Raw genomic sequence first — 57,671 nt, forward strand, 5'->3', positions numbered from 1 at the left:
CCAATGTTAGGAATGGAAATGTTTTTCATAGAAAAGAAAGGAAGGAAAGGGGCCTGCTCTGGACGAGCAAACCGAGTGAATTATGTAGTAAGCCGCAGCCCCGGTAGCGGGCCAAAAGGCTGCAGCCCAAAAGAAGAAGCCCTGATGCCGTCGTGCACCAGGGCTTCCTGTTTGAGCAAGAATCCTGCCGTTAGTCCACCACCAGCCGCTGGGTGGCGGTGGCCGCGCCGGCCTGCACCTGCACGGCGTAGAGGCCCGGCGCGAGGCCACTCAGGGCCAGTTCGTGGCGCAGGCCGGCGGCGGGCAGGGCCACCGTTTCGGTGCGCAGGGTGCGGCCCAGCGCGTCGGTTAGGGTGAGGGTGGCGGTGGGGGCGCCTGGCACGGCGGGCAGCTGCACGGTGATGGCGGTGCGGGCCGGGTTGGGGGCCAGGGAGAAACTTAGGGCGCCATTTGCAGCGGTGGTGGCGGTGAGGGTGGGGTCGGTGAGGGAAGCGAGGTAACCCACGGCCCCGCCAAAGCTGCCCGACACGGTGGTGGCACCGAACGTAGCCGGCGCCACTAGGCTGCCCGTTGCGTACACAGTGCTGCCGTTCAGGGCCAAGCCGTAGCCCAAATCGATGCCCGTGCTGCCGCCTGTCTGGGTCCAGGCAAAGGAACTGGTAGCACCCGCGTCCACAAGCTTGGTCACGAACACGTCGGAGTTGGCGCTGCCCGTAGAGGTGAGCGTGGTGCTGCCGAAGGTAGCCGCGCCCTGGTAGTGGCCCACGGCATACACGTTGGCGCCGCTCACAGCCAAGTTCGCAGCAAGGTCGGCGGCAGGGCCACCGGCGGCCTGGGCCCATACGAAGGCCCCCGTGGTACCCGCGTCGTTTATTTTGGCCACGAAGGCATCAGCCACAGTGGTACTGGTGGGATTGGCGTTGGTGAGGGTGGTGGGCCCGAAGTTGGCGGTGCTGCTGTCGAAGCGGCCCACCACGTAGAGGCTGCTGCCCGGGCCAGCTGTCACCGCAAAGGCGAAGTCAGAGTTGGGACCGCCGGCGGCCAGCGCCCACACAAAGGCGGCGCTGCTGCCCGCGTCGGTGAGCTTGGCCACAAAGGCATCGCTGCCCCCGGCCCCGACGAGTGTGACCGGGCCGAAGGCCGCGTTACTGCTCAGGAAGCCGGAGAGGTACACGCTGCTGCCGCGCACGGCCACGCCGTAGCCCACGTCGGCGAGGGTGCTGCCGCCGCGCTGCACCCAGGCAAAACCGGCGCTGGGGCCGTTGTCCGTGAACTTGGCCACAAAGGCATCGCTGTTGCCGGCCGCCGTGACAGCACTGCCGCCGAAGGTGGCCGTGCCCGTGAAATACCCCGCCACGTACATGCTGCCGTTACCCACAGCAAGGGCGTTGGCGGTGTCGGAACCGGTGCCGCCGCCGGCTTGCGCCCAAGCAAAACCGGCGCTGGGGCCGGCGTCGGTGAGCTTGGCCACAAAGGCATCGGTGCTGCCAGCCGCCGTGAGGGAGATGCTGCCAAAGGAAACCGCGCCCGTGAAATACCCCGTCAGGTACACGCTACTGCCGCTCACGGCAATGCCGTTGACAGCATCAGCGCCCGTTCCGCCTACCCGCTGCACCCAGATGTACACCGCGGTGCGCGGGTCCCATTTGCCCACGAACACGTCGCTGTTGCCTGCGCTGGTGAGGGTGGTGCTGCCAAAGGTTGCCGTACCCGTAAAATACCCCGCCACGTACACGTTGCCGGCCGCATCGGTCGCTGTCGCCGTTATTAGCGAGGTATAGGTAGCCGCGTTGGTCGGAGCGAAGGAAGTGGCACTTTGCCACGCTGGGGCCTGCGCCCGCGCCGCCGGCCCGGCCAGCCACAACAGAAACAGGAGAAACCCGGCCACGGGGCGGCGCATCGAAGTAGAAAGGTGCTGCATAAAACGGAAGTTGACGGCCCGCCATTGGTAGAAAGCCGGCCCGAATATAGCCGCACAAAGAAGCCCCGATGCACCGCCACCGGGGCTTCTTTGGCAAAAAGGAACCGGGCTTCTATTCCACCTCCAAGCGCTGAGTGCCACGTAAGCTGCCGGCCCGTACCTGCACGGCGTAGAGGCCGGGGGCGAGGCCGCTCAGGCGCAGCTCGTGGCGCAGGCCGCCGGCGGGCAGGGCCACCGTTTCGGTGCGCAGGGTGCGGCCCAGCGCGTCGGTCAGGGTGAGGGTGGCGGTGGGGGCGCCTGGCACGGCGGGCAGCTGCACGGTGGTGGCGGTGCGGGCCGGGTTGGGGGCGAGGGAAAAACTTAGGGTGCCCTTCGCAGCGGTGGTGGCGGTGAGGGTGGGGTCGGTGAGGGAGGCTAGGAAGCCGGTGGCCATGCCTGCCGGGGCAGCAACGGAAAAGCCGCCAAATGCAGCGGGCGGGGTACTCGAGCCGGCTACGTAAAGGTTGGTGCCGCCCGCGGTGAGGGCAAAAGCCGCGTCGTCGCCGTTGCCGCCGGCATGCTGGGCCCACGCAAAAGTGCCGACATCGGTGAAGCGGGCCACAAAAAGGTCGGCCGTGTTTGAGGAACCGGAATTGACCAGGGTCGCCGAACCAATGGAGGTGTAGGTGCCTTGGAAGAATCCGCCGACGTATACCGCGGTGCCTGCCGCCGCCAAGGCGCGCACGCCCTCGGTGCCGGCCCCGCCGCCCCGTTGCGCCCAGGCCCAGCCACTGCTGGCGCCGTCTGTCAAGCGCGCCACAAACCAGTCGGTGCCGCCGTTGCTGGCCAGTACCATCGGGCCAAACGTGGCGTTGGCGCCTTCAAAATCTCCGGCCACGTACAGGTCTGGGCCGTTCAGGGCCAGCGAGCCGGCCGCGTCGTTTGCGCTGCCGCCCGCCCGCTGGGCCCAGGCAAAAGTGCTGCCGGCACCGGCATCCACCAGCTTGGCCACAAAAGCATCGGTAGTGCCGGTAGCCCCGCCGGCATTGGCCAGAGCCAAGGAGCCGAAGGCGGCGCTGGCGCTGCCAAAAGAGCCGGCCACATATACAGCCGCGCCCCGCACGGCCAGTCCTGCGGCTAAATCGGGACCGATGAGGCCCCCCATTACCTGTGCCCACACAAAACCGGCGGTAGCGCCGGCATCGTTTACCTTCGCTACATAGGCGTTAGTGCTGTTCTGGCTGGTGTTGTTCAGCGAAAGGGTGCCAAAGGTGGCGGGGTGGCTTTCGAACCACCCGGCCACGTACACGCTGCTGCCATTCACGGCCACGGCGTTGGCGACGTCGGCGGCAATGCCGCCCGCCTGCAGAGCCCACGCAAAGGCACCACTGCTGCCCATATCGGTGAGCTTGGCCACATAAGCATCGGTACTGGGAGAGCGGCTCGCATTGGGGTTGGGGTTGGTGAGCGTGGTGCCGCCGAAGGAAGCGGTGGCACCGTTGAAACTGCCCACGATGTAGACGCTGCTGCCCGCCACGGCAACGCCCGTGGCGTAGTCGATGCCGGGACCCCCGGCCCGCACGGCCCACACGAAACGATTGGCCGCCGGGCTCCACTTGGCCACAAATACATCGGCAAAACCCGGGCTAGAAGTAAGCGCGGTGCTGCCAAAGGTGACCGTACCCAAAAAGATGCCCGTCAGGTACACATCGCCATTGGCCGCCGCTGCGGTACCGTACACTGTGGAGTAGTTACCCGCTCCCTGGGTTGGGGCAATGGCCGACTGCCAGGCCGGGGCCTGGGCCCGTGCCGCCTGCCCGGCCAGCGCCAAAAGAATAAAAAGCGTCGGCCAGCCGCGCATCAAGGAGAAAAAGTGCTTCATAAAGAGAAGGAAAAGGCGCGCCATTGGTAGAAGGTCAGTGTAAAGATAACCACACCAAAAAGCCCCGATGGCAACCATCGAGGCTTTCGTGTCGAAAGAAACGCAAGCAGCGCGAGAACCGCTTTAACTCTTGACTCAACTACCAAATCACGGCCCGGTCAGCTGCCTTCCGCACCATCTTACTCCCCTCCTGGCATCCGAAGGCCTGCTGAAACTGCGGCATATTCATCAGCGGGCCCAGGGTGCGGTACTGGTCGGGCGAGTGCGGGTCGGTGGCAATTTGCTGGCGCAGGGCCTCGGGCCGGATGTTGGAGCGACGCAGCTGGGCCCAGCTCAAGAAGAAGCGCTGCTCGGGCGTGAAGCCGTCGTAGAGCGGGTGCGGACCGTTGCCGTAGCGCTGCTGTAGTTGCTTCTCAAGGGCCCCGTACACCACGGTGAGGCCGGCGAAATCGGCCAAATTTTCGCCCATCGTCAACTGGCCGTTCACGTGCACGGAGTCCAGCGGCGAAAAGGCGTTGTACTGGCGGCCTACCACGGCAGCGCGCTTCGTAAATTCGGCCGCGTCCTGCGGCGTCCACCAATCGCGCAGGTTGCCCGCGGCGTCGTACTGGCGGCCCTGGTCGTCGAAGCCGTGGGTCATTTCGTGGCCCATCACCCCGCCAATGGCGCCGTAGTTGATGGCATCGTCGGCCTGGGGGTCGAAGAAAGGCGGCTGCAGGTAGCCGGCCGGAAACACAATTTCGTTCATCGGCGGGTTGTAGTAGGCGTTGATGGTGGGCGGCGTCATGCCCCACTCGTTGCGGTCGATGGGCTGGCCCAGGTGGGCGGCCTCGCGCCGGCTTTCCCAGAGGCGGGCGGCCAGCAGGTTCTTCAGGTAGCTCTCGCGGGAGATGGGCAAGGCCGAGTAGTCCTTCCACACGTCGGGGTAGCCGATTTTCACGCGCAGGGCAGCCAGCTTCTTCAGGGCTTCGGCCTTGGTGGGCGCGCTCATCCAGGTGTTGGTCTGGATGTGCTCGGCCATGCTGGCCTTGATGTTGTTCACCATCTCCAGGGCCTTGGCCTTGGCGGCGGGCGGGAAGGCTTGGTCCACGTACAGCTGCCCAAAAGCCTCGCCAAGGTAGTTATCGGTGGCGGCCTGGATGCGCTTCCAGCGCGGCGTTTGTTGCTTGGCCCCGCTCAGCGCCTGGCTGTAGCGGAAGGCGGCGTCGGCGTAGGGCGCGGGCAGGGCGCTGGCCACCGAGCGCAGCAGGTGCCAGCGCAGGTACACCTTCAGGTCGGGCAGGTGCTCGGTCTTCAGCACGGCGTTCACCTCGTCAAAAAACGCCGGCTGACCGATGATGACTTCCGACGCCCGGCTCAGGCGCAGGCCCGCCAGCAGGCCCTTGGGGTCGAGGGCGGGGTAGCGCTGCTGGGCGGCCGCCACGGTCAGCTTGTTGTAGTTGGCCTGCGGGTCGCGCAGCTCCACGGGCGTGCGGGAGGCCTTGGCCAGGCGCGTTTCGATGCGCTCCACGGTGGCCGCGTCGAGCTGGGCCGCCACGGGGGCCGCGCCCAGCAGCTCAAACACCTGCTGCATGTAGGCGCGGTAGGCGGCCTTCACCTTCTCGGTGCGGGCATCGGTTTTGACGTAAAACTCGCGGTTGGGCAGCGTGAGGCCGCCCTGGCTCAGCTGCACAGCGTACTGGGTGGTGTTCTTCTCGTCCACGTCCACCCCCAGGTTGAAAAACGCGCCCGTGCCCACCTCCTGGAAATGCACCAACTCGGTGCGCAGGTTGGCCAGGCTGCGGATGTTGGCCACGCGGTTTAGCTCCGGCTGCAGCGGCGCCAGGCCGGCCCGGTCGATGGCCACGGTGTCCATGGCGGCGGCATAAAAGTCGCCCACTTTCTGCGCATTCGAGCCGGGCGCGGCGGTGCGGTTGGCCGCCGCATCCTCCAGAATCTTGCGCAGCTGGTCCTGAATGCGGTTGCCGAGCAGGTTGCGCGGACCCCAGCGGCTGGCGTAGCTCGGCACCGGGTTGCTCCGCAGCCAGTTGCCGCCCGAAAACTGGTAAAAGTCGTCGCAGGGGTTCACCGTGCGGTCAAGGTCGGCCATGTCGAGGCCCACGCCTTTGGGGTAGGTTTGGGTGGCAGTGGCGGCCGGCGCGGTGCTGGCCACGGTGGCGGGCTTGGTGCTCGTGCAGCCGGCCAGGGCCAGCGCCGTGGCCAAGCCGAGGGAGCTAAGGTTTCTCATGAGTAGGTGGGCAGGTTTTTCAAGCGCAAAGTAGCGCCAAAGACTCTGGTAGGGCCCGCCGGATTGCACGGGGTGGGGCATGATGAAAATGCCTGTCATCCTGAGCGGAGCGAAGGACCTTATCGCGTTAGAACGGTTTGTAGTAAAATCAACTACTTCAAACCTGATAAGGTCCTTCGCTCCGCTCAGGATGAGAGGCGTTTCCAAACGGCTCACTATTTTCTCCCCTACAGCCCCAGCCGCTCGCGCAGCTGCTGGTACAACTTCTCGCCGTCGCTGGGGTGGTAGGCACTGGCTTCCACCAGTTGGCCGGTCTTGTCAAAAATCATGTAGGTGGGCAGATAGGGAATCACCTTCTTGAGCGATTCCTGCACGGCCGGCGAAGCCAGGTAGTGGGCGCCCCGCAGGTTGTTTTTGGCCGCCAGCGCCGCCCATTTCTCCCGGAAGCCGGGCTGGTCGACCGAAATGTAGAGCACCTCAATGCCGTTTTTGCTGGCAAACTCGTGCAGGCCCGGCTCGTGCCGAAACTCGGCAATGCACGGCCCGCACCACGAGGCCCAGAAATCGACAAACACCGGCCGGCCGGCAAACTGCTGGCGCACCAGCCCGGCCAGCGTCCGCACCGTGTCGAGGCCCGGGGAGGGGGCAAAGGCCAGCGCGTGGGCGCCGGGCGCCAGCGTGCCGAAGGTCTGGTTCTGGCCCGCGCTGGCAGCGGTTGGGGCCGGCTTGGGCAGCGCCCGGGCGATGATGGGGTTGTAAGGACTTGCCGGAAACAGCCGCCGGTAATCGGCCGCCACCCGGGCAAAATCGGCGGGGCTCATGGCGTTAAAGGCCAGCGCCGTGAGCAGCATATCGCCCACGGCCCGGCCTTGCGCGGGGGCCGGCAGGTAGTCGTAGCGGCTCATGCCCGAGCTCACCTGCGCAAACTGCGGGGTGTAGCCGGCCCAGGTGCGGGCCGTGGGCGCGGGGCCGGGCAGTACGCCCTGCTCGCGCAGCCCCGCCACAATGGCCAGGTTGCCCAGGGCGCAGTAGCGGTAGCGGGGCAGGGTGGGGTCGTAGCGGGCGCACAGGGCCTGGGCCAGCTGGCGGGCTTCCGCCTCGGGCATTTGCAAGTGCAGGTTGGCCTTGGCGGGGTCTTTGAGATGGAATGCCAACGCCATACCCGACCAGTAAAGCAGACGCTGCTCCACTTCGGCCGTCAGCACCTCGTAGCAGCGCTGGCTGATTTGGTGCTCGTGCAGGGCGGCCGTCAGCAGGGCCTTGGGCGTGGCCGCTTCGGCTTCCAGGGCGGCTAGCACGGCCGTGGCCGTGGGCGCACTGGCCAGCACCGTGCCGATGCGCTCGCCGCTGGCGAGGCCGCCGCTCAAGAGCTTGCCCTGCTCCAGCAGGTTGTTGCCGGCCGCGTTGGTGCCGCCAAACGTCACCGTGGCCGGCGCGTTGCCCGCACTCGGCGTCAGCGTGAAGCTGAGGCGCGCGCCCGGCTCCACAAACAGCAGGTTGTGCGGCACGTACTTGCCCCCCAGGCGCACGAAGCCCGTTTCGGCGTGCCGCAGCCGGTAGCTGAAGCGCCCACCGCGCACCAGGGCCTCGTTGGGCCCGTCGGCGAAAAACAAGCTGAGCGGCACCCCCGGCTGGGGCTCAAAGAAGGCGATGGCCGTCGAGTCCGGCGCGTCGGTGAGCTGGCCCGAAATGGTGGCCGGCACGGCCTTGGGGGCGGCTTTTTGGGCACACACCAAGCCCGGGGCGACGGCCAGCGCCGCCCCCAGCAGGCAAATCCAGTACTTCATTGCAGAAAAAAGGTGCTTAGCGGGTGTATGACTCCGAAATGAACTTGCCCGTGCCGTCGAACGTGACGTAGCCCGGCCGGCGGCCAATTACAATCTCGGCCTGGTAGCGCGAGGGGCCACCGTTGGCATCCTTCAGTTCCGTCACGCCCAGCAGGCGGGCGGCGGGGTAGTGCTGGGTGAGGTAGGCCAGGGCCGGGGCGGCCAGGTAGGGCACGCTGGCGGTTGCCGGGGCTGGGGCGGCGGCCGCCGCAGGGGCGGCACCATAAGTCGGGCTTCCCAGCTTGTCGTTGAAGGCGCGCACTTCGGCGCTGTTCTCATTGGCTTTGGTGGTCACGACCAGCACGCCGTCACCGGCATCGGGACCGAAGAGCTGACGGGCCTTGTCGCCCTTAAAGACACTGATGTTGCTGATGTTGCTAGGGCCCAGGTCCTTCATGCTGCCCGTGTAGCGCTGGCCATCTACGTACACAATGGGCGGCGTCTTCTTGTCCGGAGTGGGCGCCGGGCCCGAGGTTCCCGTTTCGGTGGCGGCCCCCGCGGGCTGCGCCGCCCGGGCCGTGGCGAGCGCCGTCACCGGTTGCTCAGCGGCATTGAAATAGAGCTTGTGCTTCTCGCCGTTGCTGGCCGTGATGCTGGCGTAATATTGCACATGCGGTACCTTCTCCGATGCCTTGTCGCTGATAAACCAGCCGTTGACAGTGCTGCCGGGGTAGGTTTTGGCAATGTAGGACTTGATGCCGTCAGGCAGTTGGTGGTCGGCCGGGTTCACAGCCGGGCCCGTTTCGATGTGCTTGTCGCGGGCTTCGGCCACGGCCACCTTCTGGTTGAAGGCAATTACGTCGGCGCGGTTCTGATTCTGCTTCGAGGTCATGACCATCACATACTCGTCCTGCGGATTGCCGGAGATTTTGCGGGCGGCATCGCCCTTCAACGCAACCATAGACGCCACATTTTCAGCGCCGAGTTTAAGCTCATCTGCAATGGAACTCACCTTGCCGTCGAGGTAGTGAGTGGCGTGGTAATTAGTGGCGCCCTCCTGGCCTTGGTCTCGTTGAGCCGACGCTGCTTGGGCTGCCACCGGCACGGCCGGCCCGGCGCCCTGCGCCCGCGCGCCCGAGAAGCCCAGGGCGGCCGCCAGCACCAGCGGCCCGGCCACGAAATAGCGGGCCAACTGCCCGGTCGAAGAAAGCGGTTTGTTCATCATGACAACGCGGTTTTTGAGGGTTGGAAAGGTGAAATGGGAAACCAGAGCGGGGCCCGGCAGCACCTGGCTCAGGCGCAGCAGGCTGTATTGATAGGCCTGCCGGTCGAGGCCGGTTTGCAGGGCGGCGTGGTCGGCCAGGTATTCGAGATTGTCGAGCAAAGCCCGGCGCAGCAGCCAGGCCGCGGGGTTGCACCAAGCGGCGGCCTGCGCCACGTGGGCCAGCAGCACATCCAGGGTGTGGCCCTGCCGCACGTGCACCTGCTCGTGGCGCAGCACGGCCGCCAGTTCGGCTGCCGGGTGCCGGCCGGGGTTCAGGTAGATGGTTGAGCCAAAAGAAAATGGGCTAACATCGCCCGGCAGCGCCCGCACCGCCACGCCCAGCACCACGGCCGGCCGCGAGCGGCGCCGCAGCCGCGCCAGCGACAGCAGCTGCATCAGCAGCCGCCCCAGCCCTACGGCCACGCCGGCGCCATACACGGCCAGCGCCACGGCGTTCCAGTCGATGGGCGCCGGCGCATCAGCTGCCGGCACAGCCGCCGTGGTGGCAAAATCCATCAGCACCACGGCCACTGGCGCGGCGGCTTCCGGCGGTAGCAGCGCCGGCACCGGCAGGGCCGGGTACACCGCCGAAAACAGTAGCGCAAATACCAGGTACGCCCGGTTCAGCTCGAAAAACGTGAGCCGGCGCAGCAGCCCAAAATACGCCGCCGCAAAGAGCAGCAGCGCCCCGTTGGCCTTCAGCAAATACAGCAAGGTGGGCGAGAGCATGGCTATTCCTCCTTCTTGCTTTCGATGAGCTTGATAATCTCCTGCAGCTCTTCGGCGCTGATTTTATTGTCCTGCGCGAAAAACGACACCAGCTCCTTGTAGGAGTTCTGGAAGTGCTGCTTCACCAGCGTGCCCAGGGAGCGACGCTGGTAGTCATCGGCCGTCACCACGGGCACGAAGCGGTAGGAGTTGCCCAGCTTTTCGGCCCGCACGTAGCCCTTGCGCTCCAGGTTGCGCAGGGTGCTGGCCAGGGTGGTGTAGGGCGGGCGCGGCTCTGGCAGCTGGTCGAGCACGTCTTTCACGAAGCCGCCGGCGGGCAGCGGCCAGAGCACGCGCAGGGCGTCTTCTTCGGGTTGGGTGAGGCGTTCCATGGGAGATGAATAAATGTTAGAGGTGGCGGGCGGGCGTCGAGTTTTTTAAATAGAGCAGGGCATCAAACTCGCCGCGCAAGTCGTGCGGGCGAAAGTTGCGCGGCTGCTCCTGAATGCCGACGTCGCGAAAAAGTTGGTGCTGGAAAAGCCACGCGTTGGCCTCTTCCAGCGCCGGGCGGCGCAGGTCGAGCAGAAAGGACGTGCCAGTAGCTTGAAACCAGGCCTCGTAGGCGCCCGGGGGCGGCGCTTGGGCCGTGGCGGGGTAAAAGCTGCCCGCTCCGCCTTCGGCGGCGTAGCTGCCTTGTCCAAACGCGAAGCCCAGCGCAAAGTACCCTTTGCCAAAGCCCTGCCGCAGCCATTGGCCCATGGGGGCCTGCCGCGGCTCGCCCGCTGTGGCCACGTGCCCGTTGTGGGCCCATACCACCAGCTTGGTCGCACTGCCGGCCGCGCCGTCCTGCCGCAGCCAGGTCACGTTTTCGGCCAGGCAGGCGTCGCGGTACGGCCCGGCCAGGTCAAGCGGCAGGCGCCGGAAAGTAGCGCCCTGTTCCAGCAAGCGCAGGCAGTGCAGCTGGGTAGCCAGCTGGCGGGCATCCGAAACCGTTGGCGCGAGCTTGGCACGGGTGTCGAGGCCGGCCCGCAGCTCGCCCACGAGGCGGCGAACGGTTTGCAGGAGTGGGTCGGTGGGCTGGTCCGGGTGGCGGCGCAAGTCGAATTCCTCCCCGCCAGGGCGGCTCATTTGGGCCACCGCCGCTGCCAGGGCTTCTAGGCGGGGCTGCACAAACTCGTCGGTGGCCCGGGCCGTTTGGCGCAGCTGCGCCAGGGCCAGCTCGGGGGCCTGCATGTCGATGCCCGCCAAAAAGAGCTTCGTGCCCCGCTGCTGGCGATAGGCACGCATCCAGCGCACCAGGTCCAGCACTTCCTGCGTGTTCCAGACGCCCAGCGCCCGCAGCAGGCCCGCCGGGTCGCCCTCGCCGGTCTGGATGTAGGCATTCAGGGCGGCGCAGGCCGGTTGCGGCGCTTCCAGCGCCAAGCCGGTGAACCCCTTTTGCTCTACTAGGAAGCGGAAAATCCGGCGCTTCATCCGAAAGATGTCGCGCGAGCCGTGGGTCACTTCGCCCAGCCCCACCACCTGGGTGCTTCCCACTAGCTCCCCCAGCGGCCGGAGGTCGGTCAGGTCGGCTTCCGGGGCGGCCGGCGCCAGGGGCGTGGCCGCCTTGCGTAGCCAAGCCGTTTCGGCAGAGGTAGGCGCGGGCGCCGGAGGCAGCGGGGCCGGCACGTAGGCCCGGCCGTCAAGGGTAAACGTCAGGTTGTCGAGCAGCAAAGGAGCCGGTCCGGGCACCCGCACCCCCAACGACAGCGCTGCCAGCGCCGCATCGTCGGGCACGGGCACGCTGAAAGAAAACGCTTCCCATGCCGCCCCCGGCGCAGCGGGCGTCGGGGCCACGGCGTGCCGCGCCACCACGTAGGTGGCCACCCGGCCCGCCCGGCCATCGCCGCCCAGCAGTGCATAAGTAAACATCGGCGAACCCGGCAGCGCAGTCGTGTTGGTCAAAGTGCGCCACTGGCCTTTCACGGTCAGTGTCTTGCCTCTGATTTTATCGATGGGCAACGTGCCCAGGTAGGCGGCCGGCGGGGGCGAGCCCGGGCGCCCGGCGCCGGGCCGCAGGCACAGGGCCCGCCGGCCGTGCTGGGGCTGCAGGCTGTCGAGGGCCAAAGCCAGGCGCGCCGGTTCGGGGCGCGCTGCCGGGGGCGGCAGCCGTTCAAAGTCCCAGTTGGGCGTCAGCACATCTTCCGGAGCGAGGAGTAGGGCTTCGGTGTCGGGCACCGGCGCGTCGCTCAGCAGGCGGCCGTCGAGGCGTACCTGCACATCATCGAACCAAATGCGGCCACTGCCGGCCACACGCAGCCCCAAGCCGAAAGCCGTGGCGCTGGCTTTCACCGGCAACCGCAATTCGATACGGCGCCAATCGGTCGTGGCGGCCAGCGAATCTAGCTGGTCGACGCGCTCCAGGCCGATGCTGCCCGCCGTGGGTGGGGTGTGGGCGTAGGCATACAGCCCGGCCCGGCCCCGAAACCCACTCGTGCGCATACAGCCGCTCACGGTCGCAATGCGGCCGCGCACCGAGTCGATGGGGTAGGAAAAGGCGGTGTACAGGGCGGCGTAAGGCGGCTCATCGGCTGGTGCCAGGTCGAATCGCAGGCTGCCCTTGCCCTGCCGGAAAATCAAGGAATCGAAAGCCAGGGTGGTGCCGGGAAACACCTTCTGCGACCACAGCACCAGGGGGTGGCCGCTGTTGGCGCCCGGTTCCAGAGCCAGGTTGAGCCGCGCCTGGGCCATTCCGGCGGGGGCCGCTGCCAGCCAGCAGCCCAGCAGGCCCCCGCAGCGGCGAGCAGCGGCGCTTTTACTTCTCAAAAAATAAACGCCCGGCGGGGTAATCACGAGGTAATGGACTGCTTGTGCGAAATTTTCGTAATTCTACGAAAATTTCGTAATAGTGGGTAATGAGTCCACCTTCGGAACAAGGAATATTTTGCCTGAATCCGCTTTGCCAGCCAAAAAAAGCCGTTTTAAACCCCCCAAAAAAATTATTATCAGTAAGTACTCGGCTACGACCGCACCTTGTCCGTCTGCTGAATCTGGAGCCACCGAATGGCCGCGCCTTCGTCGTTGAAAAAGGAGATGGCGAACGGTTTGTCGTCGTAGGCTTCGGCCGAAACATAGCCCGGCCGGCTGACGATAGATTCGTGCAGCGCCGGGCCCACCAAGTAGGCAATGTAAAGGCGGCCATTGAGCCGGCGCGCCATTTCCGGAAAGAATTTGTTGAGCAGCCACTCAGTGGTGCTGGGGTCGTTGAGGGTGCGGCGGCGGATGTCCTGCAGCCAGAAGCGCGCCTGCTGGTCCACGGCCGCTTCGCACATCTGCTGGTACACGGCGGGCAGCTCGTGCGGGTCGGGCTGGTGGCCCCAGCGGCTCACCAGTATATCAAGGTCGGCGCGGTAAGTGAAGTCGATGAGCGGCGCGGGCAAGTCGGGATTCATAGGCAAAGGCAGGAGGCAGGAAGTGGCAAATTACGCGTTGGCGGCATCACCTGGTTTCCCGCCGCCCGCCGTGGGCCTCAATGCGCCGGCACGGCAGCGGGTACAGCGCTGCTTTCCACGGGCGGGTTCCGCCGAAACGAGCGCAGCGCCAGCCCCGCGCTGGCCAGCGCCAGCACTGCCCCCAGCAAAAACGGCGCGCCCGGGAAATGCACTGGCCCGTTTTCACGGGTGAAAAACCGGAACAGGAAGGTCATCAGCAGCGGGCCCACCACGCCGGTCACGCTCATCAGGCTGGTGAGGGCGCCCTGCAACTCGCCCTGCTCGTTGGCCGGCACCTGGCCCGAAATGGTGCTTTGCAGCGCCGGCCCCGCGATGCCGCCCAGGCAGTAGGGCGCCAGAAACGCCAGCATCAGCCACCCCCGCCAGGCAAAGGCAAACAGCACAAAACCCACCGTGTAGCACAGCAGCCCCACCACAATAGCCCGCGCCGCGCCCAGCTTCGGAATGGCCACGCGCACCAGCCCGCCCTGCACCAGCGCCGAAAATAGGCCGATGACGCCCAGCGAAATGCCCACCATCTTCTCGCCCCAGCCAAACTTAAGCTCGGTGTAAAACGTCCAGACCGACTGCACCGACGAGCCCGCTAAGTAGATGAGCACCAGCGAAGCCACCAAGCCCAGCACCGCCGGGTACTGCCGTAGCCGCAGCAGCGAGGCCACGGGGTTGGCCCGCGTCCACTCAAACGCGCGGCGTTTGGCCGGCACCAGCGACTCGGGCAGCACCAGCAGCCCGTACAGAAAGTTGCACAAGCTCAGGCCCGCTGCCACCATAAACGGCATGCGCGGGCCAAACCCCGCCAGCAGCCCGCCTACCGCCGGCCCGATGATGAAGCCCACCCCAAACGCCAGGCCCACCATGCCGAAGTTCTGGGCCCGGTTCTCGGGCGTGCTGATATCGGCAATGTAGGCCGTGGCCGTGGTGAAGCTGGCCCCCGTGATGCCCGCCAGCACGCGCCCCACAAACAGCCAGCCCAGCGTGGGCGCGAAGCTCAGAAACACATAGTCGAGCCCCAGCCCCAGCAGCGCGGCCAGCAGCACCGGCCGCCGCCCCAGCTTGTCGCTGAGCCCGCCCATGATGGGCGCAAAGCAGAACTGCGCCCCCGCGTAAGCAAACGTGAGCCAGCCCGAATACACCGCCGCCTGGCTCAGGCCCTCGCCCGTGAGCTGCCGGATGAGCGTGGGCATCACCGGAATGATGATGCCGAGCCCGCTGACGTCAATCAGCAGCGTAATAAAAATAAACCCAAGGGCCGGGGAGCGCTGAGATGCCATGGCAGAAAAACTAAATTATATAGCAAAGATGGTGGATTTGAGCCGACGCCTGCGGACTGGCGCGACCTTTTCCGAACTCCTTCGTTGCGCCGCGCCGGCCGGCATTTCGGCGGGCCGCTATCCATTTGCCGGTAGTTGGCGTATGAGGCGCTAATCCGGCCCGGCCGGTTTTCATCCGAATATTTCCCTTTTGACTTTATTGCCATGAATCAGAAACGCACGTTTGGCACCATTCTCACCGTTTTAGGCATCGTCGGCATCATCATTGGCGCCCTGGCTTTCCTGGGCGTCGGCGGCATCGGCCTCAGCAAAATGAACTCCATTGTTCCGTTTGTGGTGGGCCTCATCTTCTTCGCCGCCGGCATCAACCTGGTAAAAACCACCGGCGACCGGGCCTAGCAAGGAAATCTCACGAAAAATTATTCCTTGTCCGCTAATACGTTACCGGTTCTAGGTAATAATTTTAACGCCCGCTTGTTGCCTTCTCAGAAAATCCCCCTACTTTTGCAGAACCAAACAGTGCGGGGTGGAGCAGTTGGTAGCTCGTTGGGCTCATAACCCAAAGGTCACTGGTTCGAGTCCAGTCCCCGCTACCTAAAAGGCCGTTTCCAATCAGGAAACGGCCTTTTTTCTTTTACAGCTGGTTTTGGTGGCAATAAATAAGAAGATTGATTGGAAGTAGCAGTAACGGCTTGCCGCTTGCCGCTTGCCGCTTATCGCACCACGGCTTGCTTGCTGGCCGAGCGGCCGAACTTCGTGGGGAAATAGACCAGCTCCGCCTTGGCCGGGTTGATGGTGTAGGTGCCCTTGAAGCGCGGCTGCAGGGCAATGCGGAACTGGTGCCGGCCAATGGGCAGGCGGTCAAGGAAGATGCCGGTTTGGTGGCGCAGGTACTCGCGGTGGGTTTCGAGGCCGTTGGTCGGGGCGGGGGCGCCGTAGGAGCAGCCGGCCGGGATGGGCACTTCCAGCAGCACGTAGCGGGCCTCGGCCTTCACGTCCACAGTCACGAGCAGCTCGGCGGGCTGGCCGGCGCGGAGCGTGACGCGGTTGCCGGCCTGACCCGCCAGTTGGGTCCGCACCGTGAAAGCGGCCGTGACGGGTGCCGGCGCCGGGTTCCAGTGGCTTTGGTAGGCCGTGGCGTAGAGCGGCAGCAGGCCCTCCTTACGCAGCGTGAGCGGCCCGCTACTGCCCGCCAGCTTAGTGGTGAAGGGAAACTGCGTCACGGTCTGGTTCAGGCCGCCGCTGAGCTGGGCGCGGGCAAAGGTGGCCGGGCGGCCCGCCACAAACAGGTCGGGGCCAATGGTTTCGAGGATTTGGGCGGCCTCGTAGGTACTGGTCCAGTGGCCGCCTTCGCGCAGGTTGAGCAGGCCCACGCGCAGGCGGGCCAGCTCGGCCTCGTGCCCGCCAATGGAGCGCAGCGCCCGGTAGGCCAGCAGCGTGGTGCCCACCCGGTTCCGCAGCAAATAGCCATAGTAGGTCGAAGCGTGCAGCGTATCGCCATAAAACACGCCGCCCAGCTGGGTGCTGAGCCGGTAGCGCCGCAGCGTATCGAGCTGGAAAGGCAGGCCCAATTGCTGGCGCAAGGTTACCAGCGCCAGGTAGCGGTCGAGGGGCTGGCGGCCGTTTTGCAGGCGGTCGAAGCGGGCCACGTAGGTCTTGAAATCGGCCGGCGCGCCCAGGCGGTGCAGCAGGGCCAGCAGGCGGATGAGGTCGTCGGGGGCGCGGTAGTAGCCGTAGTAGCTGGGGAGAGGGCGGCCGCGCAGCTGGGCTACCGTGGCGGCTTCGCTCAGGTGGTCGTCCAATTCGCGCAGCAGGTAGGCCTGCGTGGCCGCCCGGTCGAACACCACTTTGTAGCCGGCTTTTTCAGCATCCAGCAACGCTTCCAGCACGTGCGTAGTAGCCCACGGGCTCACCGCCGACTCGGCCCAGGTACCCCACAGGTGTTCGGGCTTGTGCTGGCCGGCCAGCAGTTTCTTGATGAGGAAGTTAATGGCCTTGTCGCTGCGGAAGGGTAGGCTCTGCACCTCCCGGATGCGGCGCTCCAGCAGCAGCGCCTTCAGCTTGGAGGCAGCCTGCTCGTTGCAGAGGTAGGCGTAGCGCTGCAGATGGTCGATTTCCGAGAGCAGCAGCGGTAGCGCGTCGCTTTCCAGGCGCACCGTCACTTCGCCAAAAGTAGGGTTGATGGGCAGCTGAATGGTGGTATCGGCGGCCGTTAGGGTGGCGAAGGTGCCCACCCGCTCCAGGGTGCCGGCCGGCAGCACGGGCAGGCTGCGCTGCTCGCCGTCCTGGTAGCCGTTGGGTTGGGCGAGGGCGAAGCTAAGCGTGACGGAATCGAGCACTGTCGTTGAGGGCGCGGTGAAGATGAGCGTATCCAGGGCCACGGGGCTCACCAGCCGGTTTTGGGTGCGCAGCACCTGCGCGCCGGCCCGGAAGGTGGTGGCTACCTGGGCGGTGTCGAAGCCGTAGTTCAGGCTTTTGCCCAGCAGCTGGGTGCGGTCGCCGGCCACCAGGAAGCGGGGCGTGGCCAGCTCGGCCCGCAGCTGCTTGAACGATTTCAGGCGGCCGGTGGCGCGGCCCAGGCGGCCGTGGTCGTCGGAGGCCAGCACGAAGCTGTCCCAACTGGTCACGTCGTCGGGCAGCACTACGTCGGCGCGGGCCAGGCCGTGGGCGTCGGTTTCCAGCAGCGGGTGCCACCAGGCGTAGTCGCGGAAATGGCGGCGCATGGCCAGGCGCGGGTCGGCGCCGTTGGCCACATCGTCGGCGCTGCCTTTGGTGTTGATAATCAGCGCGCCATTGGCGGCCTGGGCGCCGTAGAGACTGGCCGCCTCCGTGCCCTTTATCACGCGGATGCTGGTGATGCTGGCCGGGTCGATGTCTGATTGAAGTCCGTTAAAGGGCAGGCCGTTGAGCAGGATGAATGGTTGATTGTTGCCGCTGATGGAAGCGGAGCCGCGAATGGTAATGCGGGCGCCGGAGCCCGGCGCGGCGCCTTCGATTTGCACGCCCGCTACTTTGCCCGCCAAGCCCCGCAACGGTGCCGCTGAAACGGTGGCTACGGCGCCGCTCATACTCCGCTTTTCCACCGCGCCGTAGCCCACCACCACCACTTCATTCAACTGTTTGCTGTCAACAGCCAGCTTTATCACCAGTGTGCTCAGCCCGCTCACCGCAACTTCCTGCGTGGCATATCCCACGCTGCTGATTCGGAGTGTGACGCGCCCATCCGGCGGCACCTGCAGCGTAAAGCTGCCATCAGCGCTGGTTGAAATACCGATGGTGCTGCCCTTAATCAGCACCGTCACACCGGGCAGGCCCTCCTCGCTGTCCTGGCCGATGACCTGGCCGCGAATAGTGCGCCAGCCGGGCTGGGGCGTGCGGGGCATTTCGACCCGGATTTCGCGGCGGGCGGGCACGCTGTCGGCCATGGTGATGTGGCCGGTTTTCGGGCGCCGCAGCCAGAGCTGCTGGTTGATACGGCGGCTGAGGCGGCCGGCCGGCACCCGGTCGGCCAGGCGGAGCTGGAAGTAGGTTTGGCCGTTGGGCTGGATGAGGACGTCCTCGGCCGGGGCCAGGCAGGAGCTGTCGGCCAGCAGCATGGCCACGCGGTAGCGGCCCGGCGCCAGCGCATGAATCAGGCCGTAGCCCCGCTCCAGGCGCAGGAATTTGGGCTGGCCGGGGCGGGTGAGCAGCACGTAGCGCGGGGCGGCCAGCTCCTTGTAGGCGGGGCCGGCATCGGCCGGTCGCGGGGGGAAGCGCAGCTCTAGCCGGCCCTGGCCCGGCGGCGTGGTGTAGGGCACGTCGAGCCGGGCATTGAGGTAGTCGAGAGTGGCGGCGGCCACCCACTCGGGCTTGCGGCGGAAGTCGGCTTCGGTGTAGGCAAAGCCTTGCAGCGGCAGCCACTTGTCGTAGTTGTTGAAAGTATAGCCATCGAGCCGGCCCAGCAAACTCGCGTCCAGGCACTGCATTTTTAACAGGTTTTTCCCGAAAGAGTACTTGTACAGCGGCTCAAACAGGAACTTGCGCCGCAGCCCGTACGCATCGCGCAGCAGCACCGAATCGGGCCGGAAGGGGCCGCTAATGAGCGCACCATCGTAGCGGCTGCGCGTGAGGGGGCGCAGCGCCTGCCCCTGCCGCAGCGTGGCCGCCGCCAAAAACGTGCCGTCGAGTACCACCAACGAGCGTTGCAGGCCCAGCAGCTCGGCGGGGGCCAGCTCCGGGTGGCGCTTTTCCACGCTCAATTCGGCGCAGGGATGGTTCACATCGATGCTCAGCGTGAGCTTGTGCAGCGGGCGCAAATACACCTCGCGCAGCGTGACGAAGCGCGTGGCCGTGCGCACGCTGATGGTGTGGAAGCCGCTGTCGGCCAGCACGGTGTAAGGGTCGTTTTGGTTGATGTCGTGGATGTAGCCGGGCTGGCCGTCCACGTACACCGCCACCGGCGGCAGCACCCGCCCCGAATCAACCAAGAAAACCGCCACTTGCGCGAGCCCGCCCGGCGCCGGCTGGTATTCGTGAAACATGCCGGCTTCCGGATATAGAAATTGGTAAAACGTGAGTGAATCGAGACCCAGTACGTGCCGCCAGCGTGCCCACGGCAGCAGCTTCTGGGCCGACTGACCCTCAAAACTCGCCGCCAGCTTGAAGCGGCGCAGCGACTGCCGGCCCTGCACCGGCCGGGCCACGCGCAGCTGCGCCAGCGCGGGCGCGGCAGCTTGGTCAAACTTGCTGGTGTAGGCGTAGCTGGTGAGGTCGGCATGGGGCACGGGGCGGCCCCGCTCGTCGGTCACGGCGTAGCGCAGGCTGATGCGCTGGCCCGGGTAGGCCACGGCCGGCTGCTCGGCATTGATGACGAGCTGCGGCGCGGGCAGCGCCATCGTAAACTCGGCCGATTGCAGCGCCTCGCCCCACCAGTAGTGCAGCGAGGCAAACCACGGCTCCGAGCCGGCGTGCGGAATGGCCAGACTGAGCGCGTCGGCGTAGCCACGGTAGCGCAGGCGGTTGCCTTCATAGAGGTAGTACCAGAAATGCAGCCCGCGCGGGTTGCTCACGGCCAGCACCAGCGAATCGGCCCGGCGGTCGGATAGCAGCGTGAGGTCGGCATTGCTTTGGTTGATGTCGAGGTCAGCGCGGCGGCCCTGCTCGTCGCGCAGCTCGTAAAAGTCGGCGTGGGCGTCCACCTTCAGCGCCAGCGGCAGCTGCACTGGCCCCCGAAACAGCCAGCCGCTGCCCAGCTCATTGGCCGTGGAAATGCGCAGCGTGGCCGCGTGCGGCTGGCTTTTGCCCACCTGCCGGTATTCGAGGTGCACCGAGTCGCCGCGCAGCTCGGCGTGCAGCTCGCCGGGGTCGTGGCGGAAATCGACGGCGGTGCTTTCGGTGCGGCGCTCGTTGTCGGAGGTCAGTAGAGTGGCCTGCACGTTGTAGCGAAAGTCCACGTCGGGCAGCGCATTGGCGGGCAGGTTGAGGCGGGTTTCGCCCAGCGGGTCCAGTGCCTGGCTTTTGGTCCAGAGCGTATCGGGCATGAAGAACTGGCGGCCCGGCAGCGCGCCGGGCGCGCCGTAAGGCGTCACGCTCAGCCGCAGCCGGGCGTCGAGCAGGTTGAGGTCGTTGGCATCGGTGCCGCGCACAAACACGGCCTGCGGCTGGCCCTGTCGCTGGGTTTTTTCGGCCACTCGCAGCGTGTAATGGCTGTTTTTCAATTCGTAGTCTTCAAGCCGAAACTGGCCGCTGGCCAGCACGTGCCCGCGCCGGTCTTTCAGCCGAAAGCCCACGTAGGTGTCGGGGCGCAAACCCAGCGAGTCGGTCAACGGCAGGGTGTAGGCGTAACTGCCGGGGCGGCTGGGGCGCAGCAGGGCAATGCGCTTGCCGGATTCGGTGCCGTAGCCACTGCCGCCCAGCCACAGCGTGAGGGGCCGGCGGTAGGGGCGGCCGTTTTTGCGGCGCAGCACGCGGGCCTTCAGGCGCAGGGTGTCGCCGGTGGGGCGGTAGCGGGGCTGGCTGGTGGCTACGTAGTTGGCCCAGCGGCCTCGCTCCCCGTCTTCGTCTTCGCCCTCATCCTGGTGGTTCTCGCGGCGGCTCTGGCGCTCCTCGCGCACGTCTTCGTTGAAAATCGAGCGCAACAGGCCAATGGGGCCGGTGTTCACCTCGGCCGGGTCGTGCAGCTCCTGCACCAGCCGCCGCACCGGCCCGCTCAGGTAGCCCAGCGGGAAGCCGTAGAGCACCCGCCAGCCGGCCCGCTTCAGCCAGTGTCCGCGCGGCCGGGCCCGCTGCCCGCTATGCGGAAATGTCTGGTCGAGGGCGTGGAACGTGGTGCGCCCGCCGGCCGTCACGGCCACCAGGCCGGCCCGGCCGCCGCCGGCCTGCCGGTAGGTCTGGGTGGCGGCATCGAAAGCCAGCGGCTTGCCGCGCAAGGCCACCTGCGCATCGGGCTGCAGCCGGCCCAGCGAGTCGCGCACCACGAGGCTCAAATCCACCTGGTTATCCACCACCAGCACCTCGCGGTCGGCTTCGGTGCGGAGCTGGTACACCAGCTGCGGGCCTTCGGTGTGGGCCACCAGGTAGTAGCCCAGCGGCAGCGGGCGCGGCGCGGGCTTGTCGGAAGGAAAGGAATCGACGGCCTGGGTGAAAAACTCCGGCCGGGCCGCGCCCAGCCCGCGCTCGTACAGCAGGCGGGCCTGCTCGTCGCTGATGCGGAAAACCTTGGTGAAGTAGCTGGTCTGGCGAGCCTGGGCCACCAGCTGCTGGGCGTGGGCGGGGCGTAGTAACAGCAAAGACAGAGCGGCGAAAAGTAGCAGAAGGCGCATAAGCAGGCAGGAAGAAGTTTCCCATCCGATGCAGGCCCGCGGCGGAATACACACGGCTGAACGCAAAAAGGCCCGGTCGGAACCGGGCCTTTGGTTGGCGGTAGCTATGTGCTCAGCATGACGTTCAGAGAAGCGCCCGTAGCTGTCAATTTCTCATGGCCCAGGGCGGACTAGCGGGCACCGTGGTATGTGGCCACGAGCCAGGTGCAGAGCACCGCGCTGAGGAACAGCATCCCACCGGTAAGCAAGCGCCGGCTTGCCGCTTGGGCCGGGGTAGCGGGCGGCGAGGAAAACCAGTGCGCCGCGCCATAGACCAGCAGGGGCACCCAAACGATTGCCCAGCAGGCGTACTTGTTTGCGTACTGGTCGGCTCCGCCCCGGGTAAAGTGCATCGGCACCTGCATCGGCAGCGCCGGCCAGGTCCACGCCAGGCAGGCCACGGGCAACAGCAACAAGCCGAGGACCAAGAGTTGACGCCCGCTAACGGGCTGGAGGAATGAAGGAGTCATAGAGCAGGCGGGGAAGGTAGGATGAAAATCCGTTGCGCCTCGTATGGGGGCGCAACGGATTCCCCTCGTTTCACGCTTCGGACGTGAATGCTGAGCTTAAATATTCATCTTCAGCAGCTTCATGCCGAGCTGCTTTTTCTTTTTGTAGTAGTCCGTCACCATCACGTAACCGGGCTTGGCGGGGTAAAGGTAGGAGTAGGTGGGGCCGGCGTTCAGTTCGATTTTATCGGTGGTGTACTTGCCGCTGTTGCCGAAGCCGATGCCGCCGATGTAGCCCTTCGCGGCCTCGCCCTTCTCCTTGTCGAAGTTGAGGTACACCACGTTGAACTGCGTGTTGGCGTCGTCTTTCTGCAGGAACTGGTAGTCAAAATCGCCCTGCGCCTTCATAATCATGCCCAGCAGGCTGGAACCCATCAGGCCCGCGCCGGGCGGAATCTCGGCGTTGGTCACGGTTTTTGGGAAAAACTTCACGTTGCTGAGCTTGGCCTGCGGGTCGAGCTCGAACACCAGCAGGTTGGCAATCTTGCCTTTGCTCACGCTGGTGCCGCCGCCCAGCGCCTTCATGGCAATGCCCAGGCCGTCGCCCACAATCTTGAACTGCTCGGCCACGATGTACATGCGGCCGTCGGCGCCTTTCACTACGGCGTGGTTGAAATTCACGTAGTTGTCTTCCTGGCTGGCCTTGGCCTCGGCGGGCATGAGGGCGGCCACCTCGTTGTGCCAGCCGTAGTTTTTGGCGCTCACCACCTTGCCGGCTTCCGAGAAGCGCTTCACGAAGAAGCCCTGGCTTTTGTTCACCATGGGCTTGTCGTCGAGCTTGTAGTACTCGCCCACGGCCACAAACTCGCGGGTGCTGGGGTCGAAGGTGAACGAGCTGAGCGAGAGCTGCTCGGTGGGGCTAGTTTCGACGGGCATGTCGAGCAGCTTTTTGCCGGTTTTGGCATCGAGCGCCACCATCGAGAAGTTGAACTTGTGCGACATCAGCCCGTCGCGGCGCATCATCATGCCCAGCAGGTACTTGTCGGCGGCCTCGGTAATGCTCAGCGACTCGTACTGCTTCGATTTTTCGTCCGACGTGATGCGCCAGTGCATGTTCAGCTTGTCGTCGTAGATGGCCAGCGTGTAGCCCTTAGCCATGGCGCCGGTGTAGCCGTTGCGCACGAAGCCCAGGCCCGGCACCGGAATCAGGTTCATGCCCATCATGCCGTTGCCGGCCGGGTCGGCCGACATCGCCTGCGCGGCCAGCATCCGCTTGTCGCCGCCCGACAGGTCGCCGATAACCTTGCTGCCCAGCTTTTTCAGGCTGGTGTCGTAGGTTTCAATCTCCAGGGTCTGGTCCTTGCCGTTGGCGAAATAAAACGCGAAAGCCGAGCCGTTGAATGTGTTTTTCAGCAGCGTGTACCCGGCCGGCTTCTGAATGGTGATGCTCGACACTTTGGTCAAATCCTGGTCATACAGGTCGAGCAGGTAGTTGTCGTTTTTGCGGTCGGCCTTGTCGCCGCGCGTAAACATGACGTAGCCCTTCACCTCGTTGCCTGCATAAATGGGCGAGAGCGCCGCGCGCCGCATGTTCGAGATGCCGTCGATGGTTTGGGTTTGGGCGTGCAGAGCCGCCGGGACTACCAGCGCCATAGCGGCCGCCAGCAGAATGCGTTTAACAAGCATGAAAATGGAGGTAAGGGTGAGAAATAAGCGGAATGGTTTGATGGAATTGAGTTTTCAAAACTTAAAAGGACGTCATGCTGAGCGCAGCCGAAGCATCTCTACCGAGTAGGTATACTATTGCGGTAGAGATGCTTCGGCTGCGCTCAGCATGACGCTCTTTGTAAATGGATAAGCGGCTCTAGCGAATGGATTTCTTGCCCGACGCCGCCGGCTTCGGAAACAGCAGCTTTGCGAATCTGCCGTCGCGGTACTGGGCCTGGTATTGCTGCTGCAGGGCGGTGGCGCGGGGCTCGGCGGCCAGCTTGGCGGCGGCGTAGGCGGCCGCTTGGGCGTATTCGTCGGCAGCCGGCGCAACGGGCGCGTTTTGAGCAAAGCAGGCCACCAGGCCCTTGTAGTCGTCGGCTTTCCAGGCGGTGAGCGTGGTGAGGAGCTGGTTGAAATTATCGGGGTGATGCTTCGAAACGTTGCCCACCACCTCGTAGAAATCGTGCTTCAGCAGGTGCTCGCGCAGCTCGTAGAGGCTCAGCGTCACCACCGAGCGCAGGTAGGCATTCTGGGGCTCGTCGTGCAGCAGCTGCAGCGCCTCGTACAGGGCGTGGTCGTAGCAGTCGTAGTCGAACCAGCTTTGCACGGCCTCCAGGCGGCTCAGCGCCACAATGCGGGCGAACTCCGGCGTAGGCGCCGTGGGCCCGTCGGCAATCTGGCCCTGGGCCAGTTCGCTCAGGTAGCGCATGCGCTTGGCGCAGTCGGGGTGGCTTTTGAGGGTGTCGGTGGTTTCGAGCACCGTTTTGGTGGGCGCGGCCACCGTGAAGATGGACTTGGGCTTGGCCGGCGCTTCGGGCAGCGGGTAGGGGAAATTGGCGCAGCCAAAATACTGGCCCAGCGCCAGCGGCTCAGCCGAAAGCGGTTGGTCGATTTTGTCGAGCAACTGCAGCGCGCGGTAGGCCTGCCGGGTGTCGAAGCTGGTGCGTTTGAGCAGCGCGTAGCCCAGCGAATCGGCCTGCTTTTCGTACTGGCGGTGGTGGAAGTTGCTGTTCAAGGACAAGCCTAGTGCCAGCTCCTTCAGCTTTGAGCTGATGTTGTACTCATCGGCCACAATGCGCTTGAACTCCTTCCGCAGCTCCTTGCTGTGGATGCGGGTGAGCTGCGCGTGCAGGCCGCGCTCCATGTGCGCGCACTGGATGTGGGCCAGCTCGTGGCAGAGTACGTAGGCCAGCTGGCTTTCGTTTTCGAGGCGGCTGAGCAGGCCGATATTCAGCATCACGATGCTGTTGCCCACGGCGTGGGCGTTGGGCTCGGGGTTGCGGCTGAGCACGAGCTGCACGGCCGCCAGCTGCGGGTTGGCCTGCCGGATTTGCCCGAACACGCGCTGCACGTAGGGGTTCAGCACGGGGTCGACGAGGGCGGAGTAGCGGACGGTATTATACACGTCGTCGGCCGCTTCCTGGGCAATGCGTTTGTAATGGTCGCGGTACTCGCCGCTCACCGACTTGGGCGTCACCAGATACTTCTGCACGGCGGCGCGGTGGGCCACGGCCATTTCATGCACCCGCACGGTATCGGCCGAGTAAAAAGGCAGATATGGCGCCTGTTGCGCCAGTGCCGGGGTAGCCAGCACGCTGGCCAATACAGCCAGCAAAAACAGGAGACGCATAAAGCCGTCGGAGGAATAAGTTTTCGGGAAGGAAGACAATCGGTCGGACCAAAGGTAGAACGACGAATTGCTATAATCCTAGCTGTGTATCCGCGGCGGCGAAAGAATTTTTAGCAGTGGAAAACAAGGGATTAAGTGGCTGTATTGGAGTAGGCACACTATGCCTGTCGTCATGCAGAGCGTAGCGAAGCATCTCGCGTGTGGTGGTAATTCAATCACCAAACGAAAAAAATAGTGGTGGCAGGCAAGATGCTTCGCTACGCTCTGCATGACGTTCAATTTGCAGTAACCGCTGGTTTCAACCCGCCGCCACCCGCGCCACCACGGCAAAAAGCGGGTCGGAGCGGCCGGGCGGCAGCGGGCTGCGGTCGAGCAGTTCGATGCCGTGCCAGCCGCCGGCCGCAGTCAGGTACTGGCGCACCAGGGCGAGGTGGCCGCGGTCGTCCAGCGCGTGCCAGGCGGCAATGGCTTTGCTGGGAAAGCAGCGGTTGGAGAAGGTGATGACCAGCGGGGCCTCGGGCCGGAGCACGCGGGCCAGCTCGCGCAGCACCGCCACGGGCTGCGTCAGATAGTCGATGGACACGCAGATGGCCGCACCGTCGAACTCGTCGTCGGCGAAGGGCAGGGCGGGCTGCTGGTTCAGGTCCTGCACCACGAATGACGCCAGCCGCGGGTTGGCTTTCAGCTCGGCTTTGTTCATACCCAGGCCCACCACCCGGCGGTAGAGCACCTCGGGTGGCAGGTGGCTCACCCAACTGCTCATCAGGTCGAGCAGGGTAGAATCCGGCGGAAAGTATTCGCGGTAGAGCTGCGTGACGGCCGCAATGGCGCGGTCGTCGATGTGCGTCACGAAGCGCGGGTGGTGGTAGAATTCCGCATCAGGCGTTTCGTCCTGGCGGCGGAAGATGTTGGCGGGAAGAGCGTCGTCGGGGTTCATTAAATAGGATGTTGGAACGATGTAGAGACGCGACACTTCGCGTCTTGGGGGTGAACGATGGTGGGCAAGCGTTACCCGAACGGCGCGGCCCCGGAGACGCGAAGTGTCGCGTCTCTACAACCCTAGAAAGGCCGCCAGGTACGGCGCCGTGCGGCTTTCCTTCGCCCGCGCCACTTCGCGCGGCGGCCCGGCGGCTACCACGCGCCCGCCGTCCTCGCCCGCGCCGGGGCCGATGTCGATGACCCAATCGGAGCCGGCCACCACGCGCATTTCGTGTTCTACCACAATGACGGTATTGCCGGCTTCCACCAGGCCTTCGAGCTGAAGCATGAGCTTCTCGGTATCGGAAGGGTGGAGGCCGGTGGTAGGCTCATCCAGAACATATAAAGTGTTGCCGCGGCCGATGCGCTGCAACTCGGTGGCGAGCTTGATGCGCTGGGCCTCGCCGCCGCTCAGCTCGGTGGCGGGCTGGCCGAGGCGCAGGTAGCCCAGGCCCACTTCGCGCAGCACGGTGAGGGCGCGATGGATGGCGGGCTCGTCGGCGAAGAACTCCCAGGCGTCGTCCACGGTCAAACCCAGCACTTCGGCGATGTTGCGGCCCTGGTACTGCACCTCAAGGGTTTTGGCGTTGTAGCGGGCGCCGTGGCACACCGGGCAGGGCGCGTACACGCTGGGCAGAAACAGCAATTCCACCATCACGAAGCCCTCGCCGGAGCAGTTTTCGCAGCGCCCCTTGGCCACGTTGAAGCTGAAGCGGCCGGCGTCGTAGCGGCGCTTGCGGGCCTCGGGCGTGGCGGCGAAGAGCTTGCGCACGTGGTCGAACAAGCCGGTGTAGGTGGCCATGTTGGAGCGCGGCGTGCGGCCGATGGGCTTCTGGTCGACGCGCACCAGACGCTTGATTTTGTCCAGGCCGGCCGTAATCTGGCCGCCCAGCGTGGCCGGCGCGGGTGCGGCCAGGGGGTCGGTTTCCTCTTCCTCGGCTTCGATGGCCTGGCCTAGGCTTTCGGCCACCAGCTCCACCAGCACCTGGCTCACAAGGCTCGACTTGCCCGAGCCCGACACGCCCGTAACGGTGGTGAACACGCCCAGCGGAAATTCCACGGCCAGGTTTTCGAGGTTGTTGCGCGTCACGCCGGCCAGCTTTAGCCAGCCGGTGGGCTTGCGCGGCGGCACGTCGGGCAGGGGCGAAGTATCGAAGAGAAACTGGCGCGTCTGCGATTCCAGCACGAGTTGTAAACCTTCGGGCGGGCCGCTGTAGAGGATTTCGCCGCCCTTCTCGCCGGCCGCCGGGCCCACGTCTACCAGCCAGTCGGCCTGGCGAATAACGTCCAGGTCGTGCTCCACCACAAACAGCGAATTACCCGCGCTTTTCAATCCGGCCAACGCTTTCAGCAGCGCCTCGGTGTCGGCCGGGTGCAGGCCGGCGCTGGGCTCATCGAGCACATAAACAACGCCGAAGAGGTTGGAATAGAGCTGCGTGGCCAGCCGTAGGCGCTGCAACTCACCCGGCGAAAGCGTGGGCGTGCCGCGTTCCAGAGACAAATAGCCCAGCCCCAAATCGAGTAGCACCGTGAGGCGGGCGGCCAAATCCTCGGCAATGCGCCGCGCCACAATAGCCTGCTCGGGGTGCTCCTGGTCGTGCTTCTGCTTCCCGGCTTTGCCCTCAGCAAAGGGCTGCAGCAACGCCGCCAGCCGCTTCAGGGGCAGGCGCGACATTTCGGCAATGTCCAGCCCGGCAAACTTCACGCTCAGCGACTCCACCCGCAGGCGCTTGCCGTGGCAGGTGGGGCAGTCGGAACCCAGCATGTATTGGGCCACGCGCTTTTTCATCAGCGCGCTTTGGGTGGTGGCGAAGGTGTGCAGCACGTACTTCTTCACCCCCGTGAAGGTGCCCATGTAGTTCGGCGGCTCGCGGCGCTTGATGGCCCGCTGCGTCTGCTCGGGCGAGTAGCCGGGGTACACGGGCAGCACGGGCTGCTCCTCGGTGAAGAGTATCCAGTCCCGGTCTTTCTGCGGCAAGTCCTGCCAGGGCGTGTCCACGTCGAAGCCCATGCTCACGAGGATGTCGCGCTGATTCTGGCCGCCCCAGGCCTGCGGCCAGGCCGCAATGGCCCGCTCCCGGATGGTGAGCGTGGGGTCGGGCACCATGCTGGCTTCGGTCACCTCATACACGCGGCCCAGGCCGTGGCAGGTAGGGCAGGCGCCCTCGGCGGTGTTGGGCGAAAAGGCTTCGGCGTAAATAATGCCCTGCCCGGCCGGGTAGTCGCCGGCCCGCGAGTACAGCATCCGCAGCAGGTTGGAAAGCGTCGTGACCGAGCCCACCGACGAGCGGGTGCTCGGTGCACCGCGCTGCTGCTGCAACGCCACGGCCGGCGGCAGCCCCTCAATGGCCGTCACCTCGGGCACGGCCATCTGGTGGAACAGCCGCCGGGCGTAGGGCGACACCGATTCGAGGTAGCGGCGCTGGGCCTCGGCGTAGAGCGTACCAAAGGCCAGGCTGCTCTTGCCCGAGCCCGACACGCCGGTGAACACCACCAGCGCATCGCGCGGAATGTCGACGTCGACGTTTTTGAGGTTGTGCTCGCGGGCGCCGCGCACGCGCACGAAACCGGTAAAATCAGCGGTGGAGGAGGATTCGGCGGCTTGAGCCATGAGGGGTAGCGCGGTGGAACAGTGAAATCACCGCCTTGCCCATACGTGACCGGCCCGCCCCAAAGCCAATTATCCCGCTGCTTATTGCACTACCATGCGCGCGGAACTGCCGCCCGCCCGCACTACATAGATGCCCGCCGCCAGCCCGACCAATGGCACAGTCACCGCCGTGACGCTGCTTGCCGCTATTGGCACGGTGCGCACCGTGCGGCCCATGGCATCAACCAGCGCGACGGCTGAAGCCGCTGCTGGTACCCGCACGCGCACTTCGGCGTGGGCCGGGTTGGGCCACACCACCAGCGGACTGGCCGCCGCAGCGGAGCGGGCCGCCAGGGCGGGCCCGGTGCCGTTGTTGAGGCGCACGGTCACTGTGAACTGGCCGTAGTTGCAGGCTGCGAGGTCCAGGTCGCCGTCGTCGTCCAGGTCGCCCAGCACCACGCTGAGGGTGCCACTCGCCGTTGAAACGCTGCTCATGCTGCCAAACACACCGCTGCCGTTGTTGAGGCGAATGTTGACGGACGAGCTAATGATGTTGTAAGCCGTCGAGAGCAGGTCTAGGTCGCCGTCGCCGTCCACGTCAGCGGTTGTCACACAGGTGGGCGAAGCGCCCGCGCTCACGTCCGTCGTGCCGCTGAAAATGCCCTGGCCGTTATTTTGCCGGATGCTGATGCTGCTGCTGCCGTAGTTGGCCGTAAGCAGGTCGAGGTCGCCGTCGTTGTCGATATCCGCTGCGGTCACGAAGCGAGGCGAACTGCCCACCGTCACCGTCGAGCCCGCCACAAAGGTGCCGCTACCGTCGTTGAGGCGCACCGTCACAAAAGTGCCGTAGCCCAGCAGCAGGTCCAGGTCGCCGTCGTTGTCCACGTCGGCGGCGGCCAGGTGAAACAGCGTGTAGCCGGTGGGCGCGCTCAACTCAGTGGTGCCACTGAACACGCCAGTGCCGTCGTTGAAGCGCAAACTCACGGTATTGACGTCGTTGGCGGTGGCCAGGTCCAGGTCGCCGTCGCCGTCCAGGTCGCCGGTTACCACCGTATTGGGGGTGGTGCCCACCGTCACGGCAGTGGCCGCGGCAAAGGTGCCATTGCCGTTGTTGAGGCGCAGCTGCACGCGGTTGCTGCCGTAAAGCGTGAGGAGCAGGTCCAGGTCGCCGTCGCCGTCAATGTCGGCCGTGGTGAGGCAGTAGGGCACGCCGTTGACGGCCAGCGTGGTGCCGCTGGTAAACACGCCCCGGCCGCTGTTGAGGTGTACGCTCACCGAGCCGCCGTTGGAATTAGCCGTGAGCAGGTCCAGGTCGCCGTCGTTGTCGATGTCGGCCATCACCGTATTCACCGGGAAGCTGCTCACACTCAAGTTAGCGCCCCCACTAAAAGTGCCGTTGCCCCCAGTGGCGGCAGCCGTGAACTGGTACACGAACGGCGCCGTGATGGTGCTGCCGGCGCTGTTTTGCGCGCCGGGCAGCAGGGTGGCCTGCAGGGTTTCGCCGGGCCGGAAAGGCACCGCCGGCGCGAAGCCGACCGTGCTGCCGCTGGCCGTGGCCGTGCCCGCCAGCCGGCCGCCCCGCTGCCCGCTGAACACCCGCAACGGCCCCGCCGCGACGGCTGCCCCGCTCACCGGCTGCGAAAATGCCGCCACCACCGCCGCGCTGCGCGGCGCATTGGGCTGGTTGGGCCGGGGCAGAAACCGCGGGATGGCCAGCCCAAAATATACCTCAAAGGCCGTGCTGCTCACCGACGTGCCCGCCGGCACATCTACGCTGACAATGCCCGTGGTAGCGCCCGCCGGCACCGTGGCGGTGAGCACATTGGCCGACACCACCGTGAAAACCGCCGCCGTGCCGTTGAAGCGCACGGCCGTAGCCGCCGCCAGGTTGGCCCCGGTGAGGGTGACGGCGGTGCCCTCCGTGCCGCGGGCCGGCGTGAAGGAGGTCACCAGCGGGCCCAGGTTGAAGCGCACGCTCACGCTGCCGGTGCTGTTGCTGGCCGTGAGCAGGTCGAGGTCGCCGTCGCCGTCCAGGTCGGCCGCGGCGGGGCCGAACGGCGCCGGGCCCACGGGCACGGTGCTGCCCAGGCCAAACACGCCGCTGCCGTTGTTGAGGCACATGCTGACCAGGTTGTCGGTCTGGCTGGGCACCACGCAGTCGAGGTCGCCATCGCCGTCCACGTCGGCCAGGGCCAGGTTGTCGGCGCCCGCCGGAATCACCAGCCGGGTGCCGACTGGTGCGGCCGTGAAACTGCCCGTGCCGTTGTTCAGCTGCACCAGCAAGTTGTTGGGACTGGAAAACCGGTCCTTGCGAAAGGCAATGAGCAGGTCCACATCGCCGTCGTTGTCCACGTCGCCCGCCCGGAGCCCGGTGATGCCCGAGTCGGTTAAGATGGGTGAGTCGGCGTTGCCCAGCGTGTTGCTGCTAAAAACGCCGCTGCCATTGTTGAAATGCACCCCCACCAGCCCGCCGTGCAGGTAGCCCACCACCACGTCGAGGTCGCCGTCGCTGTCCATGTCGGCCAGCAGCACCAGCCCGGTGCCAATCCGCTGGTTGACGAGAAAGCTCTGGCCGCCGCTGAACACGCCGCTGCCGTTGTTGAAGCGAATAATGGCCATTGAGCCCGTGCTGCTCACCGCGGCCAGGTCCAGGTCGCCGTCGCCGTCCAGGTCGCCCAGGGTCAGGTTGTTGGTGCCAATGCCCAGGTTGGGGTCGGTGCCGGGGCTGAAGCCGCCGCTGCCGTTGTTCAGGCGCAGGCTCACCGTGGCCGAATTGTTGGCCGATGTCAGCAGGTCGAGGTCGCCGTCGTTGTCCACGTCGCCCACGGCCAGGTTTTCGGCGCCGCCGCTCACGGCCACGGTGCCGCTGCCACTGAAGGCGCCCGAGCCATCGTTGAGGCGAATGCTCACCGAACCGCTGTACTTCAGGGCCAGCAGGTCCAGGTCGTTGTCGCCGTCCACGTCGGCGGCCGCTATCTGGTCCAGGCTGGCGGCCACGGGCACCTCGCCGCCCCCAAAAAGGCCGGTGCCGGCCGTGGCTGCCGCCGTAAACTGGTACACCGTCGGCTGGGCCAGCGCGGTGCCCGTGCTGCTCTGCGCCGCCGTGGTGAGGGTGGCCTGCAGGGTTTCGCCCGGCCGGAAGGGCACCGTCGGCGCGAAGCCGACCGTGCTGCCGCTGGCCGTGGCCGCGCCCGCCAACTTGCCGCCCCGCTGCGCGCTGAACACCCGCACGGCGCCCGTGGTGGCCGCCCCGCTGCTCACCGGCTGCGAAAGGGTAAATCCCACCGCCGAAGCGCGCGGCGCACTCGTCGCATTGCGGGCCGGGGCCACGCCCGTCACGGAAAAAGTCTGGGCATGAACTGTAGCAGAAAGGAGAGCAAGCAGACCAAGTAAAGCGTGTTTCATTCGAAAGAATAAAGAGGAAATGAAAGGTAATTACGCTTTTGAGAATAAGCCCTTAGCGCACCATGCTGAGCGAATTATTCCCGGCAATACTATAGGCAGGATGGCCCGGGCTGCGCACGCCGGTCAGGTAGCGCGAACTTTGAAGTTCGCGTGGCAGAACGACATCCGAAGCGGCGAGGAGACGCGAACCACAAAGCCCGTGCTACTGCGCCGCGACCCGAATTTGGACCAGGCTGGCCGAGTTCATGCAGTAGCGCAGGCCACCCGGCGCGGGCCCATCGGGAAAGACGTGGCCTAGGTGCCCGCCGCACGCATTGCAGCGCGCTTCCATGCGCTGCATGTTAAAGCTTTCGTCAAAAAAATACGCAATAGCCCCTCGCGTAGCCGGCTGCCGGAAGCTGGGCTAGCCCGAAATGGCGTGATACTTCTCCGCGCTCTCGAAAAGCAGTGCGCTGCAGCCGGCGCAGGCGTAGCGGCCGGGCTCGTAGGCGCGGCAGTAGGCGTTGCGGTAGGGCGGCTCGGTGGCGGCTTCGCGCAGCACTTGGAACCGCTCGGGCGGCAGCCGCGCGGCCCACTCGGCGGCGGTGTGCTCCACGCGCCGGACAGGCTCGGGGTTGCCATATCGGGCGTAGGTGAGGACGTCTTTCCAGCGCAGCATGCAACGATTGGCCGGGCGCGGTTAGGCGTTGGTGGCCAGCAGCGCCACCACGGCGGCAGGGTCGTCGACTTCAATGATGAGTTGCTGGTACTCTTCGTCGTGCAGGTCGATGACTACCACGTTTTCGGGGTGCACCACGTCGACAAACGCGGGCTTGAGGCCCGGCACGCCGTGCAGGTAAAAAGTCCCGGCTTTGATGACCCACGGCATATAAGTGCCCAGCGCCCGGAAACCGCTGAGGTTTTTGCCCACTTCCGCATCGGCCCGGACGCCCGTAATGTGGCTGCGCGGAATGGTGAGCGAGCTTTTAAAAGCCCAAAGTTTGTGCAGGCCCTGCACGGTGAATACGACGGTGTCGTGCTGAATGGTGACGTCAACCATGAATCGGGTTATTGAGCAAGCGAAGGGGAGGAATTGGGAATGGCGGCTTCGGGGCCGTACGGCGCACTTTGGCCAGCAGTTTGGGCCCGCATCAATAGCAAATAAGCGCCGCCCGACACCAGGAAGCCCACAAACCAGGCGTAGTTGTACACCGCCACCAGCCCCGGCCACACCGCGCCCTTATCCAGCACGCCAATGGCGGTGAGAAAGCCCGGCACGTTGGGCAGAATGCCAATGACGAGGGCCAGCATGGCCGCCGTGTTCACACCGTTGCGGTAGGCGTAGCGGCCGTGGTACTGGTAAAGGTCGGGCACGTCGAGGCGCTGGTGGCGGATGAGGTAGTAGTCGACAATCATGATGCCGCCGATGGGCCCGAGCAAGCCCGAATACCCTACCAGCCAAGTGAATATGTAGCCCGAAGGGTCGGCGATGAGCTTCCAGGGGAAGATGAGCACGCCGAGCACGCCGGTGATGTAGCCGCCGGTTTTGAAGCTGATGCGCTCGGGCGAAAAGTTGGCGAAGTCGTTGGCCGGGCTCACGATATTGGCCGCGATGTTGGTGGCCAGCGTGCTCAGGGCCACGGCCAGCATGGCAAAGCTCACCAGCAGCTTGCTATCGAACTTACCCGCCAGCACCACCGGGTCCCAAATGGTTTTGCCGTAGATGACGAACGTGGCCGACGTCACGACCACGCCCACGAAGGAAAACAGTGTCATCGACGTGGGCAGCCCGATGGCCTGACCCATCTGCTGGGCGCGCTGGCTGGTGGCGTAGCGCGTGAAATCCGGAATGTTGAGCGAGAGCGTGGCCCAGAAACCCACCATGCCCGTGAGCGAGGGAAAGAAAAACGCCCAAAACTGCGCGCTGCTCGTGAATTTGCTCGGCTGCGCCAATATCGGCCCCAGCCCATTGCCCGCCGAAATGGCCCACCACAGCAGCGCCAGCGCCGCCACCGGCAGGAAAAACGCCTTGAACACCAACAGCTTGCGAATGCTATCGACGCCCTTGTGTACCACATACATATTCAGCAGCCAAAACAGAAAAAACAGAATGGCCGGCCCCGTAGCCAGTCCCCAACTAGCCGGAAATACCGCTGGCAGCGTAGCCAACGACGGTACCCACAGCACCGCCATTTGGTAGAGCGCATAGCCGCCAATCCAGGTCTGAATCCCAAACCAGCCGCAGGCGATGATGGCGCGGAGCAGCGCCGGCACATTGGCCCCGCGCACCCCAAAGCTGGCCCGCGCAAACACCGGGAACGGAATGCCGTACTGCGCGCCCGCCCGGCCATTCAACAGCATGGGCACCAGTACGATAGTGTTGCCCAGGAAAATGGTGAGCAGGGCCTGCCACCAGTTCATGCCGCCCTCGATGAGCGAACTGGCCAGCATGTAGGTGGGGATGCACAGGCTCATGCTAATCCAGAGCGCGGCGTAGTTGCCGGTGCCCCAGGTGCGTTCGGCGGGCAGCACGGGCGCCAGGTCGGGGCTGGTGAGGCCGGGGGCGGCCACGGGTTCGGGAGCGGTATTCATAGCGGGTTTTCGAAGAAGAATTTCTAGCAGAATGGACGGAAGACTAACGCTGCCCGGCCGCCGCGCGGCGTTGCCGCCGCACGGTTTCGGCCTGGTAGAAAGCGGCTTCGTCGGCGTAGGCGTCCACGGCCCAGGCGGGGCGGTCGCGGACGATGAGCTCGCGCGAGCTTTGGAGCATAGCCCAGGTTTCGGCAGTGCCTAGGGCGCGGGTGGAGTCGGCCAGCAAAGCGGCCTGGCACTGCTGCAGCACCGATTCCTGGTAGGCAATCTGGGGGCCGCCGGGGCCCTTTAGCTTGCTGGCGGGCGTGCGCTTCTGGTAGTAGGAATCGCCGTGGTAGGTGGCCGTGGTCACGTAACGGTCAGAGCTGGCGTCGCGGATTTTGCGGTTGCCCGCCACGGCGGCATCCACGCCCAGCCGGGTGCCCAGCGAAATAGCATGGATGAGATTGGCTTGGGCGGAGGCTGAGTCGGCCAGGCCCAGAATAGCCAGCAAGAGTAGAAGGTGTTTCATGCGAAGAAGTGGGAGTGCAAATGCGGCCCGACAAGGGCTGGCCAAGATACACGGGCTCATGCAAAAACGCACCATTAGCTTTAGTGCAGCAGCCCGGCCACCGCTATGCTATACCAGCAGCCGATACCCGTTGGCCAGCTCGCTAAACGCCGTCACTTGCCGGGCCTGCCAGGCTTCGTCGTGGCCCAGCTCCCGGGCCAGCAGCGCGGCCACCACAGGCGCCGCCCGCACAGCCGCCGCGGCATCCAGAAACAGCAGGCGCACGCGTCGGGCCAGCACGTCTTCCACGGTGCGGGCCAGCTCGTGGCGCGCCGCCCACACCACTTCGGCCTGCTGAAATTCCAGCGGTGGCGCTAATTTTTCAGCCAAGGCCGGAATTTCGGCCATGAGCTGCTGCAGGCTGGCGTAGTCGGAGCCGTAGTGGCCCTGGTGGCTGGTGGCGGGTACAGCATCGGTTCCGGCAGCGCCGTGAATGGGCAGGTGCGCGGTGCGGCTGGGCGCGGCCGGAAGCATGCCCCGGGCAATGGCGTAGTCGAGCGTGTCCTGGCCCATGCGGCGGTAGGTGGTCCACTTGCCGCCGGTAATGGTGATGAGGCCGCTGGCCGAAGCCACGATTTTGTGCCGCCGCGAAACTTCCTTCGTTTTTGCAGAGCCATTAACCGAAGCCGCCAGCGGGCGCAGGCCCACAAACACGCTCCGCACATCGGCGCGGGTGGGGGGCTGGGCCAGGTACTGGGCCGCGGTGCGCAGCAGAAAGTCGATTTCGGCCTCCTGCGGCCGGGGCTCCAGGCTGGCGGTGGGCACGGGCGTATCGGTGGTGCCGAGGAGGACGTGGCCCAGCCACGGCACGGCAAACAGCACCCGGCCGTCCTCGGTTTTGGGAATGAGTAGGGCCGCGTCGCCGGGCAAAAACGAGCGGTCCAGCACCAGGTGCACGCCTTGGCTGGGCTGCACCAGCGGGCGGGTGCCGGGCTCGTCCAGCCGCCGCACTTCGTCTACAAAAATGCCGGTGGCATTCACCACGGCTTTGGCGCGCAGCTCGTAGGCGCGGCCGGTTTCGAGGTCGCTGGCGCGCACGCCGATGAGGCGGCCGGCGGCGTCTTTCAGCAGGTCCCGCACGGCGCAGTAGTTGAGGGCCGTGCCGCCGTGGTCGATGACGGTTTGGGCCAGGTTCACGGCCAAGCGGGCGTCGTCGAACTGGCCGTCGTGGTACAGTACCCCGCCGCGCAGGCCTTCGGGGCGCAGGGTAGGCAGTTGGCGCAGCGTTTCGGCCCGGCTGAGGTGAGTGGAGGCGCCCAGGCTGAGGCGGCCGGCCAGCAGGTCGTACAGCTTCAGGCCGATGGTGTAGAACGGGCCGCCCCACCAGTTGTAGTTCGGGATGATGAAGGACTGATTGCGGCAGAGGTGCGGCGCATTTTGCAGCAGCAGGCCGCGCTCGTGCAGGGCCTCGCGCACCAGCCCTACGTCGCCCTGGGCTAGGTAGCGCACGCCGCCGTGTACCAGCTTGGTGCTGCGGCTGCTGGTGCCTTTGGCGAAGTCGGCCTGCTCCAGCAGCAGCGTCCGGTAGCCCCGACTGAGGCCGTCAAGGGCCACGCCCAGCCCCGTGGCCCCGCCGCCGATGACTATGAGGTCCCAGGCCGGCGTGGCGGCTAGCTGCTGAAGCAGGGTTGCGCGGGAGTAGGGATTGGGAGTAGGTGGGAGGCGAGACATGGGCGAAGATTTAAACGGACCAGACCGAAACCAGAACGTCATGCTGAGCGCAGCCGAAGCATCTCTACCGCAATAGTAAATAATTGCGTCGCGCGGTAGAGATGCTTCGGCTGCGCTCAGCATGACGTTCTTTCTGCTCACTGCTCACTGCTCACTGCTCACTGCTCACTGCTCACTGCTCACTGCTCACTGCTCACTGCTCAGCGCAGCAGGCCGGCTACCTGCTCCACCAGCACGGGCACGCTGAGGCCGCCCATCACCAGCACCACCAGCCAGCCGGCGGCCAGCATCCAGCGCGGGTGGCGGTAGGTGCCCATCAGGCGGGCGCTGGTGGCGGCAACGAGGACGATGCCCAGGGCAATGGGCAGAATTAATCCATTCACCGCGCCGGCGAAAACAAGCAGCTGCGCCGGCTTGCCCACCAGCACAAATACGCCGGTCGAAAGCACAATAAACACCGAAATACATGCCCGCTCATAGCGTTCGAAAACGGGGTGGAAGGTCTTGAAAAACGACACCGACGTGTAGGCCGCGCCCACCACCGACGAGATGGCCGCGCTCCACAAAATCACCCCAAACACCCGAAAGCCCACCTCGCCCGCCGCCGCGCGGAACACGCCTGCGGCCGGGTTGTCCTTGTCAAGCACCGCTCCCTTCACCAATACGCCCACAATGGCCAGAAACAGCACAAACCGCATAACCGTGGAAATAATGATGCCGCTGAGGGCGCTGCGCGTCACTTCGGGCTGGCTTTCGGGACCCTTGATGCCCGCATCGAGCAGCCGGTGCGCGCCCGAAAACGTGATGTAGCCGCCAACCGTGCCGCCCACGATGGTGACAATGGCCGCCGCGCTAATCTGCGTGGGCAGCACCGTGTGGTGCAGCGCCTGCAGCAGGGGCGGGTGCGCGCTGATGGCAATGCCCAGCGTGAGCAGAATTTTGACGGTGCCCAGAATCTTGGTGAAGCCGTCGAGCATCTTCCCGATTTCCTGCACCCAAAACAGCAGCAGCGCCACCGCGCAGCTTATCATCGCGCCCTGCTCGAAGCTCAGGCCGGTGAGCACGTTCAGCCCCAGCCCGCAGCCGGCAATGTTGCCGATATTGAAGGCGAAGCCGCCCAATATCACCATCGCGGCCAGAAAATACCCCAGGCCCGGCAGCAGCTTATTGGCCAAGTCCTGGGCCCGCAGCTCGCTCACCGTGAGAATGCGCCAGGTGTTGAGCTGCGCGCCGATGTCGAGCAGCACCGACAGCAGAATGACGAACCCAAAGCTGGTGAGCAGCTGCTGGGTGAACACCGTAGTCTGCGTCAGAAAACCCGGCCCGATAGATGAATTCGCCATCAGAAACGCCGCGCCGAGGGTGGCACCGCCCCACCAGCGGGCTTTGGGCCGCGGCCTCATGGGGCCACGGCCGGGCGGGCCGCTTGCAGCTGCACGCCAGCGGCGCGCAATGCTTCATTCAGCCGTTGGGCAAATTCCAGGGTGTGGGCGCCGTCGCCGTGCAGGCACACGGTGTCGGCGCGCAGTGCCACGTCGGAACCCTGCTGGGAGCGTACCTGGCCGGCCTGCACCAGGCGCAGCACCTGGGCAATGGCAGCATTTGCGTCGGTGATAAGGGCGTCGGGCTGGCGGCGCGGGGTGAGGGTGCCGTTGGCCTGGTAGGTGCGGTCGGCAAAGACTTCGTGGGCGGTGCGCAGGCCCAACTTCTCGCCGGCCTTGGTCAGCTCCGAGTTGGCCAGGCCGTAGAGCACCAGCTCGGGCTGCACCCGGTACACGGCCTCGGCCAGGGCTTCGGCCAGGGCGGCGTTGGTAGCGGCCATGTTGTAGAGGGCGCCGTGGGGCTTGAGGTGATGCAGGCGCCCGCCTTCGGCCTTCGCCACCGCAGTTATTGCCCCTAACTGATACACCGTCAGGTTAAAAGCTTCTTCGGCCGAAAGGTCTAGGTTGCGCCGGCCAAAGCCCACCAAATCGGGCAGGCCGGGGTGCGCCCCGATGGCCACGCCGTGCTTCAGGGCGGCACGCACGGTTTGCCGCATCACGGAGGGGTCGCCGGCGTGAAAGCCGCAGGCAATGTTGGCCGAGGTAATGAAGGGCAGCAGGCCTTCGTCATTGCCCAGCGTCCAGGCGCCGAAACTTTCGCCCATGTCGCAGTTGAGGTCGATGGTATGGGTTGGGGGCATGAGGTTCTTGATTAGTTGCCGAAAACAGTTGCAATGCCTCGCCGCAAGGCCCGCAGCTCCTGTTCTCGCGCAAGGTACAGCGCCTGCGCCTCGGCCAGAGAAACCTCTTGAAAGTAAACCAACTGCCCCGGCCGCACCTGCGCCAGCGCCGAAAAATCAACTGAAATCACCTGCGCAATGCGCGGGTAGCCGCCGGTGGTTTGGTGGTCGGCCATGAGAACGATGGGCTGGCCGCCGGCCGGCACCTGCACCGTGCCAAAGGTGACGGCGCTCGATAGTAGCTCGGCGCTGGTATGGCGCTGGAGCGGAGGCCCTTGCAGGCGGTAGCCCATGCGGTCAGAATCGGGCGTCACGGTAAAAGGCTGCTGCCAGAAAGCCTGTTGGCTTGCCGGTGTAAACTGCTCATATTCCGGCCCGGCTACGGCCCGAATGGTGGGGTTCGGCAGGGGCGTGGGGCACAGGGCCAGGCCTGGTGTCCAGGTGGCCTGCATCCATATCCGGGAAGAAGCGGTGGCCGCCAAAGCAGCTATGATGCGTTGGCCTGCCGGGGTTGGGTGGGCGCCGGGCAGCACGTCGCCGGCCCGCAGCGCCCGGCCGTGCAGCCCGCCAAAGCTGGCCCGCAGGTACGTACTGCGGCTGCCCAGCACCGGCGCCACGGCCACGCCGCCCGCCACCGCCAGGTAGGCCCGGCTGCCCGCCACCGGCACGCCAAAATCCAGCTCCGTGCCGGCCGCCACCCACACGGGCCGATGCAAGCCCACCGGCTGGCTGTTGAGGGTGGGGGAGAGGTGCGCGCCGGTGAGGGCAATGAGGTGGTCGGCTTCGAACCGGATTAGCGGGCCCAGGAGCGTGATTTCAAGAACAGCGGCATTTTCGGCATTGCCCACCAGCAGGTTGGCCACGCGCAGGGCGCAGGCGTCCATCGCGCCGCTCACGATGATTCCTTCTTGCTGGTAGCCGAAGCGGCCGAGGTCCTGCACGGTGCTGAGCAGGCCGGGACGGAGAATGCTAAGACTCATGCCGCTGGAGCTGCTTAAATTCCGCTTCGCTGATGGGTACGAAGCGCAGCCGCTGCCCCGCCTGCAGGCGGCTGGGTTGGGCCCAGTCTGGATTGAACAACCGGAGCGGCGTGCGGCCAATGAGCTGCCAGCCGCCCGGCGTGGGCAGGGAATAAATGCCGGTTTGGGCCCCCGCAATGCCCACCGCGCCGGCCGGCACCAGCGGGCGCGGCTGCGGCCGGCGCGGGGTGGCCAAGCGCGCATCCAATCCGCCCAGATACGGGAAGCCGGGCGCAAAGCCAATCATATGCACGAGGTATTCGGGGGCCGAATGGCGGGCAACGACCTCCTCGCAGCTCAGCCCGGTGTGCGCGGCCACCGCTTCCAAATCGGGTCCGAACGCGCCGCCGTAGCAGACCGGAATTTCTACCAAAATTTCCTCCGTGGCAACGGCCGTGGCCAGCGCGGCCGGCAGCAGCTGCCGGATGGTTTCCGCCAGCCGCTCGTAGGGTTGGTAGCGGCCATTGTCGCTCAGCCGCCACGGGTCGTAGTACAAAGTGAGGGTGGTAAAGGCGGGCACCAGCTCACGCTGGCCTTCAACTGGGTGCTGCGTGAGGTAGCTGCGCACGGCCTGGATGGCCTGGTGCGTTTCGGCGCTGATATCGGTGCCAAATTCGAGCACAATGGCCGCGTCGCCGAGCGGAAACAGCCGCACCGGGGCGGGGCGCGTGGGCAGGGGCTCGGGCGGGAGGCTCACGGGTTGGCGGTTACTTTTGGGCTCTTTGCACCGAGCTTTTGCCGATGAATTTTAGCTTCCGTAAATATGGCAGGGCCAGCGGGTTTCTGTTGGCTTTGCTGGCCGCCGCCTGCCAGCGCCACCCCATTGCCCAAACCGTGCTGCCCGCCGCTGCTGCCGTTTCGGCGGTACCTACGCGCCCGCTGCCGCCCGTCGAAAAAGGCGTGTCCGGGGCACTGGCCGTGGCGCGCAAGCAGAACATCAGCCGTGTGGCATACGCGCTGGGGTTTGTCATTCCGGCTGAGCGCTCCAAGCCTATCGAAGCGCTGGAAACGGTATCGTTCAACCTGCGCGACGCCCGCGACTCGGTGCAGCTGGACTTCAAAGCCCCGACGGCCAACCTGCACCGCCTCGCGGTGAATGGCCAGCCCGTGGCCATCGACCACCGCAACGAGCACCTCGTACTACCGGCCGCGGCCTTGAAAATCGGCCGTAACGTGTCCGAAATTAGCCTTACGGCCGGCGAGCAGTCGCTCAACCGCAACGCCGACTACCTCTACACCTTGCTGGTGCCCGACCGCGCCCGCACCGTCGTCCCGGTCTTCGACCAGCCTGACCTAAAGGCCACATTTTCCCTGACGCTCACCGTGCCCCAGCAGTGGCAGGCCGTGGCGAATGCGCCGGTGGCTGACTCAACCCAGCGCACCGCTGACGGGGTATTGCCGGGCAAGAAAACGTATGTTTTCGCCACCTCAGATAGCATCAGTACCTACCTGTTTTCGTTCGCCGCCGGCAAGTTTACGCGAGTCAGCCGCACGCTCAATGGCCGCCCGATGACGCTGCTGCACCGCGAAACCGACCCGGCTAAGCTGCGCCTGAGCCTGGGCCCCATTTTCCAGCTGCATGCTGATGCGCTGGCGTTTATGGAGCAATACACGGGCCTCAAGTACCCGTTTCAGAAGTTTGATTTCACGGCTATTCCCGACTTCCAGTACGGTGGAATGGAACACGTCGGGGCTATTGATTACAAGGCGTCGACGCTGTTTCTGGACGAGGGCGCGACGCAGGACCAGGTGCTGGCCCGCGCCAACCTGGTTTTGCACGAAACGGCGCACATGTGGTTCGGTGATTTGGTGACGATGCGCTGGTTCAACGACGTGTGGATGAAGGAGGTGTTTGCCAATTTCATGGCCGACAAAATCACGCAGGTATCGGTCAAAAACTCGAACTACGACCTCAAATTCGTCGTCGACCACTACCCCGCGGCCTACGGCATCGACCGCACGGCCGGCGCCAACCCCATCCGGCAGCCGCTGGCCAACCTGCAGGACGCGGGCTCGCTCTACGGCAACATCATCTACCACAAGGCGCCCATCATGATGCGCCAGCTCGAGCGCCTGATGGGCCCCGAAGCCTTCCGGGCCGGCCTGCAGGAATACCTGCTCACCTACGCCCACGGCAACGCCACCTGGCCCGACCTCATCGAAATCCTGGACGCCCGCACGCCCGCCGACCTGCAGGCCTGGAACCAGGTGTGGGTGAACCAGCCCGGCCGGCCCGTGTTCAGCTACCGCATCAGCGGCGGCCACGACCAGCGCTACGGCCTGTATGTGAAGCAGACGGCCGAGGACGGCTCCGACCGCTTGTGGCCGCAGGAGTTTGAGGTCCTGATTGAGTCGGCCAGCGGCGAGCAGCAGCAGTTGAGCGTGAAAATGGACGGCGCGGAAAAGGGCATTCGAATTCCTTTCCTGCCGAAGCGCATTGTGTTCAATTCCACCGGTATGGGCTACGGCGTGTTTCCGGTGCTGCCGGAGCTGCTGCCGAAGCTCACTGAGTTGAAAAGCCCCGTGGCCCGCGCCGCCAGCTACGTCAACCTCTACGAAAACATGCTCAACGGCCAGGTCATCAAGCCGCTGGAATTGCTCACGACCTACCGCCAGGCCCTCACCCGCGAGCCCGAGGAGCTGAACCTGAAGCAGCTCACGGGCCAGGCCAGCGCCATTTTCTGGCAGTTTCTCACGCCGGCGCAGCGGCAGGCCGTGGGACCGGGCCTGGAAGCCGACCTGTGGGCCGCGCTGCTGAAAAACCCGGCGCCGAATTCCAAAAAGCAACTGTTCAAAACCTATCAGTCCATCGCCCTAACCAAACCCGCCCAAACGCGCCTCTACCAAATCTGGCAGTCGCAGCAGGCCCCGGCCGGCGTGAAGCTGACCGAGGACGACTATACCGCGCTGGCCTTGGCGCTGGCCGTGCGCGACTACCCTACCGCCGCCGCCATCCTGCCCGCTCAGCTGGCCCGCATTACAAACGTGGACCGCCGCCAGCGTCTGGAGTTTTTGATGCCCGCCCTCTCGCCCGATGTGGCCACGCGCGATGCCTTCTTTGCGTCGCTGAAAAACGACAAAGGCCGCGAAAAAGAAGCCTGGGTGACCACGGCGCTGGGCTACCTGCACCACCCGCTGCGCCAAGCTACCTCCGAAAAATACCTGCCCGCCAGCCTCGATTTGCTGGAAGAAATCCAGCTCACCGGCGACATTTTCTTTCCCTATTCGTGGCTGCAGGCCACGCTGGGTAGCTACCAGTCGCCCACGGCCGCCGCCACGGTGCGGGCCTTCCTGGCCGCCCACCCCAATTACAACCCCAAGCTGCGCGCCAAGCTCTTCCAAACGGCCGACGACCTGTTCCGGGCCGAAAAGCTGGCCCGCTAAACCCCGAGTATTTTGCAGCCAATTTCAGTCATGATGCGCGTGGAAATTCAGAAAATAATGGCCAGCCCGGGTCGGCTGCCGAACATGGTTCGACGGTTGGGCCAGTTGAGCATCCTGAGCGGCTGGGCGCTGCTGGTGGCCTGCTCCGGCCCCTCCACTCCCGAAAAAGCCCCCGTTACGGCTGGTCCGGAAGCTGCGCCAACAACGCCCGCCGCTACCGCCGCGCCCGGCAAAGCGGAGTTGCAGACCTACTACGCCGGTACGCTGGGCGGCAAGCTGGCCGTACGCCTGTGTTTGCTGCCCGTCGATACTGCTGTGTACGGCGACTATTACTACGAGCCGCGCGGGGCGGGCCTGGCCCTGCTGGGCGCGCGCCTGCCCACCGGCCAGCTGCGGCTGCGCGAGTTCGGCAGCCGCAAGCACCCCGACCGGCCCACGGCCGAGTTCCTGCTCACGCCCGCACCCGACGGCACCCTGGCCGGCACCTGGCGCACGCTGCCGCCCGCCCGGCCCCGCCAGCTAGCCGTGGCGCTGCAGCCTTACACCCCGCCGCCCGTGGCCGACTGTCGCGTCCGAACTGTCGGGGCCGACTCCGGCGAGCTCACCATCACGCTGCCCGATGCGGCCGTGACCCAGCTGCTGCGGGTGCAGCTGCGCCGCCTCGTGGCCGAAGACAGCGGCGACCCCGGTACTCAGATGCTGACCGTGGACTACGCCGACAACTGCCTGCTCAGCATCATGTTGCACAGCGAAATGGTGGGCGCCAGCGTCACACCCGGCGTCAGCCACAGCGTATTCGACCTGCGCACCGGCGAAGGCATTGCGATAGAAGATGAGATTGACCCGCGCAAAGTGCCCGCCCTGGTGGCCGAGGCCAACCGCCGCCTGCAGGCGCAGCTCCAGCGCTACATCAAAGACAACAAGGCGGAGGAAGGCGACGGCGGCATTTTGCAGGAAGAAGACGTGGCCGGCCTGCGTCAGCAGCAGTACACCCGCGCCACCTTCGACGCCTACTATGGCAGCTACCTGCTCGATGACTCCGTGCGCTTTAACTTTCCCATCGAATACGAATACATGAACAGCTTCGTGTCCAAGATGTACACCAACGCTTTCGCGGCACCCTTTTCCTTTGCCGAAATTCAGCCTTACTTATTGCCCAACAGCCCCCTGCGCCGCCTGACGCCGGCGGCCAAGCCCAGCCGTTAGCGTTGCGGTTGTGCGCGGCTGGGTCATGCTACCTTCGGCCGCTGCCGCACCGGCCGCTTGCCACCTTCACCCAATCAATTCATGAAAACCGCTGCTACGCTGGCCTTGTTGGCTGTTGGCATCCTGGCCTTCCGCCCGGCCCTGCCGCCCACCGAAACCCTCAAAGCCGAAGCCCTGCAGGATTTGCAGGCGCACTACGCGGAGTACCAGAAGGTGGCGCAGCGCATCTGGGGCTTTGCCGAAGTGGGCTACAAGGAAACCAAAAGCTCGGCCCTGCTGCAGGAGGAGCTGCGCAAAAACGGCTTCGCGGTGCAGGCCGGTGTGGCCGACATTCCCACGGCCTTCGTGGCCACCTACGGCAGCGGGCAGCCGGTCATTGGCATCCTGGCCGAGTACGACGCCCTGCCCGGGCTGGCCCAGCAGGCGGTGGCCGACAAAACCGCCATTGCCGGGCAGGACGCCGGCCATGGCTGCGGGCACAATCTCTTCGGCACGGCCAGCGTGGCCACGGGCATTGCCCTCAAAAAGCTGCTGAAGGAAGGCAAACTGCACGGTACCGTGAAGGTATACGGCTGCCCGGCCGAGGAAGGTGGCAGCGGCAAGGTGTACCTGGTGCGCGCCGGCTTGTTCCAGGGCGTGGACGCGGTGCTGCACTGGCACCCCGCCAGCCAAAACGCCACGATGGTGGGCAAGTACATTGCCAATACCTCGGCCAAGTTCCGATTCCACGGCATTGCCGCGCACGCGGCGGCTGCGCCCGAGCGGGGCCGCAGCGCCCTCGACGGCGTGGAGGCGATGGACCACATGGTGAACATGATGCGCGAGCACGTGCCCCAAGAAACCCGCATTCACTACGTCATCACCGGGGGCGGCAAGGCGCCCAACGTGGTGCCCGATTTTGCGGAGGTGTACTACTACGTGCGCCACCCCAACCGGGCCGAGGTGCAGGCCGTGTTCGAGCGCGTGGTGAAGGCCGCCGAGGGTGCCGCCTTGGGCACCGGCACCACCATGGACTACGAAATCATCGGCGGTACCCACGATTTGCTGGTGAACGAAACCCTGGCCCACGCCCTGCAGCGCAACCTGGAGCAGGTAGGTGGCGTCGCCTACACGGCCGAGGAAGCGGCTTTTGCTCAAAAAATCCAGGCGTCGCTGGGCGTGCCGGCGCCGCCCGTGGCGCAGGCCGCGGCCATCGAGCCCTACCAAATGCGGAGCTTGGGTGGCAGCTCCGACGTGGGTGACGTGAGCTACGTGGTGCCCACCGTGGGCCTCTCGGCTGCCACCTGGGTGCCCGGCACGCCCGCGCACAGCTGGCAGGCCGTGGCGTGCAGCGGCAAGGAAATCGGCACCAAAGGCCTGATGGTGGCCGCCAAAACCATGACCCTGACGGCCATCGACCTTTTTACTTCCCCCGACCTCCTGGCCAAGGCCAAAGCCGAGCTTGCCCAGCAGGTGGGCAGCTACGTCTACAAGCCCCTGCTCGGCGACCGCAAGCCCGCCCTCAACTACCGCGACTAGCTGGGCCGCCAGCGAAACAACTGCGGGCCGAGGGCGCGCATGATGCACAGTATGCCATCGAGGTGGTCGCATTCGTGCTGCAACAGTTCGGAGGGAGCGTCCTGCACGGGCCACACCTGCGGCTGCCAGTGTTCGTCGCGGTAGCGCACCGTCACGGCCTGGTGGCGCCGCACCCGCACCAGCAGGTTGGGGAAACTCATGCAATCGTCCCACAGCTCGAAGGCGACCGCGCTGGCGTCGGTCAGCTCGGGATTGAGCAGCACCGAGGGCTGGTCGAGATTGAGGTACACCAGGCGCTTCATCATACCGAGCTGCAGGGCCGCAATGCCGCGCCCGAAGTGGTATTTGGCGCGTACCTCGCTCATCCCGTTATGCAGGTCGGCCACCCAGCCCGCTATCAGCGGCAGCTCGGTTTCGAGCACCGGCTCGCACACCTCGTACAGGCGCGGGGCGCCGAACAAGCCCAGGTCGGCCAGGGTTTTCATGGGAAGATGCCGTTTAGAAGCCTAAATCGTCTGTCATCTTGAGCGCAGCGAAAGACCTTACCAAGTCAGAATGAATTTTGCTCTGCTTGCTGATAAGGTCCTTCGCTGCGCTCAGGATGACAGCCGACTTGATTTTCTAAACAGCTTCTAAGCGGACAACCAGCCTGCGGCCGGTTTTACTACCTTCGAAAGCATGGACGGTACCTATCAGCAACTCGCCATCGAAGCCATTTGGCAGCCCGCGCCCGGCGCCCGCACGCTGGTGCTGCGCCCCGCACCCGGCGAAGCGCTGCGCTACGAGGCCGGCCAATACCTCACGCTGGTGCGGGAGGCTTTTGGCACCGAAGTGCGCCGGTCCTATTCCTTTAGTTCGGCCCCGGTGCTGGGCGAGGCGCCGGCCATCACCGTGAAGCGCATCGACAACGGCCTGTTTTCGCGCTGGCTGGTGGATGAGGTGCGGGTGGGCGACGTGCTGCGGGCCAGCGGCACGGGCGGCTTTTTCACCCTGCCGGCCAACGCGGATGACTATCAGCAGCTCATTTTGCTGGCGGCCGGCAGCGGCATCACCCCCATTTTCTCGCTCCTGAAAACAGTGCTGCACCGGCACCGGCACCCATTCGTGCTGCTCTGCTACGCCAACCGCGCCCCGGCCGACGCCCTGTTTCTGGAGGAGCTGCAAACCCTGGCGCAGCAGTTTCCGCAGCGGCTGCACCTGGAGCTGTTCTTCAGCCACGACCCCGTACTTTACCGCGCCCACCTGCACCGCGAGCTGCTCGAGCAGCTGGTGGCCGAGCACGCGCCGGCCCCGCCCGCCCGCACCCTGGCCTACCTCTGCGGCCCCTTGGATTTCATGCGCATGGGCACCTACGGCCTGCACGAAGCCGGCCTGCCGCTGGCCCACATTCGGCGCGAGCTGTTCCAAACCGGCCAGCCCGCGCCTGCCCCGCTCGCCCCGCCCGATACGGCCGCGCACACCGTCACGGTGCGGCTGCGCGGGCAGGAGCATCGCCTCACGGTGCAGTTTCCGCGCACCATTCTGCAAGCGGCTCGGTTGGCGGGCGTGCAACTGCCCTACAGCTGCGAGGTGGGCCAGTGCGGCAACTGCGCCGCCCGCTGCACCCAGGGCCACGTTTGGATGGCGGCCAACGAAGTCCTCACCGACCGCGAGCTGGCCCGGGGCCTTGTGCTCACCTGCACCGGCTATCCTGTGGGTGGCAACGTGACCCTGGTGCTGTAGCGCATGCCCCCACGCCTAAGCCGTTATTAAAGTGCCTTCTCCAGCACCAGCAGCGTGAGCGGCTGCCGGGGGATGCCGAAGCGCGGGTCGGTAGGGAAAGGCTCGGTGGCGCCGGTCTGGCGGTAGCCTTGGCGCTCGTAGTAGGCAATGAGCTCGGGCCGCACCGAGATGACGGTCATCTTGCTGGTGGTGCAGCCGTGCTGCCGGCCGTAGTCCTCGGCCGCTTTGATGAGGAATTTGCCCACACCGTTGGTTTGGCGCACAGGGTCAACGGCCAGCATGCCGAGGTACACTCTCTGGCCCGAAGCGTGGGCGTAGAAGCTGCCCAGCAGCTCGCCGCTTTCGCCCAGGCACATGAGGAGGGCGGCACCGGGCACGGCCAGCATCTCGCGCAGGCTTTCTTCGTCGATGCGCTGGCCGTCGAGCAGGTGGGCCTCGGTGGTCCAGCCCTGGCGGGAAGCGTCGCCGCGGTAGGCGCGGTTCACGAGACGGGTGAGGCGGGAGACGTCGGCGGAAGTGGCGGTGGCACTAAAAAAAAGTGTACTCATGCCTCAAAAATAGAACGAATAGCTATTCTTTCTTTAATGCATCAAACATCTCTCATAATGCTACGATTATTAAAATTTTGATAATAATAATTCAATTTTTATAAAGAATTTTGTTTAATATATAAATAAATAAATTATATAGTCGCCATAATTAAAAATTTTGCATTTGGCGTTTTTTAATTGAATTATTTCATAATAGTTTTGCCCATAAGTTAAAAATGAGCCGGTTTATTCATTTTTAATTACTACTCTTATCCGCTTCAGCTGGCTTGCGTTGCTGTTGCTTTAGTTCCTCTCTGGCTATGGGATAGTGCTTATCCGAGCCCGGTGCGCGGCTGGTTTTCCGGTCGTGGCCTGCTAAGGGCTGCGTGTGTCTTTTGTCGGGAGAAAATCTCCCAATTGCTTAACCCAAGCTCAATTTCATTTCATGAAAGAATTTTCCAAACCATTGGGCATTACCCCGGCCCCATCGCCGGACCGGGGAGGCCAAACCGTTGCGGGCGCTGCCCTGCGCCGTATGCTGCAAGCGCTTTTGGTACTGGTGGCCTGCGCCTGCTTCTCACCGCGGGAGGTGGCTGCCCAAACGGGGCCTTCCGCTACGTTCGGCCTTTCTCTAAGCGACCTGCAAGCCGTGGTGCAGCAGGCGCTGGACTTGCCCGCGTTGCAGCAGTACTACCCGGTGGATGCCAACAACACTCTGCAACCCGTCAACATCGTGCAACTGCCGTTGGCCATGCCCGCGGGCCTGACGCTGACCAAAGGCGGCAGCCCGGTGAACTTCATCGCCATTACGCCGGCCCAATTTTCCAACCTCGCGGTCGATGCTTACGCCATGTTCCGCAGCATTGAGGCTTCGGGCACCGGGGTAAGCGTGCGCTTTAACTATTTCTACAAAGCTGCCGACAATAGCCCGCACACGGCATCCGTGGCGCTTCAATACCAACAGGATGCCACCGGTTGGCACGTTGTAAACTCCACCGTAAACGACTCCGCGCTATGATTTTATATTCTACAACAACCACGCGGCACCTGAAGGGGCTGGTTTTTCTGCTGCTTGGCCTTATCGGCTTCGCTTTTGCCGCCCAGGCCCAGGTACTGAACTCCGGGTTTGAAACCGGCACCCTGGCTAACTGGACCGGGGCGGGCACCCTTTCGGTTACGGCAAATTTTGCGGCGAACTCTTCCGGGGGCACGTGGGCCGTGAGCCCGGCCGGACTGAAAATGTCCCAAATGCAGCCCGGCACCGCGGTGGCAAACAAAGCCGTTGCTGAAGCGAATCTTGGCCTGCCCGCGGGCGCTTTGGTTGCCTCGAACGCCAGCGTGTTCAACCCGGCCACCAACTTCGGCACGTTGACTCAGTCCATCAGCCTTGGCGCCGGACAGACTTTCACAATGTACTGGAACTACGTATCTCAAGACTACGCGCCCTACAACGACGGCGTGGTAGCCACCCTGACCGGCCCCTCGTATCAGAGCATCAAGCTGCTGGCCGTGACGGTTAACGCGTACGGCGATGCCCAAACCATCGTGACGGGCAGCTACGGCAGCACCAATTGGCACGCCGTCACCTTCACGGCCGCTGCGGCCGGCACCTACAAACTGGGTTTTGCGTGTTTCAACTCCCAAGATACCTCGGTGAACCCCATTCTGTTCAATGACAATGCCCCCGGTGGGACTTCGGCCCCGGGCCAGCCCATCGTTACAACGGCAGCCGTAACCTCAACCAGCACGACGACTGCCACTTCGGGCGGCAACGTCACCGCCGACGGCGGTTCGGCCGTGACCGCCCGCGGCGTATGCTGGGGCACCAGCACCCTGCCCACCATTGCCGGAACCCATACGTCGGACGGCACCGGCACCGGGGCTTTTACTTCCAGCCTCACGGGCCTGACGGCAGGCGTGGCCTATTACGTGCGCGCTTATGCCACGAACATTGCCGGCACCGTGTACGGTGCGCAGGTAACCATTGCCGCCGACAACGTGCCGCCGGTTATCACTACCAACGGCAACAAGAGCGTGCTGGCCGGTGCCGGCGTTTGCGGCGCGCTGGTTGCGGTGAGCGCCACGGCTACGGATAACGTTTCGGTGGGGGCACCTGCCGGCGTGCGCAACGACGGGAAGGCGCTGACGGCCCTCTACCCGGTCGGCGTAACCACCATCACCTGGACGGTGTCGGACACCAACGGCAACGCGGCCATTCCCGTCACCCAAACGGTGACGGTAACCGACGGACAAGCTCCCACCATCACGGCCCCGGCTGCCAAAACGGTGTCGACTGACGCTGGCCAATGCTCGGCTGCCAACGTGGCCCTGGGCACGGCCACGGCCGCCGACAACTGCACGGCGGTAACGGTTACCAACGACGCCCCGGCTACTTTCCCCAAAGGCACCACCACCGTGACCTGGACGGCCACCGACGCCGCCGGCAACGCGGCTATGGCCACCCAAACGGTGACCGTGACGGACACCGAACTGCCTGTGATTGCAACCCCGCTGTCCGTTGTGGCCAGCACCGACCCCGGCCAGTGCAGCGCCACCAGCGTGAACCTGGGCACCCCCGTGTTCAGCGACAACTGCTCGGCCACGATTGCCAACGATGCACCCGCTTCCTTCCCGAAAGGCACCACCACGGTGACGTGGACGGTAACGGATGCCGCCGGCAACGTGGCCACCGCTACCCAGCAGGTGACCGTAATAGATAACGAAATGCCCACCATCACCACCCCGGTGTCTGTAGTGGCTTCAACCGACCCCGGCCAGTGCTCAGCCACCAACGTGGCCCTGGTCTCGCCTGTGGCGGCCGATAACTGTGGCACCGTCGTGGTGACCAATAATGCCCCGGCAACCTTCCCCAAAGGCAGCACCACTGTTATCTGGACGGCTAGAGACGCTGCCGGTAACGTGGCCACGTCCACGCAGACGGTGACGGTGAACGACACCGAGTTGCCCACCATCGCAGCCCCCACGGCCAAAGTGGTGTCGACCGATGCCGGCCAGTGCTCGGCTACCAACGTGGCCCTAGGCTCGGCCACGGCTGGTGATAACTGCGCTGGTGTGGCTGTGACCAACAACGCCCCGGCTACTTTCCCCAAAGGCACTACGACGGTGACCTGGACGGCTACCGACGCCTCGGGCAACACCGCGACGGCCACGCAGCTGGTAACCGTGAACGACACCGAGCGCCCTGTATTGGCCGCGCTTTCGAACCTGAGCGTGAACGCCCCGGCCACCACGTGCGGCGCGGTGGTAAGCTTCGCCCCGGCCGCCAGCGACAACTGCGGCGCCACGGTGACCACCAGCCCGGCCTCGGGTAGCACCTTCGCCGTGGGCACTACCACGGTGAACGTGACGGCCACCGACGCCGCCGGCAACCAGAGCACCGGCAGCTTCACGGTGACGGTGCGCGACGTGACGGCCCCCACCGCCCTGGCCAAGACCTTTGACGTGACCCTGGCCAACGGCCAGGCCACGGTAACAGCCGCTCAGGTGAATAACGGCAGCAACGACGCCTGCGGCATCCGCTCGCTGAGCCTGAGCAAGACCAGCTTTGACTGCTCGAACATCGGCAACAACCCCGTGACGCTGACCGTGACCGACAACAACGGCAACACCAGCACCGCCTCGGGCGTGGTGAACGTGCGCGGCGACGTGCCCGTGGTAAGCATTGCGGCCACGCCGGCTAGCGTCAACTACAGCGCCAAGTCCATTGTGGTGTACCTCGGCTACGGCTCGCCTACGGCCACGCTCACCGCTTCGAGCGGCGCCCTGACCGGCGTGAGCTACGTGTGGACGGCGGCCCCGGGCCTGAGCACCCTCAACGGCGCGAGCACCACCTTCACGCCCACCGCCGAAGGCCAGTACAACTTTACCGTGACGGCCACCAGCGCCACCGGCTGCACCAGCACGGGCACGGTGAAGGTGTACGTGGAAGACGTGCGCTGCGGCAATAACGCCAACAACGACAAGGTGCAAATCTGCCACAATGGCCAGACCATCTGTGTATCGACCAGCGCGCTGAGCACCCACCTGGGCCACGGCGACAAGGTGGGCGACTGCAGCGTGAGCTTCCCGCGTGGCATGGCGGAAACCGCCCCGGCTGCTACTATCAAGGCTGTCAACGAGCTGTTGGCCTTCCCGAACCCGGTGACGGAGAGCGCCACGGTGCAGTTCCGCACCGCGCAGGACGGCCCGGCCCAGGTCATCGTGTACAACGAACTGGGCCAGCGCGTGGCCACCTTGTTCGAGGGTGCCGCCACGGCCGGCCAGCAGTACTCGCTCACGCTCAAAGGCCAGAACCTGGCTTCGGGCCTGTACGTGTGCCGCCTCGTGACCAACGGCAAAACCGAGATGCTGCGCCTGACCATTGCCCGCTAATCCATCAGGCAATACAGCATAAAAAAACTTCCGCAGCTTCGGCTGCGGAAGTTTTTTGCTTTTCAGGGGTTTGCCACGAGCGTGGCGCGCGTTATTTCCGCAGGTACCCGCCCAAATCCGACACGCTGGCAATGCCCAACTGGCGCGCCTGCTGCCCGCGCATGAGCAGGGCGTAGGTGTTGTTGAAGCCAAGCGGCGCCAGCCATTCCAGCCCGTAGCGCCGCCGAAATTCGGCCCGCACGTAGCTGAGCACCGCCGCCGGGCGTCCGCCCAGCGAGTCGACCACCTGCGGCCGGGGCTGTAGCAGCACCAGCAGGCCGGTGCCGGTGTATTCGGGGTAAAGGTCGATGGCACCGGTGCGCAGCGCCTCGAAGCAGATGCTGGTGGCGCCCAGGCCGCTTTTGGTTTCCACAGCCAGGTCGGTATTGCCCCGAATGAGGGCGGCGTACATCTCAATGAGGATATACTGCTCAGCAAAAATCTTGGAGCCCAGCCGCACCACCGGCGCGCTCGGCACGGCTGGACGCGGGGCGCGCCACAGCCCGCGCCGCCGCAGAAATGCCTCGGCAATGACTTTGGGGTCTTCGTGCAAGTAATCGGCCCGGTAGTTCAGTTCCGTCATGGCCGAATCGGAAATCTGCCCGTCAAGCTGCGCCAGCACGGCGCGCAGTTCCGGATGGGCGCGCAGCACGGCGGGGCGCACCACGGGCACGGCGTAGTAAGGCGGGAACACCCGGCGGTCGTCGCGTAGCACGCGCAGGCCGTAGGCCCGGATGCGGCCGTCGGTGCTGTAGCCGTCTATCACGTCCACGTTGGCCTGGTGGGCGGCCTCGTACACCAATGCGGGGGCCAGCACCACGCTGGGCAGGTGCGTGAGGCCGTAGGCTTTGGTGAGGCCGGGCAGGCCGTCGGCGCGGCCCACAAACTCGGGGCTGAAGCCGGCCAGCAGCTTGCCCGTGGCCCGAGGCAGTAGGTAGCCGCCGGCCAGCAGCGGCAGCGCCACCAGCAATGCCGCACCCGTTTGCCGCAGCCGCCGGGCGCTGAGCTTCTGCACACCGCCCAGCAGCGCATCGAAGGCCAAGGCCAGCCCCGCGGCCGGCAGCGCCCCGGCCAGTATCATCACCGGATTATTTAGGTTGATGCCGCCGAAGATGAACTCGCCCAGCCCGCCGGCTGCCACATAGGCCGCCAGCGTGGCCACGCCCACGTTGATGACGGCCGCCGTGCGGATGCCGGCCATGAGCACCGGCAGCGCCAGCGGCAGTTCTACCTGCCGGAGCACCTGCCCATCGGTGAGGCCCAGGCCGCGGGCGGCTTCCTCCACGGCCGGTGGCACGCCCTGAATACCAGCCAGCGTGTTGCGAATAATGGGCAGCAGCGAATACAGAAACAGCGCAAAAATGGCCGGCTTCGGTCCAATACCCAGCAGCGGAATCAGAAAGCCGAGCAGGGCAATGCTGGGCACCGTCTGGAGCACGCCGGCCAGGCCCAGCACGGCCGGCGCCCAGCGTGGCCGGCGCGACAAAAACAACCCCAGCGGCCCGCCCACCAGCACCGCCAGCAGCAGCGACGCCGCCGTGAGGCCAATATGCTGCAAGGTTTGCTCGCCCAGTTTGCCGGCTTGCGCGTGCCAGAAAGTGAATAGTGCGCTTAGCGTTTCCATGCGTCCTCCTCTCGTTGCAGGGCCTCGCCGAAAGCGGCCATTAGTTGGGCAACGGTGAATTTCTCGGTGGCGTTAGCAGGTCCGGCCGTCAGCTTTTCCAGGGCTTCGTGCACGGTGAGGCACGGGTTGGCGCCGTCCGGCAATTGTGTGCCAAAAACGTCGCCCAGCGTGAGGACGCGCAGCTGCAACGCCAACCGCTCGGCTGCGAAAAAGCGGCGCACAAAGTCGTTGGCGGGCTGAAATAACAATTCGCGCGGCGTGCCCAGCTGCTGCACCCGGCCGGCATCGAGCAGCACAATGCGGTCGGCTAACTCAAAGGCCTCCGTCACGTCGTGCGTCACGAGCACCACGGTTTTGCTCCGCAACTCCTCCAACTCCCGAAACTCGCGCCGGATGCTGGCCCGCGTCAGCGGGTCGAGGGCACCGAAGGGCTCATCCAAGAGGATGATGGGCGGGTCGGCGGCCAGGGCGCGGGCCAGGCCCACGCGCTGCTGCTGCCCGCCCGAAAGCTGGTGCGGCAGCTGGCCGGCGTAGCGCTGGGGCGGCAGGTGCAGGCGCGTGAGCAGCGCCGTGGTGCGCTCCGCAATAGCGGCCGGAGCGTGGCCCAGTAGGCGCGGTACCACCGCAATGTTCTCAGCCACTGTGTAGTGTGGCAGCAACCCCACCTGCTGAATCACATAGCCAATGCCGCGCCGCAGCACCTCGGGGCGCTGGGCCTGCACGTTGTGGCCGTTGATTGCGACAGTGCCGCCGTCGGGCTCAATCAGGCGGTTGAGCATTTTGAGCAGCGTGGTTTTGCCGCAGCCGCTGGGGCCCAGCAGCACCAGCGTTTCGCCGGCCGCCAGTTCGAAGGATACGTCCTGCACCACGGCCTGGGTGCTGTAACTTTTGCACAGGTTGGCAACGCGGATGACGGGCGGCAGGGGAGGAGGCACGAAGCAAGGTAAGGATTCGAAGGGACGTCATGCTGAGCCTGTCGAAGCATCTCTACCGCAATAGTAAATGAATACTTGTGCAGCAGAGATGCTTCGACAAGCGCAGCATGACGTCCCTTTAACTCCTAATTCAGGCCACAGTTACCAAAGTCGGATATCCGTCATGCCCGTCGGGATGGGCGGCAGTTCGCTGAAGCCCAGCACGCACCAGTTGTCCTGCACGCCGAAGGTGCCGCCTTGCAGCACGTAGCTAATCCAGCGGGTGATGCTCTGGCCGGTGAACTGCTCGGTTTCGGGCTCAAATTCGCGCAGCAAAAGCTGGTCGCCCACCTGGAAGCTGCGGTCGTTTTCGCGCACGTCGAAGGGCTTATTGCCGGCCTTCACCGCCGCAAAGCAGGAAGGCCAGATTTTGAGCTCATGGTTTTGGTGCTGCGAGGGGTTGGTGATGTGAAACTGGGGAACGAATTGGTCGGCGAAGGTCAGGTTCGTAGTCATGGGGATGAATGGTTAGGGAGGGCGCGGCCGGCTGGTGGGCTGCCTGGGTGGCAGCGGCAGGGCGGGGCTTAGGCGCCGTCGGGGGTGAAAACTTGTTTTCTCAAGTTAAGCAAAAAACAAGGCCAAGATGCTCCAACGGCAAGGCAATCAGGATGGTTCCAAGGGAATTGTTGGCCGGGTTCGGCGCTGGGCCGTGCTTATTTGGGCCTGCCCAGCTGCTCACACAATCGATTGAACGTGGCGCGTTGGCGGCTTTTCGGATGCAGGCAAGCCCGGCGCGAGCGCCAATGAAAAGCCTGCTACATTCCCTCAGATGCCGCAAAAAAATAATAGCTCGGCGCCCGGCGTGCCGTTATTTGAATGTTCATTTCGCCTCCTGTTCATGAAAACGCTTCTCCCGACGCTTGCCCTTTTCAGCCTTTTCGCAGGCCCGGCCGCCCACGCTCAGGCCCCACTCACGGTGCCCAAGCCCGTGACGGCCGCCCTAGAGCAAGTGCGCCCTGCCGATATCAAAGCCCACATTGCCTACCTGGCCGACGACCGCCTGCAGGGCCGCAAAGCCGGCACGCCCGGCTACCAACTGGCCGTCGACTACGTCACCCAACAACTCAAAACCTTGGGCGTGCAGCCCGCCGGCGAAGCCGGTACCTACATTCAGAAAGTGCGCCTGCGCCGCGCCTTCCTGCAGCCCGGCGCTACCTTCGAAGCCCGTGATGCCCAGGGTGCTGCCCTGCCCCTCGCCGCCGGCCCCGACTACGTGCTCTACCCCAGCCCTGAACTGCCGGCCACCCGCGTCAGCAACGCGCCGCTGGCCTTCGCCGGCTTCGGCATCAGTGCCCCCGAGCTGGGCTACGACGACTACGCCGGCCTCGATGTGCGCGGCAAAGTGGTGCTGATTGTGCGCGGCGCGCCCCGCACGTTCGTGTCCACGGTGGCCTCGGCCAGCCAGGATTTGGCCGTGCTGCTCAAAACGGCCGTCGCCCACGGCGCGGTGGGCTTGCTGGTGGCCTCCACCCGCGTCGCACCGCCGGCCAGCGTCAGGGCCGGCACCTACAGCGTGCTGGGCGCCAAGGGAAAGGTGGCGGCCTCGCGCACCTTCGCGCCCGGCAGCCAGCAGCAGTTTTATGGGGCGGTGAATGCGGTGGCGCTCCAGAAGTTTCTGCAAACCTCGGCGCTCGATACCACGGCGGTTTTCGCCGCCATTCGCGCTGGCAAACCGGCTTCGGCCGTGCTCAAAACCACCATCACAGCCAGCGCGCAATCCCGGTATCAGGACTTCGAGAGCTACAACGTGGTGGGCCAGTTCCCCGGCTCCGATGCCAGGCTGAAGAGCGAATACGTGGTGCACTCAGCTCACCTCGACCACCTCGGCATCACGGCGCCGGTGCAGGGCGACTCCATCAACAACGGCGCCCACGACAATGCCTCGGGCGTGGCCTGCGTGCTCGAAATCGCCAAAATCTACTCCAAGCTCAAGGAGAGGCCCAAACGCACGATGCTCTTCGTGTTCATGACCGGTGAGGAGCTGGGCCAACTGGGGTCCACCGCCTTCGCCACCAACCCCACCGTGCCCAAGGCCAGCATCGTGGCCGATATCAACATGGACATGCCCACGCTCATTGCCCCGCTGCTGAGCGTGGTGGCGCTGGGCGCCCCGCATTCCACCCTTATCGAGCCGGTGAAA

At 65.2% G+C, this 57,671-nt stretch carries 38 protein-coding genes, 1 tRNA gene and 1 pseudogene (2 of these 40 running past the window's edge); 9 read left to right on the top strand and 31 right to left on the bottom strand.

Annotated elements, in window-relative coordinates; genetic code table 11:
- The 10 genes from Q4S41_RS06330 to Q4S41_RS06375 all read right to left on the bottom strand — a co-directional run.
- Positions 1-29: the 5' end (the start) of a hypothetical protein gene (locus tag Q4S41_RS06330; RefSeq protein WP_305030258.1), read on the bottom strand. Its footprint begins 1,762 nt before the window's first position; 29 of the gene's 1,791 nt are visible here — the first part of the coding sequence; its start codon is at positions 27-29; its stop codon lies beyond the left edge, outside the window.
- Between the two features lie 161 nt (positions 30-190).
- A complete protein-coding gene (locus Q4S41_RS06335) occupies positions 191-1,921 on the bottom strand; it encodes a T9SS type A sorting domain-containing protein (RefSeq protein ID WP_305030259.1) in 1,731 nt (576 codons plus the stop codon).
- Positions 1,922-2,033: 112 nt separating this feature from the next.
- Positions 2,034-3,782, bottom strand: coding sequence for a hypothetical protein (locus Q4S41_RS06340; protein ID WP_305030260.1), 1,749 nt, complete (start codon positions 3,780-3,782; stop codon positions 2,034-2,036).
- A 139-nt stretch (positions 3,783-3,921) separates the two neighbouring features.
- Positions 3,922-6,009: a M13 family metallopeptidase gene (locus Q4S41_RS06345; RefSeq protein ID WP_305030261.1), complete on the bottom strand. Its 2,088-nt coding sequence runs from the start codon at positions 6,007-6,009 to the stop codon at positions 3,922-3,924.
- Positions 6,010-6,236: 227 nt separating this feature from the next.
- Complete coding sequence (locus Q4S41_RS06350) at positions 6,237-7,796, bottom strand: TlpA family protein disulfide reductase (RefSeq protein ID WP_305030262.1); 1,560 nt, start codon at positions 7,794-7,796, stop codon at positions 6,237-6,239.
- A 16-nt stretch (positions 7,797-7,812) separates the two neighbouring features.
- Positions 7,813-9,768: a M56 family metallopeptidase gene (locus Q4S41_RS06355; protein ID WP_305030263.1), complete on the bottom strand. Its 1,956-nt coding sequence runs from the start codon at positions 9,766-9,768 to the stop codon at positions 7,813-7,815.
- Positions 9,769-9,770: 2 nt separating this feature from the next.
- On the bottom strand, positions 9,771-10,139 hold the full coding sequence (locus Q4S41_RS06360) for a BlaI/MecI/CopY family transcriptional regulator (protein WP_305030264.1): 369 nt from the start codon (positions 10,137-10,139) through the stop codon (positions 9,771-9,773).
- Between the two features lie 16 nt (positions 10,140-10,155).
- Positions 10,156-12,552, bottom strand: a complete 2,397-nt coding sequence (locus Q4S41_RS06365) for an erythromycin esterase family protein (protein ID WP_305030265.1) — start codon at positions 12,550-12,552, stop codon at positions 10,156-10,158.
- A gap of 194 nt (positions 12,553-12,746) precedes the next feature.
- Positions 12,747-13,178: a hypothetical protein gene (locus Q4S41_RS06370; protein ID WP_305030266.1), complete on the bottom strand. Its 432-nt coding sequence runs from the start codon at positions 13,176-13,178 to the stop codon at positions 12,747-12,749.
- Positions 13,179-13,255: 77 nt separating this feature from the next.
- Positions 13,256-14,509 (bottom strand): TCR/Tet family MFS transporter, encoded by a 1,254-nt coding sequence (locus Q4S41_RS06375; protein ID WP_305030267.1) that lies wholly within the window; start codon positions 14,507-14,509, stop codon positions 13,256-13,258.
- Between the two features lie 204 nt (positions 14,510-14,713).
- Here Q4S41_RS06375 and Q4S41_RS06380 point away from each other — a divergent pair, with 204 nt between their 5' ends.
- Positions 14,714-14,908 (top strand): hypothetical protein, encoded by a 195-nt coding sequence (locus Q4S41_RS06380; RefSeq protein WP_201979990.1) that lies wholly within the window; start codon positions 14,714-14,716, stop codon positions 14,906-14,908.
- 121 nt (positions 14,909-15,029) lie between these two features.
- A tRNA-Met gene (locus Q4S41_RS06385) sits at positions 15,030-15,102 on the top strand.
- 120 nt (positions 15,103-15,222) lie between these two features.
- On the opposite strand, the gene Q4S41_RS06390 is transcribed toward Q4S41_RS06385, so the two are convergent.
- From Q4S41_RS06390 to pxpB, 16 genes and pseudogenes are all read right to left on the bottom strand, one after another.
- Entirely contained in the window at positions 15,223-21,309 is a 6,087-nt protein-coding gene (locus Q4S41_RS06390; protein ID WP_305030268.1) for a carboxypeptidase-like regulatory domain-containing protein, read from the bottom strand.
- A gap of 170 nt (positions 21,310-21,479) precedes the next feature.
- On the bottom strand, positions 21,480-21,818 hold the full coding sequence (locus Q4S41_RS06395; RefSeq protein WP_305030269.1) for a DUF1648 domain-containing protein: 339 nt from the start codon (positions 21,816-21,818) through the stop codon (positions 21,480-21,482).
- Between the two features lie 96 nt (positions 21,819-21,914).
- The gene (locus tag Q4S41_RS06400) at positions 21,915-23,483 is read right to left on the bottom strand and encodes a DUF6770 family protein (protein ID WP_305030270.1); all 1,569 of its coding nucleotides are present in this window, start codon (positions 23,481-23,483) and stop codon (positions 21,915-21,917) included.
- 178 nt (positions 23,484-23,661) lie between these two features.
- Positions 23,662-25,137 (bottom strand): M48 family metalloprotease, encoded by a 1,476-nt coding sequence (locus Q4S41_RS06405; RefSeq protein ID WP_305030271.1) that lies wholly within the window; start codon positions 25,135-25,137, stop codon positions 23,662-23,664.
- 298 nt (positions 25,138-25,435) lie between these two features.
- Complete coding sequence (locus Q4S41_RS06410; RefSeq protein WP_305030272.1) at positions 25,436-26,074, bottom strand: class I SAM-dependent methyltransferase; 639 nt, start codon at positions 26,072-26,074, stop codon at positions 25,436-25,438.
- Positions 26,075-26,188: 114 nt separating this feature from the next.
- Entirely contained in the window at positions 26,189-28,726 is a 2,538-nt protein-coding gene (gene uvrA, locus Q4S41_RS06415; protein ID WP_305030273.1) for an excinuclease ABC subunit UvrA, read from the bottom strand.
- 81 nt (positions 28,727-28,807) lie between these two features.
- Positions 28,808-32,110, bottom strand: coding sequence for a beta strand repeat-containing protein (locus Q4S41_RS06420; RefSeq protein WP_305030274.1), 3,303 nt, complete (start codon positions 32,108-32,110; stop codon positions 28,808-28,810).
- Positions 32,111-32,312: 202 nt separating this feature from the next.
- Positions 32,313-32,768: pseudogene (msrB, locus tag Q4S41_RS06425) on the bottom strand (peptide-methionine (R)-S-oxide reductase MsrB).
- A gap of 21 nt (positions 32,769-32,789) precedes the next feature.
- Entirely contained in the window at positions 32,790-33,149 is a 360-nt protein-coding gene (locus Q4S41_RS06430; protein WP_305030275.1) for a hypothetical protein, read from the bottom strand.
- An 8-nt stretch (positions 33,150-33,157) separates the two neighbouring features.
- Positions 33,158-34,681 carry an NCS1 family nucleobase:cation symporter-1 gene (locus tag Q4S41_RS06435; RefSeq protein WP_305030276.1) on the bottom strand — a complete coding sequence of 508 codons (1,524 nt, stop codon included), beginning with the start codon at positions 34,679-34,681 and terminating at the stop codon, positions 33,158-33,160.
- 43 nt (positions 34,682-34,724) lie between these two features.
- A complete protein-coding gene (locus Q4S41_RS06440; RefSeq protein WP_305030277.1) occupies positions 34,725-35,192 on the bottom strand; it encodes a hypothetical protein in 468 nt (155 codons plus the stop codon).
- 108 nt (positions 35,193-35,300) lie between these two features.
- The gene (locus tag Q4S41_RS06445; protein ID WP_305030278.1) at positions 35,301-36,902 is read right to left on the bottom strand and encodes a glycerol-3-phosphate dehydrogenase/oxidase; all 1,602 of its coding nucleotides are present in this window, start codon (positions 36,900-36,902) and stop codon (positions 35,301-35,303) included.
- Between the two features lie 200 nt (positions 36,903-37,102).
- Positions 37,103-38,305 (bottom strand): NRAMP family divalent metal transporter, encoded by a 1,203-nt coding sequence (locus Q4S41_RS06450; protein ID WP_305030279.1) that lies wholly within the window; start codon positions 38,303-38,305, stop codon positions 37,103-37,105.
- The gene (locus Q4S41_RS06455) at positions 38,302-39,084 is read right to left on the bottom strand and encodes a LamB/YcsF family protein (protein WP_305030280.1); all 783 of its coding nucleotides are present in this window, start codon (positions 39,082-39,084) and stop codon (positions 38,302-38,304) included. Before Q4S41_RS06455 ends, Q4S41_RS06450 begins: the two co-directional genes overlap by 4 nt.
- An 11-nt stretch (positions 39,085-39,095) precedes the next feature.
- Positions 39,096-40,103, bottom strand: coding sequence for a 5-oxoprolinase subunit C family protein (locus tag Q4S41_RS06460; RefSeq protein WP_305030281.1), 1,008 nt, complete (start codon positions 40,101-40,103; stop codon positions 39,096-39,098).
- Entirely contained in the window at positions 40,093-40,839 is a 747-nt protein-coding gene (gene pxpB, locus Q4S41_RS06465; RefSeq protein ID WP_305030282.1) for a 5-oxoprolinase subunit PxpB, read from the bottom strand. Before pxpB ends, Q4S41_RS06460 begins: the two co-directional genes overlap by 11 nt.
- A gap of 44 nt (positions 40,840-40,883) precedes the next feature.
- Here pxpB and Q4S41_RS06470 point away from each other — a divergent pair, with 44 nt between their 5' ends.
- The 3 genes from Q4S41_RS06470 (at position 40,884) to Q4S41_RS06480 (ending at position 46,250) form a co-directional block, all read left to right on the top strand.
- Complete coding sequence (locus Q4S41_RS06470) at positions 40,884-43,526, top strand: M1 family aminopeptidase (RefSeq protein ID WP_305030283.1); 2,643 nt, start codon at positions 40,884-40,886, stop codon at positions 43,524-43,526.
- A gap of 84 nt (positions 43,527-43,610) precedes the next feature.
- Positions 43,611-44,732 (top strand): hypothetical protein, encoded by a 1,122-nt coding sequence (locus Q4S41_RS06475; RefSeq protein ID WP_305030284.1) that lies wholly within the window; start codon positions 43,611-43,613, stop codon positions 44,730-44,732.
- An 81-nt stretch (positions 44,733-44,813) separates the two neighbouring features.
- Positions 44,814-46,250, top strand: coding sequence for an amidohydrolase (locus Q4S41_RS06480; protein ID WP_305030285.1), 1,437 nt, complete (start codon positions 44,814-44,816; stop codon positions 46,248-46,250).
- On the opposite strand, the gene Q4S41_RS06485 is transcribed toward Q4S41_RS06480, so the two are convergent.
- Entirely contained in the window at positions 46,247-46,735 is a 489-nt protein-coding gene (locus tag Q4S41_RS06485) for a peptide deformylase (RefSeq protein ID WP_305030286.1), read from the bottom strand. The genes Q4S41_RS06480 and Q4S41_RS06485 overlap by 4 nt on opposite strands.
- A 193-nt stretch (positions 46,736-46,928) precedes the next feature.
- On the opposite strand from Q4S41_RS06485, the gene Q4S41_RS06490 reads away from it, so the two are divergent.
- The gene (locus Q4S41_RS06490; protein WP_305030287.1) at positions 46,929-47,972 is read left to right on the top strand and encodes a ferredoxin--NADP reductase; all 1,044 of its coding nucleotides are present in this window, start codon (positions 46,929-46,931) and stop codon (positions 47,970-47,972) included.
- 26 nt (positions 47,973-47,998) lie between these two features.
- On the opposite strand, the gene Q4S41_RS06495 is transcribed toward Q4S41_RS06490, so the two are convergent.
- Complete coding sequence (locus tag Q4S41_RS06495) at positions 47,999-48,520, bottom strand: GNAT family N-acetyltransferase (RefSeq protein ID WP_305030288.1); 522 nt, start codon at positions 48,518-48,520, stop codon at positions 47,999-48,001.
- A gap of 517 nt (positions 48,521-49,037) precedes the next feature.
- Between Q4S41_RS06495 and Q4S41_RS06500 the strand changes: the two genes are divergently transcribed.
- Positions 49,038-49,520 (top strand): hypothetical protein, encoded by a 483-nt coding sequence (locus Q4S41_RS06500; RefSeq protein WP_305030289.1) that lies wholly within the window; start codon positions 49,038-49,040, stop codon positions 49,518-49,520.
- Positions 49,517-52,894 carry an HYR domain-containing protein gene (locus Q4S41_RS06505; protein WP_305030290.1) on the top strand — a complete coding sequence of 1,126 codons (3,378 nt, stop codon included), beginning with the start codon at positions 49,517-49,519 and terminating at the stop codon, positions 52,892-52,894. Before Q4S41_RS06500 ends, Q4S41_RS06505 begins: the two co-directional genes overlap by 4 nt.
- Positions 52,895-52,985: 91 nt before the next feature.
- On the opposite strand, the gene Q4S41_RS06510 is transcribed toward Q4S41_RS06505, so the two are convergent.
- The 3 genes from Q4S41_RS06510 to Q4S41_RS06520 all read right to left on the bottom strand — a co-directional run bounded on the left by Q4S41_RS06510 (position 52,986) and on the right by Q4S41_RS06520 (position 55,987).
- Positions 52,986-54,557, bottom strand: coding sequence for an ABC transporter permease/substrate-binding protein (locus tag Q4S41_RS06510; RefSeq protein ID WP_305030291.1), 1,572 nt, complete (start codon positions 54,555-54,557; stop codon positions 52,986-52,988).
- Positions 54,545-55,492, bottom strand: a complete 948-nt coding sequence (locus Q4S41_RS06515) for an ABC transporter ATP-binding protein (RefSeq protein ID WP_369811252.1) — start codon at positions 55,490-55,492, stop codon at positions 54,545-54,547. Before Q4S41_RS06515 ends, Q4S41_RS06510 begins: the two co-directional genes overlap by 13 nt.
- Before the next feature lie 141 nt (positions 55,493-55,633).
- The gene (locus Q4S41_RS06520; RefSeq protein WP_305030292.1) at positions 55,634-55,987 is read right to left on the bottom strand and encodes an ASCH/PUA domain-containing protein; all 354 of its coding nucleotides are present in this window, start codon (positions 55,985-55,987) and stop codon (positions 55,634-55,636) included.
- A 382-nt stretch (positions 55,988-56,369) separates the two neighbouring features.
- On the opposite strand from Q4S41_RS06520, the gene Q4S41_RS06525 reads away from it, so the two are divergent.
- Positions 56,370-57,671 carry the 5' portion of a M28 family peptidase gene (locus Q4S41_RS06525; RefSeq protein ID WP_305030293.1) on the top strand. 351 nt of this gene lie beyond the right edge of the window, so the window shows 1,302 of its 1,653 coding nt (coding positions 1-1,302); its start codon is at positions 56,370-56,372; its stop codon lies off the right edge, out of view.

It is taken from the genome of Hymenobacter convexus, assembly GCF_030580955.1.
In the GTDB taxonomy this organism is placed as follows: Bacteria; Bacteroidota; Bacteroidia; order Cytophagales; family Hymenobacteraceae; genus Hymenobacter.

What these genes read in the sequence shown, in the direction of transcription:
- Q4S41_RS06335 (WP_305030259.1), bottom strand. Translation starts at nt 1,921, where the DNA reads ATGCAGCACCTTTCTACTTCGATGCGCCGCCCCGTGGCCGGGTTTCTC.
- Q4S41_RS06340 (WP_305030260.1), bottom strand. Translation starts at nt 3,782, where the DNA reads ATGAAGCACTTTTTCTCCTTGATGCGCGGCTGGCCGACGCTTTTTATT.
- Q4S41_RS06345 (WP_305030261.1), bottom strand. Translation starts at nt 6,009, where the DNA reads ATGAGAAACCTTAGCTCCCTCGGCTTGGCCACGGCGCTGGCCCTGGCC.
- Q4S41_RS06350 (WP_305030262.1), bottom strand. Translation starts at nt 7,796, where the DNA reads ATGAAGTACTGGATTTGCCTGCTGGGGGCGGCGCTGGCCGTCGCCCCG.
- Q4S41_RS06355 (WP_305030263.1), bottom strand. Translation starts at nt 9,768, where the DNA reads ATGCTCTCGCCCACCTTGCTGTATTTGCTGAAGGCCAACGGGGCGCTG.
- Q4S41_RS06360 (WP_305030264.1), bottom strand. Translation starts at nt 10,139, where the DNA reads ATGGAACGCCTCACCCAACCCGAAGAAGACGCCCTGCGCGTGCTCTGG.
- Q4S41_RS06370 (WP_305030266.1), bottom strand. Translation starts at nt 13,178, where the DNA reads ATGAATCCCGACTTGCCCGCGCCGCTCATCGACTTCACTTACCGCGCC.
- Q4S41_RS06375 (WP_305030267.1), bottom strand. Translation starts at nt 14,509, where the DNA reads ATGGCATCTCAGCGCTCCCCGGCCCTTGGGTTTATTTTTATTACGCTG.
- Q4S41_RS06380 (WP_201979990.1), top strand. Translation starts at nt 14,714, where the DNA reads ATGAATCAGAAACGCACGTTTGGCACCATTCTCACCGTTTTAGGCATC.
- Q4S41_RS06390 (WP_305030268.1), bottom strand. Translation starts at nt 21,309, where the DNA reads ATGCGCCTTCTGCTACTTTTCGCCGCTCTGTCTTTGCTGTTACTACGC.
- Q4S41_RS06395 (WP_305030269.1), bottom strand. Translation starts at nt 21,818, where the DNA reads ATGACTCCTTCATTCCTCCAGCCCGTTAGCGGGCGTCAACTCTTGGTC.
- Q4S41_RS06400 (WP_305030270.1), bottom strand. Translation starts at nt 23,483, where the DNA reads ATGCTTGTTAAACGCATTCTGCTGGCGGCCGCTATGGCGCTGGTAGTC.
- Q4S41_RS06405 (WP_305030271.1), bottom strand. Translation starts at nt 25,137, where the DNA reads ATGCGTCTCCTGTTTTTGCTGGCTGTATTGGCCAGCGTGCTGGCTACC.
- Q4S41_RS06410 (WP_305030272.1), bottom strand. Translation starts at nt 26,074, where the DNA reads ATGAACCCCGACGACGCTCTTCCCGCCAACATCTTCCGCCGCCAGGAC.
- uvrA (WP_305030273.1), bottom strand. Translation starts at nt 28,726, where the DNA reads ATGGCTCAAGCCGCCGAATCCTCCTCCACCGCTGATTTTACCGGTTTC.
- Q4S41_RS06420 (WP_305030274.1), bottom strand. Translation starts at nt 32,110, where the DNA reads ATGAAACACGCTTTACTTGGTCTGCTTGCTCTCCTTTCTGCTACAGTT.
- Q4S41_RS06430 (WP_305030275.1), bottom strand. Translation starts at nt 33,149, where the DNA reads ATGGTTGACGTCACCATTCAGCACGACACCGTCGTATTCACCGTGCAG.
- Q4S41_RS06435 (WP_305030276.1), bottom strand. Translation starts at nt 34,681, where the DNA reads ATGAATACCGCTCCCGAACCCGTGGCCGCCCCCGGCCTCACCAGCCCC.
- Q4S41_RS06440 (WP_305030277.1), bottom strand. Translation starts at nt 35,192, where the DNA reads ATGAAACACCTTCTACTCTTGCTGGCTATTCTGGGCCTGGCCGACTCA.
- Q4S41_RS06445 (WP_305030278.1), bottom strand. Translation starts at nt 36,902, where the DNA reads ATGTCTCGCCTCCCACCTACTCCCAATCCCTACTCCCGCGCAACCCTG.
- Q4S41_RS06450 (WP_305030279.1), bottom strand. Translation starts at nt 38,305, where the DNA reads ATGAGGCCGCGGCCCAAAGCCCGCTGGTGGGGCGGTGCCACCCTCGGC.
- Q4S41_RS06455 (WP_305030280.1), bottom strand. Translation starts at nt 39,084, where the DNA reads ATGCCCCCAACCCATACCATCGACCTCAACTGCGACATGGGCGAAAGT.
- Q4S41_RS06460 (WP_305030281.1), bottom strand. Translation starts at nt 40,103, where the DNA reads ATGAGTCTTAGCATTCTCCGTCCCGGCCTGCTCAGCACCGTGCAGGAC.
- Q4S41_RS06470 (WP_305030283.1), top strand. Translation starts at nt 40,884, where the DNA reads ATGAATTTTAGCTTCCGTAAATATGGCAGGGCCAGCGGGTTTCTGTTG.
- Q4S41_RS06475 (WP_305030284.1), top strand. Translation starts at nt 43,611, where the DNA reads ATGGTTCGACGGTTGGGCCAGTTGAGCATCCTGAGCGGCTGGGCGCTG.
- Q4S41_RS06480 (WP_305030285.1), top strand. Translation starts at nt 44,814, where the DNA reads ATGAAAACCGCTGCTACGCTGGCCTTGTTGGCTGTTGGCATCCTGGCC.
- Q4S41_RS06485 (WP_305030286.1), bottom strand. Translation starts at nt 46,735, where the DNA reads ATGAAAACCCTGGCCGACCTGGGCTTGTTCGGCGCCCCGCGCCTGTAC.
- Q4S41_RS06490 (WP_305030287.1), top strand. Translation starts at nt 46,929, where the DNA reads ATGGACGGTACCTATCAGCAACTCGCCATCGAAGCCATTTGGCAGCCC.
- Q4S41_RS06495 (WP_305030288.1), bottom strand. Translation starts at nt 48,520, where the DNA reads ATGAGTACACTTTTTTTTAGTGCCACCGCCACTTCCGCCGACGTCTCC.
- Q4S41_RS06500 (WP_305030289.1), top strand. Translation starts at nt 49,038, where the DNA reads ATGCTGCAAGCGCTTTTGGTACTGGTGGCCTGCGCCTGCTTCTCACCG.
- Q4S41_RS06505 (WP_305030290.1), top strand. Translation starts at nt 49,517, where the DNA reads ATGATTTTATATTCTACAACAACCACGCGGCACCTGAAGGGGCTGGTT.
- Q4S41_RS06510 (WP_305030291.1), bottom strand. Translation starts at nt 54,557, where the DNA reads ATGGAAACGCTAAGCGCACTATTCACTTTCTGGCACGCGCAAGCCGGC.
- Q4S41_RS06520 (WP_305030292.1), bottom strand. Translation starts at nt 55,987, where the DNA reads ATGACTACGAACCTGACCTTCGCCGACCAATTCGTTCCCCAGTTTCAC.